The organism is Streptomyces sp. NPDC013457, from assembly GCF_043089925.1.
In the GTDB taxonomy this organism is placed as follows: domain Bacteria; phylum Actinomycetota; class Actinomycetes; order Streptomycetales; family Streptomycetaceae; genus Streptomyces.
In genome coordinates this window covers 44337-100487 of the sequence record NZ_JBICBL010000008.1, presented here as the reverse complement: position 1 = coordinate 100487, position 56151 = coordinate 44337, and the positions used below count along the sequence as shown (strand labels likewise).

The following is a 56151-nucleotide window of genomic DNA, read 5'->3' as shown; positions in this document are numbered from 1 at the left end:
GCGCTGACCACGCACGCCGCCGCCACGATCCACATGGTGGTGTGCAGGCCGCTGCCGTACGCGTCGGTCATCGCGGCCACGGCCCGGTCCCGCACCTCGCCGGCCGGCAGTTCGCCCGCGGCCTCGGTCAGGCCGCCCTGCAGCGTCCGCGAGGTCAGTGCGTCGGCGCCGCCCGGGAAGGCGGAGACGGCGTCGCTGTCGAGGGCGCTCTTGGTGAGGGCCGTGACGAGGGTGGCCAGACCGGCCATGGAGACGGCGTCGGAGGCGAGCCGCACCGTGTTGAACATGCCCGCGGCCATGCCCATCCGCTCGGGCTCGACGGCCGAGACCGCCGCGCCGTCCAGGATGCCGAGGGAGATGCCGTAGCCGATGCCGAGGCAGAGCAGCGGGCCTGCCAGCGCGGCCGTCGAGGCGCCCGGGTCCACCATCGTCAGCCAGGCGGCGCCGACGGCGGAGAAGGAGAGGAGTACGACGAACAGGGCGCGCTGCGAGACCTTCTGGGCGATCACACCGGTGATGGCGGGCATCACCAGCGACGGGCCGGTGAGCAGCAGCAGGACCAGACCGATGCGGACGGCCGACAGGCCGCTGGTGGAGGTCAGGTACGGCGGGAGCACGATGACGAGGGCGACGAAGCTGAACGCGAGGACCAGCGGCACCAGGCAGACGGCGAGGAACTGCGGGCGGGCGAAGAGGCCCAGGTCGAACATCGGGTGCTCGGCTCGGCGTTCGACGGCGACGAACGTCGCCATCAGGACGAGGCATACGGCGAAGGAGCCGAGCACGACCGGGTCGGTCCAGCCCCGGCCGGGGCCCTCCACCAGGGCGAGGACGAACAGGGCGACGCCGAAGCCGAAGGCGAGGGTGCCGGGCCAGTCGAACCGCGGTCCGCGCTGGGGTTCCGTGCGGGGCAGCAGCGGGGTGCTCAGCAGGACGAGCGCGGAGACGGCGGCCAGGACGAGGAAGACCGAGCGCCAGCCCCACAGGTTGACCAGGACGCCGCCGAACATCGGCCCGAACGCGAGACCCGCGCCGAGGAACGTGCCGAACAGGCCGAAGGCCTTCGCGCGGGCGGGGCCGTCGAAGGACTGCGCCAGGATCGCGGTGATGGAGGCGAGCGCCGCGCCGCTGCCGAAGCCGGCGATCGCGCGCGCCGCGTCGAGCAGCAGGATGCTGTTCGCCAGACCGGAGACGGTCATCCAGAAGGCGAAGAAGGCCATGCCCCAGGTGAACATCCTGCGGTGGCCGATGCGGTCGGCGAGCGAGCCCATGGCGGCGAGGCTGCTGGACGCGGTCAGCATGTAGCCGTCGACCACCCACTGCGCGGCGGCGAGCGAGCTGTTCAGGTCGGCGCCGATGTCGGGGACGGCCACGGAGGGACCGGTCACGACCAGGGTCATGAGCGGGCCGACGACGCACGCCGCGGCGAGCGTCGCCCGCGGGTTGCCGGTGGACACGGAGGATCACCTCTGTCTTATTCGTAGTCAGCTATGTGTATGAGCTCTGGCATAGAGTAGGGGGCTGAACATAGAGGATGTCAATGTCGTATGGCAGAGTTCTGCTTGAAGGCGAGGGTCTGCTGTTCGACTCAGGGAGCACAGGACTCGCAGGCACAAGGGGAAAGGCGGTGCGCACGTGATGCGCAGGATCCAACTGGGCGGCTCGGAGCGGACCTTCGCGGCCGTCGGCCTCGGCTGCATGGGGATGTCGTGGGGGTACGACGAACTGGGCCGGGACGAGAGCGAGTCCGTCGGCGTCATCCGTCACGCCCTCGACCTCGGCGTCGACCTCATCGACACGGCCGACCAGTACGGCCCGTTCACCAACGAGCTGCTCGTCGGCAAGGCGCTGCGGGGCCACCGCGACCGGGCGCTGCTGGCCACCAAGGGCGGACTCGTCGTGGACGACCCCGCCACCTACCGCAGCCACCGGGACGGCCGGCCCGAGTACCTGCGCGCCGCCGTCGAGGCGAGTCTGGAGCGGCTCGGTGTCGACCACGTGGACCTCTACCAGCTTCACCGCATCGACCCCGAGGTCCCGGTCGAGGAGAGCTGGGGCGCGCTCGCGGAGCTGGTGAAGGAGGGCAAGCTCGGCGCCCTCGGGCTCTCCGAGGCGTCGGCGGAGGAGATCGGCCGGGCGCACGCGGTGCATCCGGTTGCCTCCGTGCAGAGCGAGCTGTCCCTGTGGAGCCGTGACGCGCTGACGGACGGGGTGGTGGAGTTCTGCGGGCGCGAGGGCATCGCGTTCGTCGCGTTCGCCCCCCTCGGCCGCGGCTTCCTGTCCGGACTCATCAGTGGTCCGCAGGACCTGCCGGCGGTGGACGGGCGGCACCGGATCCCGCGCTTCCAGCCGGAGGCCATCAGCGCCAACCAGGCGATCGTCGAGCGGGTGCGGTCCGTCGCCGACGGGCTCGGCGCGACCGTGGCCCAGGTGGCGATCGCGTGGGTGCTCGCCCAGGGCGAGCACGTGGGCGTCATTCCCGGGACCAAGACCCGCCGCTACCTCGAGGACAACGTGGCCGCCGGATCGCTGGTCCTGCCGCCCGACGCGCTGGAGCGGCTGGCCGAGCTGCCCGCGGCGGTCGGCGCGCGCTGAGACGCCCGGTTCGCCCCGGAGGCGCCGGTGGGCGGTTCCCACCGGCGCCCGGCGCGGACTACACCGGCTGGCGCCGGGTGCCCGGCATCAGCGTCGCCGGGACGACGGGCCAGCCGTGCTCGGCGGCGTGCGCCGCCATCCTCGGGTGCTCGCCGACCACCGTCGGACGGCCCACCATGCCCAGCATGGTCAGGTCGCCCGGGTCGTCCCCGTACGCGTAGCAGTCCGCCGGGTCGGCGCCGAACTTCTCCAGCGCCTCCCGGACCGCGTCCGCCTTCGCGGGACCGAACATCGCGTGCCGGATCGCACCGGTCATCAGTCCGGCCCCGTCCAGCTCCGGTTCCGTGCACAGGACCAGGTCGATCCCCAGGTCGTCGGTGATCGGGTGCAGCGTCGCGGGCCACGAGCCGGAGATCACCACCGTGTGATGGCCCGCCGCCTGGTGGCGGCGGAGCCGGGCCACCGTCGGCTCGATGAAGGGCGCCCCGCGCTCGCGCAGATCGGCGTACCACTCACGGGCCTCCGCGATCACGTCGTCCCACGGGATGCCGGCGTGCAGCTCGTAGAACTTGGACACCACCTCGACCGGGGTCACGCCCAGCGACGCCAGCCGCCGCAGCGGGTCCACGAGACGCTCGTACGCGGTGCCGGTCACGTCCCCCTGGCGCCGCAGCCGGTAGCGCAGCAGCGAGAAGGGGGTCTTCATGGCGATGAGCGTCTCGTCGGCGTCGAAGAACGCCACCACCGGTCGGGAGTGGTCCGTGGTGAGGGGCGGGAGTGCGGGGGGTGGTGTCATGACCGGCTCCTGAGATGTGCCGCTCGGTCGAGCAGCCGCGTGGTGTCCTGAGGCCGTGCGGGATCCAGCCGGGCCAGCAGATGGCCGTCGGGGCGCACCACCGCGACGGCGGGGCGCGGGCCGAGGGCCCGGGCCAGGCCCTGGGGGACCGCACGGGTCAGGTCGAGTACGGGGGTGCCGTCGGGCAGTTCGCGGCGCACCCGGTCCCGGGTGCGCCGCCAGTCCGCCGGCGGGGTGCGCGTACCGGGCCAGAGCAGCACGGTGTGCCGGTCCCGGTCGATCGCCGGCCAGCCGCCGCCGTCGAACCGCAGGGCCGCGACCCCCGGCGCGCCGTCCCCGGCGGCCGGGGCAGCCCCGGCAGCTCCGGCAGCCCCGGCCGTTGCGGCCGCCCAGGGCCCGGAGGCCACCTTCAGCGGCAGCCGGGGATGGCGGTCTCCGTCGTAGCTGACGGCCGTCTGGCCGAGCTGCGGGGCCAGTCTGCGCTGGAAGAGCCCGGTCCGGTCGGCCGCAATGAACGCCGCGTCCCGCAGAGCCACCTTCGCCGGCGTGTTGACCAGCCCGGCCTTGGTGAGGAGTTCCGTCGAGCGCGCCACCTCGTGGGAGACGGCGCGGCGCTCGGAGTCGTACGAGTCGAGGATCGACTCGCCGAACTCGCCGTGGAGGACGCCGGACAGCTTCCACGCCAGGTTGAACGCGTCCTGCATGCCGGTGTTCATGCCCTGCCCGCCGGCCGGGCTGATCACGTGCGCGGCGTCGCCCACCAGGAAGCAGCGGCCGCTGCGGAAGGCGGAGGCAATCCTGACCCGTACCCGGAACGACCCGCTCCACAGCAGTTCCTCGACTCGGGTGCGCCCCGCCGCCCGGTCGTCGACGACCTGCTGGAACATCTCGCGCGGCGGTGGGTTCCGCTCGTCGTAGGCGTCGTGCGGCACGTTCAGGGCGATGCGGTGCACACCGTCGCCCATCGGTCCGAGGACGATGGCGCCGCTCGGCGCGTAGCAGTAGTGCGAGAGGTCCTCGGGGAGGCTGGTGGAGATGCGGGCGTCGGTGATGGCGAACGACACGTCGACCGGCGGGCCGTCGTAGGCGATGCCCAGCTCCCTGCGCACGGTGCTGTGCGCGCCGTCCGCGCCGACGAGCCAGCCGGGCTCCAGTTCCTCGGTCCGGCCGTCCTCGTGCTCCAGCTTGACGGCCGGGCTGTCCGCCGCGTTGTCCAGCGCCGTGAGCCGGACGCCCTCCTCCAGGGTGCCGCCGAGAGCGGCGAGCCGCCGGCGCAGGACCCGTTCGGTGTCGTGCTGCGGGATCGTGAGCGCGAACGGGTACGGCGAGTCCGGCAGCTTGCTCATCCAGGCGGTCGCCAGGCGGCGGCCGCGCGAGTAGAACGCGGTCCCCGCGAGACGGTGGCCGGTGGCGAGGAGCTCGTCGGTCACCCCGATCCGGTCGAGCAGTTCGAGGTTGCGCGGCCAGATGACGTTCGCGCGGGAGTGCGCCGAGTGTCCGCGCCCGGCGTCCACGACGCGCACGGGGATGTCCCGCTGGAGCAGTTCGCAGGCGACGAGCAGACCGACCGGGCCCGCGCCGACGACCAGGACCGGACGGTCCGTCCCGGCACCCGGGTGATGCTGCGTCAGGCCGCCCACATCAGGCCCCCGTTGACCTCCACCACGCTGCCGTTGACGTACGAGCTGTCCTGGGAGGCGAGGAACACGGCGGTCGCGCCCACCTCGGCCGGGCGGCCGAGGCGGCCGGACAGCAGCCGGCCGCGGTAGTACTCCCAGGCGCTCTCGTTGGAGGCCAGTTCCTTGCCCATGCCCTCGTCGATGTAGCCGGGAGACAGGCAGTTGACCGTGATCCCCTTGGGCGCGAGCTCGGCCGCCGAGGTACGGGTGAACATCTCCACGGCGGCCTTGCTGGCGCTGTACGCGGAGGCGCCGATCGCCGCCCGGCCGGCCACGCAGGACGACAGGTTGATGATGCGCCCGCCGATCCCGGTGGCCTCGCGGCGTGCGGTCATCGGGCCGATCACCGCGCGCGTGCAGAGGAAGACACCGGTCAGGTTGGTCGCGAGGGTGGTGTTCCAGTCGGCGACCGACAGCCGGGCGATCTTGCCGTCACGGCTGACGCCCGCGTTGTTGACCAGGATGTCGATGCCGCCGAAGGTCTCGGCGGCGGTGTCCATCAGCCCGGCCACGGAGCCCTCGTCGGTGACGTCCGTGTGGTGGTAGAGCAGCCGGTCGCCGTGGTCGTCGGCGAGCTCCTTGATGTCGTACGGGTTGCGCGCGGCGACGACGACCGAGGCGCCCTCCGCGAGGTAGGCCTCGGCGATCGCCCGGCCCAGGCCCCGCGTCCCGCCAGTGATGACGGCCGTCTGTCCGTCGAGCCTCATGGGCTCCTCCATCCGATGCTGTGTGCGTGTGGTGTGCGTGTGTGGCTCTGCGCCGACGGGACGGGCAGAGGGGGGCGACCGGGAGCGGCGGGCTCAGTACCAGGTCAGCAGTGCCGCGCCCGCGGTCATGCCGCCGCCCACCGAGGCGAGCAGCACCCGCTCGCCGCGCCGCAGCGGCTTCTCGCGGTGCGTGGCGTGCAGGGTGAGCGGCACGGAGGCGGCGACCGTGTTGCCCAGGTGGGGCGCGGTGTAGGCGACACGCTCCGGGTCGATGCCGGCGTCCGCCGCGAACGTCTCCAGGAGACGGGTGTTGGCCTGGTGGAAGACGAACCGGTCCACGTCGTCCAGGGTGAGTCCGCAGTCGTCGAGCGTGACGGCGGTCAGCTTCGCGAGCACCGAGAGCGCGTAGTCGCGCACCGAGCGGCCGTCCATCCGGAAGAGGTGCTTGCCGGCCTCGCGGGCCTCGGCGTCGAGCGGCGTTCGGGTACCGCCGGCCTCCACGCCCACGTAGTGGTGGTACTCCCCGTCCGTGACCAGGTGCACCGACTGCAGGCCGTAGCCGTCGGGCACCTCGCCGAGCAGGACGGCGCCCGCGCCGTCACCGAAGAGGCTCACCGTCCGCCGGTCGGTCCTGTCCATGATCGTGGAGAACATGTCGGCGCCGACGAGCAGCACGTGGTCACCGTGGCGGCCGGCCTTGAGGAGGCCCTCGGCGACCGCGAGGCCGTAGAGGAAACCGCTGCAGACGGCGTTGATGTCGAAGGCGGGCAGTGAGGAGAGCCCCAGCTTGTGCTGGAGGATCGCCGCGGTGGACGGCTGCGGCACGTCCGGGGTGCTGGTCGCCACGACGAGCGCGCCCAGCCTCTCGCGCACGGACTCGTCGGCGCCCTGGAGCGCCTCGCGGGCGGCGGGGAGGGCCAGGTCGGACGTGGCGGTGCCCGGCTCGGCGTACCGCCGTTCGAGCACGCCGGTCCGCTCGGCCACCCAGGACTCGGGCATGCCCGTCCAGGCGCTGATCTGCTGGTTGTCGACCACCTTGTCCGGTGTGTACGAGCCGATCGACAGGACGCCGACTGCCATGGTCTCCCTTTCCTGCGCGGGGGTTCCGCGCGTGGGTTTGGTGCGCGTGGCTTGCTGTGCGTGGTGCGTGGTGTGAGGGGCGTACGGCAGGGGGCGTCAGTGACCCATGCCGAGCCCACCGCTGACCGGCAGCACGGCGCCGGTGACGTACGAGGCCTCCTCGCCGGTCAGGAAGCGGACGGCGGCGGCCACCTCGTCGGCGGTCCCGGCGCGGCCGAGCGGCGTCATCGCCAGGTACTGGTCCAGGCGGGCGGGCCGCACCTCGCGGAGCATGTCCGTCTCCACGAGCCCGGGGGCGACGACGTTGACGGTGATGCCACGGCTGCCGAGCTCCCAGGCGAGCGAGCGGGCCAGGCCGACGAGGCCGGACTTGGCGGCGGTGTAGTTCGTCTGGCCGGGCGAGCCGGTGAACGCCACGGCGGACGAGATCAGCACCATCCGGCCCCAGCGCGCGCCGAGCATGGAGCGGGAGGCGTGCCGGGCGACCCGGATGACCGCCCGCAGGTTGGTGTCGAGGACGGTGTCCACGGCCTCGTCGTCGAGGGTGAGGAGCAGCCCGTCCCGGGTGATCCCGGCGTTGGCGACGAGGACCTCGACGTCGCCCTGTTCGGCCGCGACCTCCTTGAAGGCCCGTGCCACCTGCGCCTCGTCGGTCACGTCGCAGCGCACCCCGAACAGGCCCTCGGGGGGTTCGCCGGTGCGGTAGGTGACCGCCACCCGGTCGCCGCGTGCGGCGAGCGAGCGGGCGACGGCCAGTCCGATGCCCCGGTTGCCCCCGGTGACGAGCACGGAGCGGGGCGCGGCGTTCTCGGTCGTGGTCACGCCGGCGTCACCACGATCACGGCGTTCTGTCCGCCGAAGCCGAACGAGTCGTTCACCGCGGCGCCGATCTCCATCGGGCGTGCCTCCTTGGCGACGACGTCGACCCCGATGCCCGGGTCCAGGCTGGACAGGTTGGCCGTCGGCGGGACGAGCCGGCGCTCGACGGCGAGCACCGTGTACACGGCCTCGGCGGCCCCGGCCGCGCCCAGCAGGTGGCCGACGACGCCCTTGGTGGAGGTGACGGCCGGCTTCTCGCCGAAGACCCGGCGGATGACCCCGGCCTCGGTGATGTCGTTGAGCGGTGTCGAGGTGCCGTGCGCGTTGACGTGGTCCACCTCGGAGGCGTCGACCAGGGCGTCGGCGAGCGCCGCCCGGATGGCCCGCTCGGCGCCGCCGCCCGTCGGATCGGGCGCCGAGGCGTGGTGGCCGTCCGCGGAGGCGCCGAAGCCGGAGACCCGGGCGCGGATGCGCGCGCCGCGTGCCCGCGCGTCCTCGACCCGCTCCAGGACCAGCATGGCCGCTCCCTCGCCGGCGACGAATCCGTCGCGGTCGGCGTCGAAGGGGCGGGAGGCGGACGCCGGGTCGTCGCGCCGGGTGGACAGCGCCCCGGCCTTGGCCAGGCTGGCCATCGCGGTGGGGGACATCGCCGCCTCCGCCCCGCCGGCCAGGACGATGTCGCAGACCCCGGACTCCAGCAGGGCGCGGGCGTAGCCGATCGCTGTGTTGCCGGAGGCGCAGGCCGTCGACACGACCTGGTTGGGGCCGAGTGCCTTGAGGTCCATGGCGATGTAGCCGGCGGTCATGTTGACCGGGCCCATGACCATCAGGAGCGGGGAGACGAACCCCGGACCGTCGGCCAGGTGCTTGCCGTGCTCCCGCTCGACGGTGGACCAGCCGCCGAGCGAGGTGCCGACGACCACGCCGACGCGGGGTCCGTCCCAGGCCGCCGGGTCGAGCCCGGCGTCCTCGACGGCCTGCCGGGCGGCGACCACGCCGAAGTGGCTGATCGGGTCCATGCGGACGGCGGAGCGCCGCCCGAGCAGCGCTCCCGCGTCGAAGTCCGGCACGCGGCAGGCGAAGTCGACGGGCAGGCCCGCGAGTTCGGGGTCGGCGGCGGCGGTGGACCGGCCGGCCCACACCGTCTCGAAGTTGGCCTCGACGCCGAGGCCGGCGGGGGTCACCAGGCCGACGCCGGTGACGGCCACGTCGAAGCGTCGCGTGCGCGCGCCGCGGGCGCTCGTCGGTACGCCGGTCACCGGTACGCCGGTCGTCGGTATGCCGGCCATCAGGCCACCGCGATCTTGGCGTCGATCTCGCCGAGGACGTCGGCGAAGGTGTTCTCGGGGGTCAGCGCGGTCTCGTCGATCTCGACACCGAACTCCTTCTGCACGATGACGCTGAGCTCGATCAGGGCGAGCGAGTCCAGTTCGAGGGCGTCGAAGGTGGCGGTGGTGTTCAGCTCCTCGGCGGGGACGCCGAGCTTGTCGGAGACGAGGGCGAAGAGACGGTCCTGGGAAGCGGACATGGTGGTGGCTCCTTGGGAGGTGGTGTGTCGCGGATGAAGGTGGGTCAGGGGCCGTGGCGGGGTCAGCACTTGCTGACGACCACCGCGGTGAAGGTGAATCCGCCGCCGCCGTTGAGCACGAGCGCATGGCTCCCGCGGGGCAGCAGGTCCGTACGGGCCAGGTCGGCGAGGGAGGCGTTCAGGTCGCCGGCCCCCACGTGTCCGGTGGCGCGGCCGAGGTCGAGCACCTCCGCGGAGGTGACGTCCGTCAGCGGCGGGATGTACGCCTCCGCCATCGCCTTGCTCCCGAGGCGTGGGATCACGGCGTGGCGCAGCCGCGGATCGTCGCCGGTGAGCCCGGCGCCGGCCAGGGCCTCTTCGACGACGCCGCGGATCCGGTCGGCGGCGGTCTTGAGGAAGAAGTCGACGCCGTACGCCTTGATGAACGCGCGCTTGGTCCGCCGCACGTCGATCATCGGACTGTGGCCCATCGGCGTCGCGTTGAGCTCGTCGTCGCCGCGGTGCATCACCTCGAGTTCGGAGGCTGCCCGGGTGGCGAGCGAGTGGAGCAGCAGGTCGGGGGCGTGCCCGGGGCCCGTCGGCCCTCCGGCGCGGTCGACGAGGACGGCCGTCGCCGCGTCGCCGGCCGCCATGCCGTAGTCGCTGAGCCAGCGGTGCCAGCTCGGCATCAGGAAACGGTCGGCGGTGGTGACGAGCGCGGGCCCGGCGTCCGGGTCGCCCTGGAGGCGGCTCGCGGCCAGCTCGATGCCGACGGCGCCGCCGTTGCACTGCTGGAGCAGCCCGATCGGTACGGCGTTGTCGGCGCCGATCCGGCGGGCGACGTAGTGCGGGGCGGACCAGGCGTCGTGACCCTGGTGGTGCACGCTCGCGTGCAGGACGAGCGAGAGCCGCTCGGCCCGGGCTCCGGAGAGCGCGAGGGCCTGGTTGGCGGCCTCGACGGCCATGTCCGGGGGTGCGGTGTCCTCGCTGACCGGGAGCGATGTGTAGCCGAGTTCGCGCGCGGTCTTGGCGGGGACGTCACCCGAGGCCACGGCCTCCTCGACGGTCTGGCGCCCTTCCGGGTACCAGGCCGTCGCGGTCAGGGCGAGCGGTGAGTCCAGTCGCACGGTGCCGTCACCGGCCGTCCGTGGCGAGGGCCGGCTCCGGGAGCGCGGCGACGGCGGCCGGCGGCTCCGGAAGGGCGGCGACGGTGGCCGGCGGCTCCGGGAGCGCGGCGACGGCGACCGTGGCCGTGCAGACCGACGCCCCGTCCTGGAGGAAGTCGACGGCGAAGCGGTCGTCGGCCGTCGCCGTGACGGAGACGGTGACCGGGCTGTCCAGCTCCACGAAGCGGCGGAACGTGGCCGCGAAGGCGGCGGCGTAGCGGCGCTCGGCGGGCGCCCCGGCGGCGAGCACGGCGGCCTGGCGGGCCGCCTCCATGAGCGCCATCGCGGGCACGTGGTCCAGCGGGTGGTCGTACATGGCCGGGTGCAGGACGGGCACGTCGAGCAGGGCGCGCAGGACGGCCGGCCCGCCGGGGCGCTCGACATCCGTCAGCACGACGTTCTCGGTCCGCTCGCGGCCCACCAGGGCGGGCGCAACGGGCGTGCCCGCCCGGGTCTGCGGCATCGCGGAGGAGAGCGGCGGTACGGTGCCCCGGCTCTTCTCCCGGTGCGCCCCGTAGCCGTCGCGGCTGAGGTAGCCGGCCACGACGGAGCTGGTCCCGGCCCGCCGGCCGGCCACGACGAACGCGCACTCCAGGGTGGCGGCCAGCAGCTTGGTGCCGCGTCGCCTGAGGTCGCGCGTGGTGACCTCGACGACGAGTTCGTCCGGGGCGTCGCCGCGGGCCCGCAGCGCGGCCAGGTCCGTGAACTCGGTGGTCCAGTCGCTGATCAGGAAGGACGTGTCGTACGTGACGTCCAGCCACCGGTGCGCGACGACGGTGACCGCCTGGCGGGCGGCCTCCAGGAGGAACAGCGGGTCGAGCAGCGCGGGCCGCTGCGTGTGGTCGTTGTAGTAGCCGTGCGCGCGGGGCGCCTGGACGGCCACGGCGAAGGTGTCGTCGTCGAGCCGGACGGCGTCCGTGACGAACACCTCCATGACGGCCCGGCGGTGCACCAGGACGCGGTCCAGCGGTCGCTGGTAGGCGAGTTCGGCAGCGACCGGAGCGGCCTCCGGCCGCTCCTGCTCAGCAAGGGTCATGCCCCGTCCGTTCGTCCGTGGGTCTGGGTTCGGCGACGCCCCCCGAGGGCGTGGAACCAGCCTCACAGCGGCCCCTCGGGTTTCGTCTGCGAACGGCGAAGGGTCTGGCCGACGGCTTCGGGATGGCTGGATCGAGAGCCGCTCAAGGTTCACTGGAGACGGGGTGCGGACGCCCCGGACATGCGCAAAGGGCCGTCCCCGGGTGGGGACGGCCCTTGTTTCGTACGGGTTTCGCTGCTGTCGACGGCTGTGCCGCTCCGGTTCAGTCAGGCTGGACCGCGAGGACGATCTTGCCCCGCACATGGCCGGTTTGCACGAGTTCATGCGCGCGCGCCGCCTCCGCGAGCGGGAACTCGGCGCTGACGTGGACCCGGACCTCGCCCCGCTCCGCCATCGCCACCAGCTCGGCCAGATCGGCCGGGTCGGGGCGGACGAACACGTAACGTCCGCCGAGCCGCGTCACGTCGCCGGAGATGGAGGCGAGCCGCCCGCCCGGCCGCAGCAGCGCCGGCGAGCCGAAGAGGGTGTCGCCGCCCATGAGGTCGAAGACGGCGTCGACGCCCTGGGGAGCCAGGGCGCGCACCCGGTCGGCGAGCCCGGGCCCGTAGGTCACCGGCTCGGCCCCGAGCGACCGCAGGAAGTCGTGGTTGCGCTCGCTCGCCGTCCCGATGACCCGGGCGCCGAGGGCGCGGCCGATCTGCACGGCGAGCGAGCCGACCCCGCCGGCCGCCGCGTGGACGAGCAGCACGTCGCCGGCGGCGATCCGCAGATGACGGCGGAGCGCCTGGTACGCGGTGAGGCCGGCGGCCGGCAGTCCGGCCGCGGCCCGCGGGTCGAGGGAGGGCGGCCGGTGCGCCAGGGTCCTCACGGGTGCGGCCACCAGCTCGCCGTACGTACCGCGCTGCATGTGGTCGCAGCGGACGTAGCCGACGACCTCGTCGCCGGGGGAGAACTCGGTGACGCCGAGGCCGGTGCGCTCGACCACGCCGGACAGGTCGCACCCCATCACCAGGGGGAAGTGGGACTCGAACCAGTCGTCGATGTAGCCCTCGCGGATCTTCCAGTCCGCCGGGTTGACGCCCGCGTACCGCACGCGGACGAGCACGACGTCCGGTCCGAGGCGCGGCTCGGGCAGGTCCATGAGTTCCAGGACCTCGGGCCCTCCGTAGCGCTGGACGGCGATGGCCTTCACGTGCGAACCCCCTGATGGGACGACGACCGTACGGGTATGGGGTGCCGGCCCCGGTCCGGGCCCCGGTTCGGGCGCGTGACGCCGGCACCGCCACTATACGAGTTCTGAGCCAGGGTTCTGCGACACAACCGGTAATTGACATATGACCGAGGTCTCGGTCAGAGTCGCGTCATGCTCGTACTGTCCGCCTCCACCGGCAAGTTCGGCACGAACGTCCATCTCGTCGCCGCAGGACCGGGAAATCCCTGCCTCATCGTCGACCCCGGGCACGACTCCGCCGAAGCGGTCCGACAGGCCGTCCGGACCCACCGCCTGGAGCCCGAGGCCATCCTCATCACCCACGGCCACATGGACCACACGTGGGACGCCGTGCCGCTCGCCCGGCACTACGGAGTCGCCGCCTGGATCCACCCCGCCGACCGCTACCAGCTCGGCGCCCCCGCCCGGGGTCTGCCCGACTCCTTCCCCCGCGAACTCCTCGTCGGACACCCCGACGAGGAGCCCGACGAGGTGAGCGAACTCCCCGCACAGGGCGGTGAGCTGAGCTTCGCGACCGGCCCCGTCACCGTGCTCCACACCCCAGGCCACACCGGGGGTTCCGTGATGTTCCGCTTCGACGGAGGAACCGACCCGCTCCTCGCGACCGGGGACAGCCTCCTCGCCACCGGCCCCGGGCGCGCGGACGCGCCGGGCGCCAGCCCGGCCGGTCTGGACCGCTCCCTTCGCATGATCGCCGGCCTGTGCCCGGACGAGACCCGGCTGCTCACCGGCCACGGCCCCTCCACCACCTTCAGCGAGACGGGAATCCGATGACGAACACCGCCCAGACCTCCACGACCCCCGGAGACCGCATGCGCACCGTCCGGTTCGAGTCCTTCGGCGCCCCGTCCGTGCTGGGCGTCGCGGACGTCGCCGTGCCCGAGCCGGCGGCCGGGCAGCTCACGATCGACGTCCGGTACGCGGGCGTGAACTTCGCCGAAGTGATGTTCCGCCGCGGCCAGTTCCCCGTGGACCTGCCCCACTTCCCCGGACTCGAGGCCGTGGGCACCGTGCGCGCCGTGGGCGGGGGCGTCACCGGCTTCGAGGTCGGCGACCGCGTGGCCGCCCTCACGCTCGGCGGCGGTGGCAACGCCGAGGTGGTCGCCGTCGGTGCCGAGCACGCCGTCCGTCTCGACGGCGACCTCGCCGAGCTCGACGGCGCCGTCGCGGCGGGCGCCCTGTGCAACGTCACCACCGCGCTCGGCGTCCTCACCTCGGCGGGCCGGCTCGCGAAGGGCGAGACCGTCGTCGTCCTCGCCGCCGCCGGCGGCGTCGGCACGGCCGCCGCGCAGCTCGCCCGCTCGCTGGGCGCCGCCACGGTCATCGGCGTGACGAGCTCCCCGGCCAAGGCCGCGTACGCCCGCGCCTACGGCTACGACAGCGTGGTCTCCTACGACGAGCTGGAGCGCGAGGTGGCCGAGCGGACCGGCGGAGCCGGCGCCGACCTGGTCCTGGACTCCGTCGGCGGCGCGTTCCGGTCGTCCGTGACCGGTCTGCTGGCAGCCTTCGGCCGCCACGTCATCTTCGGCAACGCCGCCGCCGAGGACGTCACCTTCGAGGGCAACCACCCCTGGTACACGAACAGCTCCCTCGCCGGCTACAACCTCGGCGGCGTCGCGGGCCGCGCCCCGGCACTGCTCCGCGCCCACCTGGAGCAGGCCCTGACCGAGGTCGCCAAGGGCACCGTCCGGGTGGACGTGACGGTCCTGCCGCTGCGTGACGTGACGCGCGCACACGAACTCCTGGAGACGCGGGCATCCACCGGCAAGTACGTCCTGGACGTCCGGAGCTGACCTGGTCCCGGTGTCTCCGTCGGCGGAGACACCGACAACGCCGAAGGGCCCCACCGCGAACGGTGGGGCCCTTCAACGAATTGCCCGGTGAGAGCAGTGGCGGAGGATACGAGATCCGGGACATCCGGCAGTTGGCGTTCGCTGACGTGGGGCAGGGCGATCACACCCGTCATACCCATGCCCCCCGGGTGGCCTACTTGGCAGCCCAGTAGCCCAAGTTGTTCCGGTTCCCCTCTGCCGCCCGGCGCGGCGCGTCCGGCGATCCCAGCAGACCGTACGGCAGATACCCGGACCGGACACCGAGTTCCCACCCATGGACCTGGACGGCGAGGCAGGCCAGGGCGAGGGTGCCGAGGGGGAGCAGAGACCGGGGCGCGGGATCACCGGCATCGGCTTCGACGCTCTCCCGGTACGCGACCAGCCGGGCGACGAGGGCGTCCTCGAAGGATTGCTGGTCGTCGTCGAGGAGTACGCGGAGCAGCCGCTGGTCCGCGCTGAGCGCGTCGCCGACCTCGTCAAGCCGCCGGGCGGCCTCCGCGCGCTGCCCGCCGTCCGGCTTGCGCAGCGGAACCGTCGGCCAGTCACGGGGCAGATGCCCGTCCGCCTCGGCGAGATAGGGGCACAGGGCGTCCATGGCGGCGAGGTCGGCGGGGTCGGAGACGGAGGTGTACCGGTTGTAGGGCACGCCGTCACGGATGGCGGGCGCGTAGTCGCCGCGCAGCAGCAGCCCGGTCACCCGCTCCCAGTCCCACACGAGCCCGCTGACGACACACATCTCGAACATGTCGAGCCAGGTCCGCGCGGTGGGCGCCTCCTGAACGACGTCCCTGAAGGTGATGGGCCCGTCCCCGAACTCGTCGTCTTCCGGGTCCGTGCTGATCCGCTCCCCGATGAGGGGGAACCGGAGTTCCTGGTCCCCGTCTGGGAAGCACATGATGCTCAGAACTCCCTGCACACACTCCGCGGCGGTGACGGCGACCGTGCCGGCAGCGGCGTCGAGCCCCGGCTCCGTCACCGTTCGCGCGGCGACATGGTCGAGCAGTTCGTCCGCCATGGCCCGGATCAGCGTCGGCGAGATGCTGCCGTAGCGCAGCGAGTGCCACCGCGTGTAGGCCCGCCCGTCGATGTCGTCGAGCGCCTCGGCCAACCGCTGCTCGCCGACCTGGTGGCATGTCACATCCCGCACGCAACCTGCCCCTTCATTGAGTTCCATGACTGGACGAAGCACGCTATCAACGGGCACTGACAGCACTGACCCGGGGCCTTGGTAGCCCGGGTCAGTTCGTTGGCCGCAACAGCGCTCGCTGGATGCTCGCGCTCGCTCTCGGACTGCGGCAGGGCGAGACCCTCGGGCTGCGATGGTCCGACGTGTACCTGGACGACGCGTACCTGAAGCTGCGCCGGAATCGCCTGCGGCCGAAGTACGCGCACGGATGCCCCGAGGCGTCGCCGTGCGGCCGGAAGGCCGGCTACTGCCCCAAACGTGAGCAGGTACGGCGGGAGACCAAGAACACCAGGTCACGCGCTGGCCGCCGGGCAGTACCGCTGCCGGGTCCGCTGGTCGTGAGGCTCCGTGCCCACAAGGAGGCACTGGCCCCTGAGCGGGCGGCGGCGGGGAACCTGTGGACCGCCTCGGAGTACGTTTTCACCAAGCCGCTCGGTGGCCCGCTCAGCCCGAACACGGACTGCCACGACTGGAAGAAGCTGCTGGGCGACGCGGGGGTGCGTGACGCGCGTCTGCACGATGCCCGGCACACGGTCGCCACCGTACTCATGCTGCTCGGAGCCCCGGACCGCGTCATCGACCAGATCATGGGGTGGGAGCCAGGTGCCTCCTCCCGGATGCGGGCGCGGTACCTGCACGTGCCGGACGCCATGCTGAAGGACGTGGCCCGGAAGATCGCCGAAGCCGTCCGGGGACCCTCGGCGAAGCCCACTGTGGACAAAGACCAGGACAACAAGGCCTGGGGAACGCCGAAGGGCCCCACCGCGAACGGTGGGGCCCTTCAACGAATTGCCCGGTGAGAGCAATGGCGGAGGATACGAGATTCGAACTCGTGAGGGGTTGCCCCCAACACGCTTTCCAAGCGTGCGCCCTAGGCCTCTAGGCGAATCCTCCGCGGCAAACAATACAAGACGCCGAGGGGTGCTCGCGAACGTGATCCAGAACGGGGGTGCCCGGTCGGGATCGGGGGGCCGCGGGGGTCCTGGGATCGGGTACCCTTGGCGGAGCCCCTCACGTGGCGCTATCTGACTGAACTCCCCCAGGGCCGGAAGGCAGCAAGGGTAGGTCGGCTCTGGCGGGTGCGTGGGGGGCGCTTGCGTTCCCGGGTTGTCGGTGGGCGCCTATAACCTCGTATACGTGTCGTCTCTCGCGCTGTACCGCCGCTACCGCCCCGAGTCCTTCGCCGAGGTCATCGGGCAGGAGCATGTCACCGACCCGTTGCAGCAGGCCCTGCGGAACAACCGGGTCAATCACGCGTACCTGTTCAGCGGGCCGCGCGGCTGTGGCAAGACGACCAGTGCGCGCATCCTCGCGCGCTGTCTGAACTGTGAGCAGGGTCCCACTCCCACACCCTGCGGGGAGTGCCAGTCCTGCCGTGACCTGGCGCGGAACGGGCCGGGCTCGATCGACGTCATCGAGATCGACGCCGCCTCCCACGGTGGTGTGGACGACGCCCGTGACCTGCGGGAGAAGGCCTTCTTCGGGCCCGCCTCCAGCCGGTACAAGATCTACATCATCGACGAGGCGCACATGGTCACCTCGGCGGGCTTCAACGCCCTGCTGAAGGTGGTCGAGGAGCCGCCGGAGCACCTCAAGTTCATCTTCGCCACCACCGAGCCGGAGAAGGTGATCGGGACGATCCGGTCCCGTACGCACCACTATCCGTTCCGGCTCGTGCCGCCCGGCACCCTGCGGGACTACCTGGGCGAGGTCTGCGGGCGCGAGGGCATCCCCGTCGAGGAGGGCGTGCTGCCGCTCGTCGTCCGCGCGGGCGCCGGATCCGTGCGTGACTCGATGTCCGTGATGGACCAGCTGCTCGCCGGCGCCGCCGACGACGGTGTGACATACGCCATGGCGACCTCTCTTCTCGGCTATACGGACGGCTCCCTGCTCGACTCGGTCGTGGACGCCTTCGCCGCCGGTGACGGCGCGGCGGCCTTCGAGGTCGTGGACCGCGTCATCGAGGGCGGGAACGACCCCCGCCGCTTCGTCGCCGACCTGCTGGAGCGGCTGCGCGACCTGGTGATCCTCGCCGCCGTTCCGGACGCCGCCGAGAAGGGGCTGATCGACGCCCCCGTGGACGTCGTCGAGCGCATGCAGGCCCAGGCGTCCGTGTTCGGCGCGGCCGAGCTGAGCCGCGCGGCCGACCTGGTCAACGCCGGACTGACCGAGATGCGGGGGGCCACCTCGCCCCGGCTCCAGCTGGAGCTGATCTGCGCGCGCGTGCTGCTGCCCGCCGCCTTCGACGACGAGCGGTCGCTCCAGGCCCGGATCGACCGGCTGGAGCGCGGCGCAGCGGCCGCCCCGGCCTCCGCCGCCGTCTTCACGGCCGGTCCGCCCGCGCCCGCCATGGGGTACGTCCCCGGGCCCGACGCCCACACACCGATGGCCCCGCCTCCGCCCGCCCCGGCCCCGGCCCAGCAGGCCCCCGTACCGCAGGCCCCGGCGCCGCAAGCGCCGCCGCCCGTGCAGCAGCCCGCCGCGGAAGGGCCCCGGCCCGGTGCCTGGCCCGGGGCCGCGGCCCCCGCCGCTCCGGCCGCCCCCGCCCCCGGCGCCTGGCCGGGTGCCTCCGCCCCCGCGCCCCAGGCCCCGGCCCCCGTGCCGCAGGCCGCCGCTCCGGCCGCGGCGACCGCCCCGACCGGCGACCCGGCCCAAGGCGCCGCCCAGGTGCGGAACATGTGGCCGTCGATCCTGGACGCCGTCAAGAACAGGCGCCGCTTCACCTGGATCCTGCTCAGTCAGAACGCCCAGGTGGCCGGGTTCGACGGCACCACCCTCCAGCTCGGCTTCCTCAACGCCGGCGCGCGTGACAACTTCGCGAGCAGCGGCAGCGAGGACGTCCTGCGCCAGGTCCTGGCCGACCAGTTCCACGTGCAGTGGAAGATCGAGGCGATCGTCGACCCCTCGGGCGGTGCGACCCCGCCGCCCGCCGCGACCGGCTTCGGCGGCGGACGCCCGGCCCAGGCCCCCGCCCCGCAGCAGCCGTGGTCTTCCTCACAGCAGGCCCAGCAGCCCCCGCAGGGTCCGCCGTCCCAGTCGGCGCACCAGCCCCCGAGCGCGTCCTCGGCCGCGCCCGCCCCGCAGGCGCCCGCGGCCGCTCCCGTACCGCAGAGCCAGCCGTACTCCCCGCCGCCCGTCGCGCCCGAGGACGACGTACCGGAGGAGGACGACCCGGACCTCGTGGACTCCGCCCTCTCGGGCCACGACCTGATCGTGCGCGAGCTCGGGGCCACCGTTGTGGAGGAATACACGAACGAGTAGGGACGTCTCGCTCGGTGGCCCGCACAAGGGGCATCCCGCCACGCGGGCTACCCTGGCTGGCGTGAAGGTCCTCGTCATCGGCGGCGGCGCCCGCGAACACGCCCTGTGCCGCTCTCTCTCCCTCGATCCCGACGTCACCGCTCTGCACTGCGCGCCCGGCAACGCCGGAATCGCGGAGGTCGCCGAGCTGCACCCCGTCGACCAGCTGGACGGCGAGGCCGTAGCGCGGCTCGCCGCCGACCTCCAGGCCGGCCTGGTCGTCGTCGGCCCGGAGGCCCCGCTCGTCGCGGGTGTCGCCGACGCCGTCCGCGCCGTCGGCATCCCCTGCTTCGGCCCGTCCGAGCAGGCGGCGCAGCTGGAGGGCTCCAAGGCGTTCGCCAAGGACGTCATGGCCGGTGCCGGCGTCCCGACCGCCCGCAGCTACGTCTGCACCACCGCCGAGGAGATCGACGAGGCGCTCGACGCCTTCGGCGCTCCGTACGTGGTGAAGGACGACGGCCTCGCGGCCGGCAAGGGCGTCGTCGTCACCGACGACCTGGCGGAGGCGCGGGCGCACGCGCTCGCCTGCGGCCGGGTGGTCATCGAGGAGTTCCTGGACGGCCCCGAGGTCTCCCTCTTCGCGATCACCGACGGCGTCACCGTCCTCCCGCTCACCCCCGCGCAGGACTTCAAGCGCGCGCTCGACGGCGACGAGGGCCCGAACACCGGCGGCATGGGCGCGTACTCGCCGCTGCCCTGGGCCGACCCCAAGCTGGTCGACGAGGTCATGGCCACGGTCCTCCAGCCGACGGTCGACGAGCTGCGCCGCCGCGGCACCCCCTTCCAGGGCCTGCTGTACGCGGGTCTGGCGATCACCAGCCGTGGCGTACGGGTCATCGAGTTCAACGCCCGCTTCGGCGACCCGGAGACCCAGGTCGTCCTGGCCCGGCTGCGGACCCCGCTGGCGAGCGTCCTGCTGAACGCCGCCAACGGCACCCTCGACAGCGAGCCGCCGCTGAACTGGCACGAGGACGCGGCCGTGACCGTGGTCGTCGCCTCGCACAACTACCCGGGCACCCCGCGTACGGGCGACCCCATCGAGGGTCTGGACGAGGTCGCGGCGCAGGATGCACCGCACGCGTACGTCCTGCACGCCGGGACGAAGCGGGACGGCGACGCGATCGTGAGCGCCGGCGGCCGTGTGCTGTCGGTCACCGCGACCGGATCGGACCTGACGCAGGCCCGCGAGCGGGCGTACGAGGCGGTCGGCCGCATCCGTCTGGACGGCTCGCAGCACCGTACGGACATCGCGCGCAAGGCCGCGGGGGAGTGAACCTCTAACCGCCCCGAACCGTCATCACCTTTGCCCAAAGCCATTCCATCGAGTGACGGCTGAGCCATCCGGATGACGCCTGCCGACGCCCCAACTAGGGTGCGGCGCAGGCGTTCCGGCACTTGGCCCACCGGCATTGCGATGTCAGTGGCGGGTGCCACAGTGGGGGAGTGAGCAACACCGCCACAGGCAGTCCCGACGAGGGCAGGAGGGGGTGATGTACGGCGTGTCCGGTACCGGTTCGGTTCCCGGCGAGGAGATGGGTGCGCGCGCCGCGCGCTCCCGGGCCCTCGGCGTGCTCCGGGTCCGCGGCAGGGCGCTGGGCGTCGCCGTGCTCCCGGCCGCCGCGGCCGTGGTCCTGTACGCGGGCGGGGTCACCGGCCATATGACCGGGGCCGGCTGGGACGCCGCCCGCTGGCTCACCACGGCGCTCGCCCTCGTCGTCCTGCTCGCCGCGGCGGCCGTCGCCCTGGTGATCGCGCGCTCCCGGCCCGCCGTCACCCCCACCGTCGAGCTCGCCGAGACCTCGGCCCCCGATCTCTACCGCATGGTGCGGGACCTGGCCGACCGGCTCGGCGTCCCCGCGCCGTCCGCGATAGCCCTGACCCCGGACTGCGACAGCTGGCTCGAGGACCGTACGCATCCGGCGCACCGCCCGGGTCGTACGGGCGCGCTCCGACGCTCCGCCGACGCGCCGGTCCTGGTCATAGGCTCCCCCTTCCTCTGGTGGATGCGGGTCGGCGAGCTGCGTGCCGTCCTCGCCCCCGTCGTCGCGGGTACGGCTCCTTCGGCGCACCCCGACATAGCCGCGGCCCGCCGCTTCGTCCAGGGCCTCGACGCGGCCGTGGCCGCCCCCCGTACCCCCGGGCTCGACCCGGCCCGCAGGCTCGGCGCGCACGCGATCGCGTGGGTCGCCCGGGTCCTGCTGCGCCTCTGCCGCGGACACGCCGCCGAGATGGAGCGGGGCGTCGCCGTCGCGGGCTCCGAGCGCGCACAGGCCGTGGACTACGGCATCCGGATCGTCGCCCAGGAGCAGGTCGGCCTCGCCTACGCGGGCTGGGACCGGCTGCTCACCCGCGTCGCACTGCCCGCCTGGCGGATGGGCCGCTGGCCGTCGAGCCTGGACGTGGGCGTGGTCGCGGCCCTCACCGAGCTGGCCCGCCGCGACCGCCTCGCCGAGGGCTTCGCCTCCCGGCTCGGCGAGCGCCCGGCCTGCGACCTGCTCGAAGAGCCCGGTGCCATCGACGAGGCGGCCTCGCTGCTCGCCGCCCGGCTCTTCCACGGAGGCCCCGCGGAACCCGGTCCGGACTGGGCCCCGGTCGACTGGAGCCAGTATCCGGAGGAGGTCGTCGACCGGAAGTGGCGCAGCGACGCGGCCCGCCTCCACCAGGTCCTCGACGAACTGGGCGTCCTCCCGCCGGGACCGGGTGCCACGGACACCCGCACCGGCACCGGTACGCGCGTCGGCGCCGGCAACCGCCTCGTCACCGGCACCCGCGTCGGTGCCGGTACGCGCCCCGGCAGCGGCATCGGTCCGGCTCACGAATCCGCCGCTCGCGGAACCGCCGACGGTCCGACGCTGATCCGCGTGATGACCCACCTGTCGGCCCACCCCGAGACGACGGCTACGGCGACGGCTACGGCAGCGGCTACGCCGGACGGCACCCCCGGCACCCCGCCGCCCCCTCCCGCCCCCGCCGCCACGCCCGCCCCCGCGGCCCCCACGGCCTCCGGCACCCCTGACGATCCGGAGATCGCCGTCGACGACCCGGAGCTCGCCCTCGCGCGCCTCGCCGACGCCGACCTCCCCGACCTCCCCGCCGCCGACCTCGCCGACGCCGACCTCCCCGACCCGCCCGTATCCAGTCCCACCGCCGACGCCCTCGCCGCCGCTCTCACCGCCCGCGTCGCGCGCGAGGAGGCCACCGCGCCCGCACCCGCGCCGCACACCCCGGCGGGAGCCCCCGGCGGCGACACGCTGCCGCTCTTCCCGCTGCAGCCGCCACGGACCGGCCGCGATCTCCTCGCCGACCATGTGACGGCGATGGTCTGCTGCGCCGCCGTGGACACCGCCGGCGCGGCGCCCGGCCTCGACTGGCTCGACGGGCCCGCTCTCCTCGTCGGAGGCGTGCGGACCACCGACCTCACCGCCCGCGTTCTGGCCCTCGTCGAGGACGGCGACCCCGAGCCCTTGAACGCCTGGCTCGCGGAGACGGGCGTACGCCCCGAGAAGCCCGTCCGTCTCGTGTGAGCCGGGACGGCGCCGGAAGGTTGCCTTCCGTTCACGTCAATTCGCGACGAACGGTGACGGAGTGCGTGCGTTATGTGATGTGCTGGAGACCGGCACTGACAAGCAGCACATGACAGCCCATGACAGCCATGTGCGACACGACGGCAGACGGCACGCGGGGGAGTCGAGGGAGGGGCGCGTTATGGGGGCGGACCAGATCAGGCGGTGGGAGTCGGGCGCGCTCGCCCACGCCGTCACGGACCCCTTCGGCCAGGGCCCCCTGCCCTGGCTGCGCGGTTCGGAGAACTACTTCGACGACACGGGCCAGGTCGTCCCGTGGTACGCCGACGAGACGCTCGCCCGCGGCGGCAGCGGCGGCCCGCGCACCGCAGACGACGTACGGAGCCAGATCAAGGGGTTCGTGTCCAACGGGGCCGTGGCGCCCGGCGAGGCGATCGACTTCCACATCACGGTGGACCCGCCGCAGCAGTTCTCGGTCGACATCTACCGGATCGGTCACTACGGCGGCGAGGGCGCCACCAAGATCACCACCAGCCCCCGCCTCTCCGGCATCGTCCAGCCCGCCCCGCTCGCCGCCGACCGCACGGTCTCCTGCCACCACTGGTGGCAGTCCTGGCGCCTCCAGATCCCGGCCCACTGGTCGATCGGCGCCTACGTCGCCGTGCTCACCACCGTCGACGGCTACCGCTCCCACATCCCCTTCACCGTCCGCGACAGCCACCCCGCCGACCTGCTCCTCGTCCTCCCGGACATCACCTGGCAGGCGTACAACCTCTATCCCGAGGACGGCCGGACGGGCGCCAGCCTCTACCACGCGTGGGACGAGGACGGCCGGCTGCTCGGCGAGCGGGACGCGGCGATCACCGTCTCCTTCGACCGCCCCTACGCGGGCGCCGGTCTCCCCCTCCACGTCGGCCACGCCTACGACTTCATCCGCTGGGCAGAGCGGTACGGCTACGACCTCGCCTACGCCGAGACCCGTGATCTGCACGCCGGCCGCGTCGACCCCACCCGATACCGCGGCCTGGTCTTCCCCGGTCACGACGAGTACTGGTCCGTCCCGATGCGCCGGACCGTCGAACTCGCCCGCGAGCAGGGCACCTCCCTCGTCTTCCTCTCCGCCAACACCATGTACTGGCAGGTCGAGCTGGCCCCCTCGCCGTCCGGCGTCCCCGACCGGCTCCTCACCTGCCGCAAACGCCGCGGGCCCGGCCGCTCCGCGCTCTGGCGCGAGATCGACCGCCCGGAGCAGCAGCTGCTCGGCATCCAGTACGCGGGAAGGGTGCCGGAGCCGCACCCGCTGGTCGTACGGAACGCGGACCACTGGCTCTGGGACGCCACCGGCGCCGGGGACGGGGACGAGATCCCCGGCCTGGTCGCGGGCGAGGCGGACCGCTACTTCCCGCGCACCGCGCTCCCCGAGCACGAGAGCCGGATCCTGCTCGCCCACTCGCCCTACCGGGACGGCGAAGGCGCCCTGCGCCACCAGGAGACCTCTCTCTACCGCGCCCCGTCCGGCGCCTGGGTCTTCGCCTCCGGCACCTTCGCCTGGTCGCCCGCCCTGGACCGGCCGGGCCATGTCGACGAGCGGATCCAGCGCGCCACGGCGAACCTCCTCGACCGGATCTGCAAACGGGACTGACCGACGACAGGGTCTGACCAGGGCTTCGAAGGGGTCGCGCGCCGAGCCGCCCGGAGAGTGCGAGAGAATCGAACCGCTCCTGGATCAACCTACGCGGAGGAACCGTGTCCGGATTCGTAGAAAAGCCCGAGCCCGTCCAGGTCCCGGGCCTGACCCACCTCCACACGGGCAAGGTGCGTGACCTCTACCGGAACGAGGCGGGCGACCTCGTGATGGTGGCCAGCGACCGCATGTCCGCGTACGACTGGGTCCTGCCGACCGAGATCCCCGACAAGGGGCGGGTGCTCACCAAGCTCTCCCTGTGGTGGTTCGACCGGCTCTCCGACCTCGTCCCCCACCACGTCCTCTCCACCGAGCTGCCGCCCGGCGCCCCCGCCGACTGGGAGGGCCGCACGCTCGTCTGCAAGTCGCTGACCATGGTCCCGGTCGAGTGCGTGGCCCGCGGCTACCTGACGGGCTCCGGCCTCGTCGAGTACGACGCCTCCCGCACGGTCTGCGGCATTCCGCTGCCCGAGGGCCTCAGCGACGGTTCCGAGCTGCCCGTTCCGATCTTCACCCCGGCCACCAAGGCGGCGGTCGGCGACCACGACGAGAACGTGTCGTACGAGGAGGTCGTCCGCCAGGTCGGCGAGGAGACCGCCGCGCTGCTGCGCGACACGACCCTCGCGGTCTACGGCCGGGCCCGCGACATCGCCCGCGAGCGGGGCATCATCCTCGCCGACACCAAGTTCGAGTTCGGCTTCGAGGCCACCGGCGACGGTCCGGTCCTGGTCATCGCCGACGAGGTCCTCACCCCGGACTCCTCCCGCTTCTGGCCCGCCGACCAGTGGCAGCCGGGCCGGGCCCAGCCCTCGTACGACAAGCAGTTCGTCCGTGACTGGCTGACCTCCCCGGCCTCCGGCTGGGACCGCAAGAGCGAGCAGCCGCCGCCCGCGCTCCCGCAGGAGGTCGTGGACGCCACGCGCGCCAAGTACATCGAGGCGTACGAGCTGCTGACCGGCGACGCCTGGTCCTAGGGGACACGAAGAAGCCCCCGGTCCGAGAGGACCGGGGGCTTCTTTCATGGAGCGGACGACGAGATTCGAACTCGCGACCCTCACCTTGGCAAGGTGATGCTCTACCAACTGAGCCACGTCCGCATGCGCCGTAGCGCGGAGCCAACTATACCCAACCTTTCGCGCGGGCGAGACGCACCGCCGCGTGACGGTTCTCGGCTCCGAGCTTCGCGGCGGCCGAGGAGAGGTAGTTCCGCACCGTCCCCTGCGAGAGCGAGGCCCGCTCGGCGATCTCCGCGACCGGTGCGCCGTCCGCCGCGAGTTCGAGTACCTCGGCCTCGCGCGCGGTCAGCGGGGAGTCCCCCGCGGCGATCGCGTCGGCCGCCAACTCCGGGTCCACGTAACGGTTTCCGGCGTGTACGGAGCGGATGAGCTCGGCCAGCCGCTGGGCGCTCACGGTCTTCGGCACGAAGCCCCGCACCCCGGCCGCGAGTGCCCGCTTGAGGTGCCCGGGGCGGCCGTGGCTGGTCACGATCATGGTGCGGCAGTCGGGGAGTTCATCCCGCAGGGATGTGGCGACCCTCACACCGTCGAGCCCCGGCATCTGCAGATCGAGGACGGCGACGTCGGGCCGGTGGGCACGGGCCATGGCGAGCGCCTCGGGTCCGGTGGCGGCCTCGGCGACGACCACGAGGTCGTCCTCCAGGGCGAGCAGCGCGGCGAGCGCGCCCCGGATCAAGTGCTCGTCGTCCGCGAGCAGCACACGCACGGGCACGGTCACGCCCCCTTCCGGGCAGTCGGCACGCCGACGGGCACCAGCGCCGTCACCTGGAACGTACCGCCGTCGTGCGGTCCCGCCTCCAGCGTTCCGTCCACCGCCGCGAGCCGTTCCCGCAGCCCCGCGAGGCCCGAGCCCCGCCCCATCACCGCTCCTTCCCGCACACCGTCGTTCCGTACCGTCAGCAGCACCGACCCGTCCTTCTCCCGCAGCGAGATCCCGCACCGCCGCGCGTCTCCGTGCCGCAGCACGTTGGTCGTCGTCTCCCGCACCACCCAGCCGAGGACCGACTGGACGCCGGCGGGCAGTTCGACGGTGACCGGGTCGATCGCGCAGTCGATCCCCGCGGCCCCGAGCACCCCGCGCGCGCCCTCCAGTTCGACGCGCAGGTCCGCGTCGCGGTAGCCGCGCACCACGTCCCGTACCTCCCGCTGGGACTCCCGCGCGATCCGCTGCACCTCGATCATCTGGTCGACGGCCTCGGGCCGTTCGCGCCGGGCGAGCTGTACGGCGAGTTCACTCTTGAGCGCGATCACCGACAGGTTGCGGCCCATGACGTCGTGCAGGTCGCGGCCGAAGCGGAGCCGCTCCTCGGCGACGGCCAGGCGGGCCTTCAGCTCCTTGGACCGCTCCAGTTCCCAGACCATCTTCATCAGCCAGCCGGAGAACCCGCAGGCGGCCACGAGCCCGCCGCCGCTCAGCAGGATGCCCACCGTGTAGCCGAGCGCCTCGCCGAGTCCGACACCCGCCGCCGCGACCGCGCCGCCGGTGGTGAGGGCGGCGAGCGGAGCCACGTAGAGCATGTGCCGGATCCGGTTCATGCACAGGACGAGGCTGCCGAGGGTGAAGGTGACCGTGCCGGTGACGACTGCGGCGGCGACCGCCGGCTCGGCGAGCGCCCCGGTGGCCCGCAGGGCGATGGCGGTCAGCGAACCGGCCGCGGTCAGCGCCACGAGGGACGTCGCGAGCCGGACCGGGCGCTCGCGCCGGTCGAGGACCCAGTCGAGGGCGCGGGAGGAGAGCACGCCGTTCAGGACGGCGTGCAGGCAGACGAGCGCGGCCAGGGTGGCTGCCAGCGGCAGTCCCAGCGGACTGCTGTCGCCCTGCGCCACCGTGCCGCCGCCGATGAAGGCGATCTCGAGCAGGACGAAGAAGTGGAAGCTCCACCGGGTGTACAGCTCGACCTTGGCCGCCGTACTGCGGCGGCTCCACCACCCCGTCAGCCTGGACACGCGCCCGGCCCCCTCTCTAGCGACGCGGTTCCCAGCGGAACCACCGTCGGACAGCAAACACGGTGAGCACGCCCCAGGCCAATGTGTTGAGTACGGCGGTGAGCAGGTCCTTGGTGTCGCCGACGCCGAGCCAGCCCATGCGGACGAGTTCCATGACACCGCTGGCCGGGAGCAGCCGGCAGAGGTCGGCGACGAGGTCGGGGAGCAGGTCGGTGGGGACCATCAGCCCCGATCCCATGGCGGAGAGGAGGAAGAAGGGCAGGGTGGTGAGTCCCGCGCTCTCGACGTTGCGGGTGATGGCCGTGGTCACGGCGGCCAGGCCGGCGAGCAGCACGATCGCGGCGAGCAGTCCGAGGACGAGCAGCTCGGGCCGGCGCGGCGCGGGCACGTCCAGGGCGAGGGCGCCGCCGACGGTGAGCAGGGCGCACTGGACGAGGGCGATGGCCGCCGAGGGGAGCGCGGCCCCGGTGAGGATCTCCAGGTCGGTCGCCTCCCCGGTCCGCAGCCGCTTGAGGACCAGCTCCTCGCGGCGGGCGACGAGGGCGGACGTCAGGCCCATGTAGACGACGAGGACGAGGACCAGGCCGGTCCCGCCGATGAGGGTGGCGCCCGCCATGCCCAGCGGCAGCTTCTCCTCGCCCATCGTCGTGAGCGAGGACCGCAGCACGAAGATCATCAGGAGCGGCATGAGCAGGGCGATGAAGAGGTTGTTCTTGTTCCGCCCGAGGAGGGTGAGTTCGGCCCGCCCCAGCGAGGTCATCCGGCGTGCGGTCGCGTTCATCGGGCGGTCTCCAGGGAGTCGGTGCGGGAGCCGTCGGCACGGGAGCCGGTGACACGGGAGTCGGTGGTGCGGGAGTCGTCGGTGCGGGAGGCGATCTCCAGGAACGCCTCCTCGAGGGAGGCCGAGCGGGCGTCCAGCCCCTCGAGCCGTACGTCCGCCGCGCGGGCCCAGTCGAGGAGTTCGCCGAGCGCGTTCTGCAGTTCGTGCGTACGGATCTCCACGCGCCGTCCCTCCGCCCCGGCCTTCAGGGTGAGCGGGAGCCTGCCGGGCTCGACGCCCTCGGGAAGGGTGAAGCGGATGCGGGCGGGGCGGGCGGCGGTGACCTCGGCGGGGGTGCCGGAGAGCACGATCCGCCCCTGGTGCATGATCGCCAGCCGGCCGGCCAGGGACTCGGCCTCCTCCAGGTAGTGCGTGGTGAGGACAACGGTCGTGCCGCCGTCCCGCAGCGCCCGCACCAGCTCCCAGGTGTCGCGCCGGCCCTCGGCGTCCAGGCCGGTGCTCGGCTCGTCGAGGAAGAGGACCTCGGGGCGGCCCAGGAGCGCGAGCGCCAGGTCGAGTCGCCGCCGCTCGCCGCCGGAGAGCTGCTTGATCCGTACGTCGCCGCGGGCGGCGAGCCCGACCATCTCCAGCGCTTCGGGGATCGGCCGGGCGCCGGTGGTGCAGCCGGCCCACATCCGTACGGTCTCGCTCACCGTCAGGTCGGAGGGGAAGCCGCCCTCCTGGAGCATCACCCCGATCCGGGGCCGGACGGCGGCCCGTTCGCGGTACGGGTCGTGGCCGAGGACGTGGACCGTGCCGCCGCTGGGCGCGGCGAGGCCTTCCAGGAGCTCGACGGTGGAGGTCTTGCCGGCCCCGTTGGTCCCGAGGAGGGCGAAGATCTCACCCTGGGGGACGGCGAAGGAGATGCCGTCGACGGCGGTGAACCCGCCGCTGTAGGTCCGGCGGAGGTCGTCGGCCTCGATCACGTTGGTCATGACAGAAGCCTCGCGGCGGACGGAGGCGGTCGGCAGTGCGCGCTGTCATCGCCGCGCATGACAAATGTCAGTACGGGGCCGCGACATGGGCGGACACGACGAAGGCCCCGGTTCGTGAGAACCGGGGCCTTCGCTTCCTGAGCGGACGACGAGATTCGAACTCGCGACCCTCACCTTGGCAAGGTGATGCTCTACCAACTGAGCCACGTCCGCATGCCTCCGACCAGCTCTCACTGGGCGGTGCGAGCACCACTCTACCTGATCCACAAGAGTGGTCGGTAATGCGATGCAGAGCGGGTGACAGGAATTGCACACTGCGCCTTCCCCCTGGAAGGGGGATGTTCTACTACTGAACTACACCCGCACGCTGCGTGAGGTCCGGCCTTTCGGCCTCGCCCCTCGGCGTGATCCAGACTCTAGCCGATCAGCGGGGGTGCAGTGCAACTCCGTTCGCCGCGGCACGTCGGCCGGCCCGGTCAACTGGCCTCGCGGAAGGCCTCGTAGACCCGCTTCGGGATCCGGCCCCGGGCCGGCACGTCCAGCTTGTTGGACTGCGCCCAGGCGCGGACCGCCGCCGGGTCGGGGGCGAGTGCGGTGTGCTTGTACGAAGCCACGGACGCGGGCGCGCCGCTCGCCCTCGCGGCGGCGGCCCTGCCGGTCAGCTTGCGGCCGGCCGCGAGGTAGGGCGCCAGCGCCTTGCGCAGTTTCTTTGCATTGGCGGGATTCAGGTCGATCTCGTACATCTTCCCGTCGAGGCCGAACGCCACCGTTTCCGCCGCTTCTCCGCCGTCGATGTCGTCGAAGAGAGTGACCACTACTCGCTGAGCCACGGATATCGGTCCTTTCGTGCGGTGCCACCGTGGCCAGTTCGGCGTGTCAAGCGCCTCTGACGTGCGGCGACACCGGCTTTGCGGCTACTCCGGCGCAATGCTGCTTTCCTCTGTATTCCTTTGTACAGCGGCAGGCGTCGCATTGTGAAGCCCAGCCAATTGCATCCGCGTGTCCCGCCGCAATGGGCCGAGCAATATTTCACTTGAATTTTCCGTGGGGATCTTCGGGTGCGTTTGTAGGGTCCTCCAGTCCTCTACCCGCGTAGAATTTGGAGGCAGGTACGCTGAGGGAACCGCCCACGCAACACACCACCGGGAGTGCCAGTGGCACGCGTCGTAGTCGACGTCATGCTCAAGCCGGAGATCCTCGACCCTCAGGGGCAGGCGGTGCAGCGTGCACTGCCCCGCCTGGGATTCGACGGAATCGCCGACGTCCGCCAGGGAAAGCGCTTCGAGCTGGAGGTGGAGGGACCGGTCGACGAGGCCGCCCTCGCCCGCATCCATGAGATGGCCGAAACCTTCCTCGCCAACACCGTGATCGAGGACTTCACCGTCAAGGTCGAGTCCACGGAGACCGCCGGGGCCTCGTCGTGACCGCACGCATCGGCGTCGTCACCTTCCCCGGAACGCTCGACGACCAGGACGCGCTGCGCGCCGTCCGTCTCGCCGGAGCCGAGCCCGTCTCGCTCTGGCACCGCGACAAGGACCTCAAGCAGGTCGACGCCGTGGTCCTGGCCGGCGGCTTCTCCTACGGCGACTACCTGCGCGCCGGGGCCATCTCCCGGTTCTCGCCGGTGATGGAGCCGATCATCGAGCAGGCCAGGGCGGGTATGCCCGTCCTCGGCATCTGCAACGGCTTCCAGATCCTCACCGAGGCCCATCTGCTGCCGGGCGCGATGCTGCGCAACAACCACCTGCACTTCATCTGCCGCGACCAGAAGCTGCGGGTGGAGAACGCGGACACCGCGTGGACGTCCGACTACGAGCAGGGCCAGGAGATCCAGGTCCCGCTCAAGAACATGGACGGCCGGTACGTCGCCGACGAGCGGACGCTCGACGAGCTGGAGGCCGAGGGGCGCGTGGCCTTCCGCTACGTGGACGTGAACCCCAACGGCTCGCTCCGCGACATCGCGGGCATCACCAACGCCGCCGGGAACGTCGTCGGGCTCATGCCGCACCCCGAGCACGCCGTCGAGCCGCTGATCGGTACGGGCCGTACCGACGGCCTCGGTTTCTTCACCTCGATCCTCAAGAAGCTGGTCAACGCCTGATGAGCCTCGACACCGTCAAGCACGCCACCGAGACCCCGGACAGCGAGCAGCCCTGGAAGGAGCTCGGCCTCAAGGAGGACGAGTACGCGCGCATCCGCGAGATCCTCGGCCGCCGTCCCACCGGTGCCGAGCTCGCCATGTACTCCGTCATGTGGTCCGAGCACTGCTCGTACAAGAGCAGCAAGGTCCACCTGAAGCAGTTCGGCGAGAAGGTCCCGGCCAACGACGCCATGCTCGTCGGCATCGGCGAGAACGCGGGCGTCGTCGACGTCGGCCAGGGGTACGCGGTCACCTTCAAGGTCGAGTCGCACAACCACCCGTCGTACATCGAGCCCTACCAGGGCGCGGCCACCGGCGTGGGCGGCATCGTCCGCGACATCCTCGCCATGGGTGCCCGCCCGGTCGCCGTCGTCGACCCCCTGCGCTTCGGCGCGGCCGACCACCCCGACACCAAGCGCGTGCTCCCCGGAGTCGTCGCGGGCATCGGCGGCTACGGCAACTGCCTGGGCCTGCCGAACATCGGCGGCGAGGTCGTCTTCGACGAGTGCTACCAGGGCAACCCGCTGGTCAACGCCGGCTGCATCGGTGTCATGAAGCACGAGGACATCCACCTCGCCAAGGCCTCCGGTCCCGGCAACAAGGTGATCCTCTACGGCGCCCGCACGGGCGGCGACGGCATCGGCGGCGTCTCGGTCCTCGCGTCCGAGACCTTCGACGACACCAAGCCCACCAAGCGCCCCGCGGTCCAGGTCGGCGACCCGTTCCAGGAGAAGCTCCTCATCGAGTGCACCCTGGAGATCTTCAAGGAGAAGCTGGTCGCGGGCATCCAGGATCTGGGTGGCGCCGGACTCTCCTGCGCGACCTCCGAGCTGGCCTCCGCCGGCTCCGGCGGTATGCGGGTCGACCTCGACCGGGTCCACCTGCGCGACGCGACGCTCTCGCCCGAGGAGATCCTCATGAGCGAGTCGCAGGAGCGCATGTGCGCGATCGTCGAGCCGCAGCACGTCGACCGCTTCCTGGAGATCTGCGAGAAGTGGGACGTCATCGCGGTCGTCATCGGTGAGGTCACCGAGGGCGAGCGTCTGGAGATCTTCTGGCACGGCGAGCAGATCGTCGACGTGCCGCCGCGCACGGTCGCCCACGAGGGCCCGGTCTACCACCGGCCGTACGCCCGCCCGGAGTGGCAGGACGCGCTCCAGGCCGACGACGCGGGCAAGCTGCCCCGGCCGCAGAACGGTGAGGAGCTGAAGGACCAGGTCCTGAAGCTGGTCTCCTCCCCGAACCAGGCGTCGAAGTCCTGGATCACGGACCAGTACGACCGGTTCGTACAGGGCAACACGGTCCTCGCGCAGCCCGAGGACGCGGGCATGGTCCGCATCGACGAGGAGACCAACCTCGGCGTGGCCATGGCCACCGACGGCAACGGCCGGTACGCGAAGCTCGACCCGTACACGGGCGCGCAGCTCGCGCTGGCGGAGGCGTACCGCAACGTCGCCGCCTCCGGTGCCAAGCCGCTGGCGATCTCGGACTGCCTGAACTTCGGTTCGCCCGAGGACCCGGCCGTGATGTGGCAGTTCGCCGAGGCCACCCGTGGTCTCGCGGACGGCTGCCTCCAGCTCGGCACCCCGGTGACCGGCGGCAACGTCTCGCTGTACAACCAGACCGGCGAGGTCGCCATCCACCCGACGCCGGTCGTGGCCGTGCTCGGCGTGATCGACGACGTCAACCGCCGCACGCCGATCGCCTTCGCGGAGGAGGGCCAGCTCCTCTACCTGCTGGGCGACACGCGTGAGGAGTTCGGCGGCTCGGCCTGGTCCGAGGTGATCCACAAGCACCTCGGCGGTCTGCCCCCGGCCGTGGACCTCGACCGGGAGAAGCTGCTCGGCGAGATCCTGATCTCGGCCTCCCGCGACGGCATGATCGACGCGGCGCACGACCTGTCCGACGGCGGTCTGGTCCAGGCGGTCGTCGAGTCCTGCCTGCGCGGCGGCACCGGCGCGCGCCTCGTCGTCCCGGACGGCCTGGACGCCTTCACCTTCCTCTTCAGCGAGTCGGCCGGCCGTGCGGTCGTCGCCGTCCCGCGCAGCGAGGAGCTCCGCTTCACCGACATGTGCGGCGCGCGGGGTCTCCCCGCGACGCGGATCGGTGTCGTGGACGGTGAGGAGGTCGACGTGCAGGGCGAGTTCAGCATCTCCCTGGAGGAGCTGCGCGCCGCGCACGAGGCGACGATCCCTGGCCTGCTGGCCTGAGGCGGCGCCTGACACATCGCACCACGGGAGCCCCCGTCCGGACCATCGGTTCCGGGCGGGGGCTCTTCCGTACCCACTTGCACGTGATTACGTAATTACGTAATCTGCGAATATGGAGCTGGAGAAGCGGGTCGCCGAGCTGGAACGCCGGATGGCGGTTCTCGAGGGCGCGGAGCGCCCGGTGCCCGAGGCCGTCGACGCCGCCTTCTGGGCCCTGGAAGGGCTGAAGGCGCAGCTCGCCGAGGCGGGCCCGCAGGGCGAGGACGGCGGAGTGCTGTTCACGGGCTCGGTCCGCCTGCCGACGCAGGAGCGGTACGAGTGGCAGTTCGGCGCTCTCACCGAGCGGCTGCTCGACGAGGACTGGGCCGCGACCGCCGACTCCTTCGCCGCGCTCGGTCATCCCGTACGGCTCCGGCTGCTGCGGGAGATCCTCGGCGGCCGGCGCACGGCGGCCGAACTGGCGGAGCTGGAGGAGATCGGCACGACCGGCCAGATCTACCACCACCTGCGCCAACTGACCGGCGCGGGCTGGCTCCACACGACGGGACGCGGCCGCTACGAGGTGCCGGGAGCCCGGGTCGTCCCGCTTCTGGTGGTCCTCACCGCCGCCCGTCCGTAACCGCGATCCACAGGTTTCCACAGGATCCACAGGTTCCCCAGGGGGAAAGCTCATGACGCGCAGGGTCGCCGTGGTCGTCCACCGGCTGCTCTGGCTGGTCTTCGCCGTGCAGGCGGTCGCCTCGGTCTTCGTCGAGCCGCCCTATCCGTACTGGGCGGGCTGGCTGCCGGCGCTCGCCGCCATGGCGGTCGGCGTCACGCTCGCCGGCACGGACCGCGGGCGGCACACGGCGGACTCCCGCCCGCCCGTCGAGGTCGCCCCGCCGGTCGCCGGCCGCTGGTCGGCCCTGAACAGCCCGGCGGACCGCACGCCCAGCCACGGCACGCACCAGTACGGCCAGACCTACGCGATCGACATCGTGGCGGAGGACGAGGAGCGGCCCCGCCCGCGCTTCGCCCGCCTCTGGCCGACGGTCCGGCGGAGCGAGGACTTCCCCGCCTTCGGCGCCCCGCTCTTCGCGGTCGCCGACGCCACCGTCGTGCACGCCGAGGACGGCCAGCGCGACCACCTCAGTCGCAACTCGCTGCCCGCCGTCGCCTATCTGATGCTGGTCGAGGCCGCCGTACGCGCGCTGGCAGGGGCGCGCCGGGTCACCGGCAACCACGTGATCCTCGACCTCGGCGGCGGTACCTACGCGATGTACGCGCACCTGAAGCGCGGTTCGCTCACCGTGCGGGCGGGCGACCGGGTGGCGGCGGGCCAGGAGCTGGCCCGGTGCGGCAACTCCGGCAACTCCACGGAGCCGCACGTGCACTTCCAGCTGATGGACGGCGCGGACCTGGACACGGCGCGGGGCGTGCCGTTCACCTGGCGCGGGGTGGGCGTCCCCGGGAACGGCGAGACGTTCGAGGCGGAGCCGGCGGGCTATCCGGCCTGACCTTTTCCGGCCTGACCCCAGAACGCGTCCGCCTCGTCGATGTCCTCGACGCACTCGTCGATGTCGGTGACCTTGCCGCCCATGATGGTGAAGAAGAGGCCGCCCCTCATCTCGATGCCCCGGTCGCCGTGGTCGCCGTGCCACTTGTGGACGGCCATCACATGGCCCCGGCCGTCCGGGTACATGCCCTGCATCTCCACGGTGAACGTGTCGCCGGTCAGCTCCATGCACTTGGCGTACATGGCGAAGATGGCGTCACGGCCTTTGAAGTGCCCCGACATCTGGCTGTTTCCGGGCACGTGGTGGGTGCAGTCGGCGGTCATCATGCCGGCGAGCGTTTCCATGTCGCCTCTGGAGAACGCCTCGTACCCCTTGCGTACGAGCGTCACGTCAGGGTGTTCAGCCATGTCCTTCGCCCCTCTCGGAAGCCCTCTTCCAGTCTCCGCCGGGGCCTACGGCCCTGCCACACGGCGACGGACTACCCTCGCCCCCATGCCACCGGCCAAGAAGCGCACCCGCAGCTACGACACCGCCAAGATCCGGGCCGCCGTGCTCGCCCAGTTCGGGAACGTGCGGGAGGCGGTGGAGGGGCTCACGCCCGAGCAGCTCGACGGGCCGACCCGGCTGGGGGAGTGGACCGTACGGGAGCTGGTGGCGCATCTGACGATGGCGGTCGGCGCCGTCGCCCGCGGGCTCGGGGAGCCCGAGCCCGCCCGACAGGAAGTCGCCCTGCTGGACTGGCCGTCGGCGACGGCCACGGCCGCCGCGCGGATCGACGAGGACACCCGGGCGATCGACACGGCCGACCTGGCCGGCCTGTACGAGCGGACCGCAGCGCGGTTCAAGGAGGCGATCGCGGGCGTCCCGGACGACCGGCTCGTCCCGATGCGCTTCGGCGCCATGCGCCTGGCCGACTTCCTGGTGACCCGCACCGTCGAACTCGTCGTCCACACCGACGACCTGAACCAGGCGACCGGCCTGGCCGTCCCGTACGACCGGCAGGCCCTGGCCGCCTGTACCCGTCTCCTCGCGGACGCGCTGGCGGTGAAGGCCCCGGGCGGCGCGGTCGAGGTCCGGGTCCCGCCGTTCGCCGTGGTCCAGTGCGTGGAGGGCCCCCGGCACACCCGGGGCACCCCGCCCAACGTCGTCGAGACCGACCCGCTCACCTGGATCCGGCTGGCCACCGGCCGGGCGCGGTGGGCGGAGGAGCTGGACGAGGCGCGGGTGGGCGCCAGCGGGGAGCGGGCGGACCTCGCCGCCCTGCTGCCCCTGCTGGGCTGAGCGGCTGCCCGGGCCGAGCGGCTGCCCGGCGGAGGCGGGCGGAACCGTCCGTACCGTTCGCCCGTCCCATCCCCATGCTGAAGACGCGTACCACCGCAGCCACCGCAGTCCTGGCCTCGCTCGTCGTGCTCTCGGCGTGCGGCACCCAGCAGTCCGGCTCGGACCCCGGCGCCGGCTCCGTCGCCCCCGACGTGCCCGTCGCCGGAGCCCACTGGGCGTTCGACACGGTGACGGTGGCGGGCAAGGAGACCAGGGCGCCCGACGGCGCCCACGTCGAGATCGCCGCGGACGGCAAGGCCTCGGGGAACAGCGGATGCAACGGCTTCGGCGCCGAGGTGTCGGTGCGGGGCGACACGGTCACCGTGAAGCAGGGTCAGGGCACCGAGATGGCGTGCCCCGGTGAGCGGGGCGCCTTCGAGGCGGTGCTCCAGAAGGCCTTCACCGGCTCGCTGAAGGCGAAGGTCGAGGGAGACCGGCTCACGCTGACCTCGCCCGACGGCAAGAACGTCCTCGCCCTCACCTCCGAACCGGCCGCCCCGCTGACCGGCACCACCTGGACCGTCGACTCCCTTCTCTCCGGCGACACGGCCTCCTCGCCGCCCAAGGGCAGCGAGGGCAAGGCCACCTTCGTCATCGACAAGGAAGGTGCGGTCCGGGGCAACCTGGGCTGCAACCGCTTCACGGCCACCGCGAAGGTCACCGAAAAGACCCTCACCGTCACCGGACCGGTCGCGACCACCCGCATGATCTGCTCGGGCCCGCAGATGCAGCTGGAGACGAAGCTGTACGAACTCCTCGACGGACCCCTCACGTACGAGCTGCGCCACCGCAGCCTGACCCTCACCGGCGCCGACGGCGAGGGCTTCGCCGCGACGGCGAAGCCGGCCGCGAGCGCGACGCCGTAGGCGTCAGGCCGGGTAGGGCAGCAGCCCGGCGTCGGTCCGCTCCCACGCCGCCCGGAGCGCGGCGAGCCGCTCCGGCTCGAACGGGGCACGGTCCGCCTGTTCGCGGGCGTCCCCGGTCAGGTCGAAGAGCTGGTCGCGGCCGCCCTTGCCCCGGTAGTACTTCCAGTCGCCCCGGCGCAGCGCCCGCTCGCCCCGCACCCGCCAGAACAGGTCGCGCTCGGCGACCTTCTCGCCGCGCAGGAGATACCCGGCGAGGCTCGTGCCGTCGAGCGGGTAGGCGGGGTGGGGGCGGGCGCCGCCCAGTTCGAGCAGGGTCGCCGTCCAGTCGGGGGTGTACACCGGCAGGTCGCTGACCTGCCCGCCGTCGATCCGGGCGGGCCAGCGCAGGACGGACGGCACCCGGATGCCGCCCTCCTGGAGCGAGCCCTTGTTCCCGGCGAGCGGCCAGTTGTACGAGAACCGCTCGCCGCCGTTGTCGCTGGCGAAGAAGACGAGCGTGTCCTCCTCCCGGCCCGAGCGCTTCAGCGCCCGCAGGACCTCGCCCACCGACCGGTCGAGGTCCTCGACCATCTCCTTGTACTTCTCGATCGAGCCGCCGTCCTGGTGCCAGAGGGCGGAGCGGTCCCCGGCCTTGATCCGGCGGACGATCTCGGCGCTCGTCCCGGTGTCGCCGTCGGCGATCCACGGCCAGTGGGGGGTGGTGAAGTTGAGGTTGAGCAGCCAGGGCTTCTCGTGGTCGCGGGCCACGTACTCGCTCGCCCGCTCGGTCAGGATCCGGGTGTAGTAGCGCAGGTCCTTGTACGCGGCGTCGCCTTCGTAGAGGTCGTACTCGCCGCCGAGGCCGAGCTTGGAGTAGTACTCCAGTGCGCCGCCGAAGTTGCCGAAGAACTCGTCCCAGCCCGAGCGCGTGGGGGAGTAGTCCGGGAGGTAGCCGCAGTGCCACTTGCCGATGAGGGCGGTGGCGTAGCCGGCCTCGCGCAGCCGGGAGGCGAGCGTGGGGTGGGTCGGCTCGAGCCCGACGGACCGGTCGGCGATCGGCTCGGCGAGCCCGCCCTTCGTACGTCCGGGGAAGCGGCCCGTGTAGAGGCTGAACCGGGTGGGGGAGCAGGTCGCGGAGCCGGAGTAGGCGTCCGTGAACCGGACGCCCTGGCGGGCGAGGCGGTCCAGGTGCGGGGTCCGGATGTGCGGGGAGCCGTAGGAGGACAGGTCGGCCCAGCCGAGGTCGTCCCCCAGGATGAAGAGGATGTTCGGCCGCCGGGAGTGGCGTCCGCGAGCGGCCCGGAACGGGCGCTCCCAGGTCTGCGCGGAACCGCTGTGCGCGGAACCGGTCTGCGCGGCGCCCGCCTGCGCGGTCCCTGCACCGGCACCGAGCGCACCGACGGCGGCGGCCCCTACGGCTGCCCCGCCGAGGGCGCGTCGGGACAGGGGGATCTTGGGCGTGGGCATGGGGGCTCCTTGGAAGGCGCGGGGGTACGGGGATGTCCGGGCGGGCTGTACGGGACGGCGCGACGGGCGGCGGTACGGCCCGGGAAGCGGGCCGTCGCTCAGGAGAAGGCGCCCCGGACGGCAGCCAGGTGACACCGGGCAGCCGGACACCGGGCAGGCGGGGACCGCGGGGGGTCCGAGGGAACTCCCGCGATCAGGGGCGCGTGGGTGGGATCAGGCGCAGCGACAGATCGCGCTGGCGACACGGACGAGGTCCACGTGTCGGCGCGCGACGAGGGTGACCGCACGGTCACGCACAGGCTGCATGCCGGGGAGCCTCGCCCAGAGCGCGTGCACCTGTCAACGGTCGTCCCACTCCCCGGAACGCGCGCCCCTCCGGGTCCCCCGTCCGCAGGGGCCGGCGCCGCCCGGTGCGACTCCCGTCACACTCCGGGCCCGCTCCGGGCACCGTACGAGCGTCCGCTTGTGCGCGACCGTTCGGGCGGGATCCCCTTCCCGCCTAGGCGGGAGCGTGTCTACGCACGTCAATCGATCACTTTGTGGGATCGCACCATTCGGAGGGGCCCCGGATTTCCCCAATTCGGACCAGTGGTCGACCTCCCCTACACTCGGAGACGTGCCACGTGGTGACGGTCGACTCAATCACGATCTGCTCCCCGGCGAGAAAGGCCCCCAGGACGCGTGTGGCGTCTTCGGTGTCTGGGCTCCGGGTGAAGAGGTCGCAAAGCTCACGTACTTCGGGCTCTACGCCCTCCAGCATCGGGGCCAGGAATCCGCGGGTATCGCGGTCAGCAACGGCTCCCAGATCCTCGTCTTCAAGGACATGGGCCTCGTGTCCCAGGTCTTCGACGAGACCTCTCTCGGTTCACTCCAGGGTCATATCGCGGTCGGTCACGCCCGCTACTCGACCACCGGGGCCTCCGTGTGGGAGAACGCGCAGCCGACGTTCCGGGCGACAGCCCACGGCTCCATCGCGCTCGGCCACAACGGCAACCTGGTGAACACGGCCCAGCTCGCGGAGATGGTCGCCGACCTGCCGAAGCAGGAAGGCCGCACCACCCGTGTCGCGGCCACCAACGACACCGACCTGCTGACGGCGCTCCTCGCCGCCCAGACCGACGACGACGGCAAGCCGCTCACCATCGAGGAAGGTGCCGCCAAGGTCCTTCCCGATGTCCGCGGCGCCTTCTCCCTCGTCTTCATGGACGAGCACACGCTCTACGCGGCCCGTGACCCGCAGGGCATCCGCCCGCTGGTCCTCGGCCGCCTCGAGCGCGGCTGGGTCGTCGCCTCCGAGTCCGCCGCCCTCGACATCTGCGGCGCCAGCTTCGTCCGCGAGGTCGAGCCGGGCGAGATGATCGCGATCGACGAGAACGGCATCCGCACCTCGCGATTCGCGGAAGCGAAGCCCAAGGGCTGTGTCTTCGAGTACGTGTACCTGGCCCGCCCGGACACCGACATCGCCGGCCGGAACGTCTACCTCTCGCGCGTGGAGATGGGCCGTCGCCTCGCCAAGGAGGCCCCGGTCGAGGCGGACCTCGTCATAGCGACGCCGGAGTCCGGCACCCCGGCCGCCATCGGCTACGCGGAGGCCAGCGGCATCCCCTTCGGCGCGGGCCTGGTGAAGAACGCCTACGTGGGCCGCACCTTCATCCAGCCCTCCCAGACCATCCGCCAGCTCGGCATCCGGCTGAAGCTGAACCCCCTCAGGGACGTCATCAAGGGCAAGCGCCTGGTGGTCGTCGACGACTCGATCGTCCGCGGCAACACCCAGCGCGCCCTGGTCAAGATGCTCCGTGAGGCCGGCGCGGCCGAGATCCACATCCGGATCTCCTCCCCGCCGGTGAAGTGGCCCTGCTTCTTCGGCATCGACTTCGCCACCCGCGCGGAGCTGATCGCCAACGGCATGACGATCGAGGAGATCGGCACGTCGCTCGGCGCGGACTCGCTCTCGTACATCTCCATCGACGGGATGATCGAGGCGACCACGATCCAGAAGCCGAACCTCTGCCGCGCCTGCTTCGACGGCGAGTACCCGATGGAGCTTCCGGACCCCGAGCTGCTCGGCAAGCAGCTCCTGGAGAACGAGCTGGCCGCCGGCCCCGCCGCCACCGCGGCCGCCGACGCCCTCCGTCGGCCGTAAGACCCCCGCAGTACCGCAGTAACGACACGAAAGCTCTCACCTATGTCTGAGACCACCGGTGCCTCCTACGCGTCCGCGGGCGTCGACATCGAGGCGGGTGACCGCGCCGTCGAGCTCATGAAGGAATGGGTGAAGAAGACGCAGCGCCCCGAGGTCCTCGGTGGCCTCGGCGGCTTCGCCGGCCTCTTCGACGCCTCCGCCCTCAAGCGCTACGAGCGTCCGCTGCTCGCCTCCGCCACCGACGGTGTCGGCACGAAGGTCGACATCGCCCGGCAGATGGGCGTGTACGACACCATCGGCCACGACCTGGTCGCGATGGTCATGGACGACATCGTCGTCTGCGGCGCCGAGCCGCTCTTCATGACCGACTACATCTGCGTCGGCAAGGTCCACCCCGAGCGGGTCGCCGCGATCGTCAAGGGCATCGCCGAGGGCTGTGTCCTCGCCGGCACCGCCCTCGTCGGCGGCGAGACCGCCGAGCACCCCGGCCTGCTCGGCCCGGACGACTTCGACGTCGCCGGCGCCGGTACGGGTGTGGTGGAGGCGGACCGTCTGCTCGGCCCCGATCGCATCCGTACGGGTGACGCCGTGATCGCGATGGAGTCCTCCGGACTTCACTCCAACGGGTACTCGCTCGTCCGGCACGTGGTCTTCGACCGCGCGGGCATGAGCCTCGACCAGCATGTCGAGGAGCTCGGCCGGACCCTGGGCGAGGAGCTCCTGGAGCCGACGAAGATCTACTCGCTGGACTGCCTGGCGCTCACCCGGACCGCCGAGGTGCACGCCTTCAGCCACATCACGGGCGGCGGGCTGGCCGCCAACCTGGCGCGGGTGATCCCGGACGGGCTGCACGCCACGGTCGACCGTTCGACCTGGGCGCCCGGCGCGATCTTCGACCTGGTCGGCAAGGCCGGCAAGGTCGAGCGCCTGGAGCTGGAGAAGACCCTGAACATGGGCGTCGGCATGATGGCCGTCGTCCCCGCCGAGTCCGTGGAGGTGGCCCTGGCCACCCTGGAGGACCGGGGCGTCGAGGCCTGGGTCGCGGGCGAGATCACCGAGCGCGGCGAGCACGCGACCGGTGCGGAGCTGGTCGGCGACTACGCGGTCTGATCAGGCACGGGGGGTGGGCACCGCCCCACCTCCCGTCCCGCTCCCGCGAACGCACAGAAACCCGGTCCGGGTATCCGGACCGGGTTCGGTGTTGAGCAGCGCTCTTTACGAGGTCAAGCGCGACGCCGGGACGACGCGTCGGGACCGGACTCGTCGTCCTCGTCCTCGTCGTCCGTGTTGTAGAGATCCGCGTACTGCGCGTACGGGTCGTCTTCCTCGTCGTCGTCCTCGAACGGCTCGCCATTCGGCGGCTGGCTCGAAGTCGAAGCGCCCAGCTCATTGGCCAGACGCGACAGGTCAGTCCCGCCGCTGCTGTACTTCAGCTGGCGGGCGACCTTCGTCTGCTTGGCCTTTGCCCGGCCGCGCCCCATGGCTCGACCCCCTCGGTGACGGGGCTCGACGGCCCCAGAGTCTTGACACGCGTTCATGATTCGGAACGGGCTCTCGATGGAGAGACCGGTCCGTAGGGCTTCAACGGTACCTGCTTCCGTGGCCATACGGTACGCCGCACGCATCACATGCCCCGGTACAGAACCATCGAGGTGCCCTGTCCTCGCTGGTCAATCGCGATTTTAACCTCTTCTTGAGGGCCGACCCGCCGACCGGGGTGAGTCATCTCTCGATTGGGGTGAACCTACAAAGTTCACCCCGGCGAGCGCGCGGCGGGTCGGCTCCCCTTCAGGATCCGGCCGGATCAGGCGCGGCGGGCGTCGGCCATCCGCTGCTCGGCGATCCGGTCGGCGGCCGCGGCCGGCGGAATGCCGTCCGCCTTCGCACGCGCGAAGATCTCGAGCGTGGTGTCGAAGATCTTCGTGGCCTTCGCCTTGCACCGGTCGAAGTCGAAGCCGTGCAGCTCGTCGGCGACCTGGATCACGCCACCGGCGTTGACCACGTAGTCGGGCGCGTAGAGGATGCCGCGGTCCGCGAGGTCCTTCTCGACACCGGGGTGCGCGAGCTGGTTGTTGGCCGCGCCGCAGACGATCTTCGCGGTGAGGACCGGCACGGTCTCGTCGTTCAGGGCGCCGCCGAGGGCGCACGGGGCGTAGATGTCGAGACCCTCGACACGGATCAGGGCGTCGGTGTCCGCGACGACCTTGACCTGCGGGAACTTCTCCGTGATCCGGCGCACCGACTCCTCGCGGACGTCGGTGATGTACACCTCGGCACCGTCCATCAGGAGGTGCTCGACGAGGTAGTGGCCGACCTTGCCGACGCCCGCGACGCCGACCTTGCGGTCGCGCAGCGTGGGGTCGCCCCACAGGGTCTGCGCGGAGGCGCGCATGCCCTGGAACACGCCGAAGGCGGTGAGGACCGAGGAGTCGCCGGCGCCGCCGTTCTCGGGGGAGCGGCCGGTGGTCCACTGGTTGGTGCGGGCGACGACGTCCATGTCGGCGACGTAGGTGCCGACGTCGCACGCCGTCACGTAGCGGCCGCCGAGCGAGGCGACCATACGGCCGTAGGCGAGCAGCAGCTCGTCCGACTTGATCTTCTCCGGGTCACCGATGATCACGGCCTTACCGCCGCCGTGGTCGAGCCCGGCCATGGCGTTCTTGTACGACATGCCTCGCGAGAGGTTCAGCGCGTCGGCGACGGCCTCGGCCTCCGAGGCGTACGGGTAGAACCGGGTGCCGCCGAGGGCGGGGCCCAGGGCGGTGGAGTGGAGGGCGATGACGGCTTTGAGGCCGGAGGCGCGGTCCTGGCAGAGCACGACTTGCTCGTGGCCACCCTGCTCCGAGTGGAACAGAGTGTGCAGTACGTCAGCAGCAGGAACGCCGGTCACATCGGTCACGGTGGTGACTCCCAAGTACGAAGCGGCGGTTATCCCGGTCCCCCCTGCGGGTGGTGGCGGTACCGGTTCGGCAAGAGAGTAAGCCCTACCTGGGCGTAGATCCGGCGCAGTGCGCAGGATCACCGTTTCGGAGGCTGAGCGGAAGCGGCGCCTGCGGCCGGGCCCCGTGCTCGGCCGCGTGCCCCGGACGGTGTCGGGCACGCTGGTCGCCCGCGTTCGCTCCACGTTCGGGCGGCACGCATCGTGTGCGCGGTCGATGGAGCGTGGAGATCTGCGCGCAACGACTTTCCCGGAGTTGCTCCGTGGAAGGATCGCGACATGTCGGTCGCCTCTTCGGTCCTCGTTCCGTACGCCTCCTATCTGCGGGTCTACGAGCCGCTCGGGGCCTTTCCGGAGCCGGAGCGGGGGCACTGGGCGCGGTATGCGGGGCGGGCGGAGACGCCTACCGCTCAGGACGAGCTGCGCCGCTCGCTGGCGGACCTGCTGCCGACCCCGCCGGTGCCCGTGCCGGTCCATGAGAGCGGGGACGCGTTCGTGGCGCATGTCGACGGGGTGGTCGTGGTCTGTCCGTGGCGGACCAGGCTGCGGGGCTGGCTGGCCCTGGAGGAGCTGGGACGGGCCCGGGACGCCGACCCGGGGCGGGCGCTGCCGGGGCCGGTGCTCGACGCGATGCTGCCGCCGGTGGTGCGCGCCCAGGTGGCGGCGGACCACGAGCGCTGGCGGGAGCGGAACCCGGACGCCCGCCCGTGGATCCGTACGGCGGTCTGGCAGGTGCCGGTGCGCTGGTTCACCCTCTTCGCGGACGAGGAGCGCGAGTACGAGCCGGGGGACCCGGAGCGGGGCGAGGCGCCGGTCCTGCGGTACCGGACGCCGATGGTGCAGGCGCGGCGTCGCCTGGCGCGGGCGCTGAAGACGCTGCGGGAGTCGATCGACGAGGGGCCGATGACGGAGGGGCTCGTCGAGATCGGCCGGTGGCTGGAGGAGTTCCATCCGCGGGCGCTCGTGGAGTTGGACTACGGCGGTCTGGTGCACGTGTTGTCGCCGGAGCGGCTCGCGGCGGACCGGTCGGCGGCCGACGCGGCCGAGGGGGTCGCGGCGCTGCGGGACGGTGACGGGGAGGGTGCGGGGGAGGCGTACGGACGGCTCGCCGAGCGATGGCGTGCCGTCCGCAATCTGCAGTTCGCCAACTGACCATCGACAGGACACGTCCGGCTGATGTAAATGATCATTGAGCGTCTTGGGGCTTCGGTGTGCCGGCGTGGGGATGTCGGTGAGTTCGCGACGGGACGTAGGTCCCGATCCGGGCCTTTGGCTCAAGCGTGACGGATCGCACTTACTGCGCCCTTGCGCCCATCGCCCACCCTCGTGCCAAAATAGGACAAGGAGTCCGGGGAGGGTTCCTTCCGTCCAACTTTGGGCGGAACGCTCAGCATTGCACTCTATGGGGGGTCTGAGGACTCCTGATCGCTCTGTGACTGATCGTCACAGTGGCGTGACTGTCCGTTATGGCATGGTCCATCGACTTCCGCCGCTGATGAACACCTGCGAGGGCAATTCCATCGGTTTGGCCGACGTGGCTGGACGGATGGTGTAGTTGTAGTGCCGAGGACAAGCCGTTCGTCCTATAACCGACTCGGCCCGCTTCTGCCATTTCGGGCAACGCGGGTCAAGGTGCAGAATTTAGAGGAAAGAACCGAGAAGGTTCGGTTCTCCCGAGGAGGCCGCTCATGACCGCTCGCACCCCTGATGCCGAGCCGCTGCTGACCCCCGCTGAGGTTGCCACGATGTTCCGTGTGGACCCGAAGACGGTGACCCGTTGGGCGAAGGCAGGCAAGCTCACGTCCATCCGCACCCTGGGTGGACACCGCCGCTACCGCGAGGCTGAGGTCCGCGCCCTGCTCGCGGGCATTCCGCAGCAGCGCAGCGAGGCCTGAGGTACGCGCAACACCCAGTAACACCGGGCAATTCCGGGTCCCCCAACCTGGACCGCCCACCCAAGCTCTGCCGACGGGCGCCTGCCCCAACAGGCTCTTCGTCATCGATCGCGCTGGACTCCGCCGGGTCCAGCGCGATCTTTTTTGTGCCGGCTCACAGGCCTCGAAGAGTGGTGCAATTGCACATATTAAATGGGGCCGGTGTAGGGAGGGTGTAAAAGCGGGGGGTGATGAAACTCGTTCGGTGACTCCCGTCACACCGGCGAAGTCTTGCCAAAGAACAGCCTGCCACTCCCGCGGAAGCCCTCAACCCGCCGTTGGTCATGGGCTGGTGGGACTTTCGTCCTCGTCGCGCTCCAGCTCGATGGCGAGCGCCAGGAGGCGGTGACAGACCGAACAGTGCCGGGTGAGGTGCCCGAAGCGCGACGCGGCCGCCAGATGGGCGCGCAGCAGGGCTCGTATCTCGTGTCTCGACTCACGTGCTGCGGATGCCGCGGCCATGCGCGACCACCTCCTGTGGGCCCCCGATTCCCTGATGTCTGGGGTACCGGCGGCCGCCGCCCGGCGTCAATACACCGGACGGCAACGACGGAGACACGCGAAAGGCCCGCACCGAACGGTGCGGGCCTTTCTGAAAGCGATCCTGACGGGACTTGAACCCGCGACCTCCACCTTGACAGGGTGGCGAGCTAACCAACTGCTCCACAGGACCATGCTCGCAGCCCTTCGTGGGGCTGCGAGGAAGACTGTACAGCAGGTCAGAGGGTCTGGTCGAACCGGCGCAAGGCGACACTCCCCGCTAGGGCGCGAGAGCGTCGATCGCCTTCACGATCCGCTTGTCCGAGACGGGGTACGCCGTGCCCAGCGCGTGCGCGAAGTAGCTGACCCGGAGCTCCTCGATCATCCAGCGGACGTCGGTGACCTCCTTCGCCACGGGCCGCCCCTTCGGAAGCTGTTCGAGCAGCCAGGCGTACTCGTCCTGCATCTCGTGGACCTTCTGCATCCGGGTGGTGTCCCGCTGCACGCCCGTCGGCATCTGCTGCAGGCGGCGGTCCACGGCCACCAGGTAGCGCATCAGGTCCGGCAGCCGCCGCAGGCCCGTCCGGGTGACGAAGCCCGCCGGCATCAGCCACGCCAGCTGCTCGCGCACGTCCGTGAGGTTCTCGATGAGCGCCAGGCTGTTCGTGGCCTTCAGACGGCGCTCACAGGCCTGCCAGGCGGCCAGGATCTGCTGGACCTGGCCCACCGTGCGGACGGTCGTGTCGACGAGGTCGGCGCGGACCTTGTCGTACAGCTTCCGGAAGGACTCCTCGTCCCAGACCGGCCCGCCGTGGTCGGCGATCAGCTTGTCCGCGGCGGCGGTCGCGCAGTCGTCGAAGAGCGCCTGGATCGAACCGTGCGGGTTACGGGAGAGGGCGAGCTTCTGCTGGTTGGTGAGCTTGTCCGAGGCGAACTTCGCCGGGTTCACCGGGATGTTCAGCAGGATCAGCTTCCGCGTTCCCTGCCACATCGCCTGCGCCTGCTCGGCCTCCGTGTCGAAGAGCCGTACGGAGACGGTGTCGCCCGCGTCCACGAGCGCCGGGTACGCCTTGACCGGCTGGCCCGCCCGCCGGGTCTCGAAGACCTTCGTGAGCGTGCCGATCGTCCACTGCGTGAGCCCCGTGCGCTCCAGGGACTGCCCGGAGCCGTCAGGGCCGCTCGTGGCGGCCGCGGCGGCCTTGGAGAGAGCCTGGCGGGCCTTGGGGCGCAGCTTCAGCTTCAGCGCCTCCAGGTCCTTGTCCTCGGCCAGCTTGCGGCGCCGCTCGTCGACGATGCGGAAGGTGATCTTCAGGTGTTCGCCGATCCGGGACAGGTCGAAGTCGTCCGGCGAGACCGGGACGCCGACCATCCGGTGCAGCTCGCGGGCGAGCGTCACCGTCAGCGGCTCCTGGAGGGGCACGGCCGAGTCCAGGAAGCGGGTCGCGAAGTTCGGTGCCGGCACGTAGTTGCGGCGGATCGGCTTCGGCAGCGAACGGATCAGCTCGGTGACGATCTCCTCGCGCAGGCCCGGGATCTGCCAGTCGAAGCCCTCGTCCGTGACCTGGTTGAGCACCTGCAGCGGGATGTGGACGGTGACACCGTCGGCGTCCGCGCCCGGCTCGAACTGGTACGTCACCCGGAACTTCAGCGGCCCCTGCCGCCAGGAGTCCGGATAGTCGTCCTTGGTGACCCCGGCGGCCTTCTCGTTGATGAGCATCTCGCGCTCGAAGTCGAGGAACTCCGGTTCCTCGTGGCGCTTGTGCTTCCACCAGGAGTCGAAGTGCGCGCCGGAGACGACGTGTTCGGGGACACGCTTGTCGTAGAAGTCGAAGAGCGTCTCGTCGTCGACGAGGATGTCCCGGCGCCGGGCGCGGTGCTCCAGCTCCTCGACCTCGGTGAGCAGCTTGCGGTTGTCGGCGAAGAACTTGTGGTGCGTGCGCCAGTCGCCCTCGACGAGCGCGTTGCGGATGAACAGGTCGCGGGAGGTCTCGGGGTCGATCCGCCCGTAGTTCACCTTGCGGTCGGTGACGATGGGCACGCCGTAGAGCGTCACCTTCTCGATCGCCATGACCGCCGCCTGGTCCTTCTCCCAGTGCGGCTCGCTGTACGTCTTCTTGATCAGGTGCTGGGCGAGCGGCTCGATCCACTCCGGCTCGATCTTCGCGTTGACCCGGGCCCACAGCCGCGAGGTCTCCACCAGCTCGGCCGACATGACGAAGCGCGGGGGCTTCTTGAACAGCGCCGAGCCCGGGAAGACCGCGAACTTGGCGCTGCGGGCGCCCAGGTACTCGTTCTTCGCGCCCTCCTTCACGTCCTTCATGCCGATGTGGCTCAGCAGGCCCGCGAGGAGCGAGGTGTGCACGGACTGCTCGGGGGCGTCCTCCTCGTTGAGGTGGATGCCCATCTGCTTGGCGACGGTCCGCAGCTGCGCGTAGATGTCCTGCCACTCGCGGATGCGCAGGAAGTTCAGGTACTCCTGCTTGCACATCCGGCGGAACGAGCTGGAGCCGCGCTCCTTCTGCTGCTCGCGGACGTAGCGCCAGAGGTTGAGGAAGGCGAGGAAGTCGCTGGTCTCGTCCTTGAAGCGGGCGTGCTGCTGGTCGGCCTGGGCCTGCTTCTCGGCGGGCCGCTCGCGCGGGTCCTGGATGGAGAGCGCGGCCGCGATCACCATGACCTCCCGTACGCAGCCGTTCCTGTCGGCCTCCAGGACCATCCGGGCCAGCCGGGGGTCGACGGGGAGCTGGGACAGCTTCCGGCCCTGCTGCGTGAGCCGCTTCTTCGGGTCCTTCTCCGCGGGATCGAGGGCTCCCAGCTCCTGCAGGAGCTGGACGCCGTCGCGGATGTTGCGGTGGTCCGGCGGGTCGATGAAGGGGAACTTCTCGATCTCGCCGAGACCGGCCGCAGTCATCTGGAGGATGACGGAGGCCAGGTTGGTCCGGAGGATCTCGGCGTCCGTGAACTCCGGGCGGGTGAGGAAGTCGTCCTCCGCGTAGAGCCGGATGCAGATGCCGTCGGACGTACGGCCGCAGCGGCCCTTGCGCTGGTTGGCGCTGGCCTGGCTGATCCGCTCGATCGGCAGGCGCTGGACCTTGGTCCGGTGGGAGTAGCGGGAGATGCGGGCGGTGCCCGGATCGATCACGTACTTGATGCCGGGGACGGTCAGCGAGGTCTCGGCCACGTTGGTGGCGAGGACGATCCGGCGGCCGCTGTGCGCCTGGAAGACGCGGTGCTGCTCGGCGTGGGAGAGGCGGGCGTAGAGGGGGAGCACCTCGGTGTTGCGGAGCTGTTTCTTCAGCAGCGCGTCCGCGGTGTCGCGGATCTCCCGCTCGCCGGAGAGGAAGACGAGGATGTCGCCAGGGCCCTCGGACTGGAGTTCGTCGACGGCGTCGCAGATCGCGGTGATCTGGTCCCGGTCGCTGTCCTCCGAGTCCTCTTCGAGGAGGGGACGGTAGCGGACCTCCACCGGGTACGTCCGTCCGCTGACCTCGACGATCGGCGCCTCGCCGAAGTGGCGGGAGAAGCGCTCGGGGTCGATGGTCGCTGAGGTGATGACGACCTTGAGGTCGGGGCGCTTGGGCAGCAGCTGGGCCAGATAGCCGAGCAGGAAGTCGATGTTGAGGGACCGCTCGTGGGCCTCGTCGATGATGATCGTGTCGTAGGCGCGCAGCTCGCGGTCCGTCTGGATCTCGGCGAGCAGGATGCCGTCGGTCATGAGCTTCACGAAGGTCGCGTCGGGGTTCACCTGGTCGGTGAAGCGGACCTTCCAGCCGACCGCCTCGCCCAGCGGGGTCTTCAGCTCGTCCGCGACGCGCTCGGCGACCGTGCGGGCGGCGATCCGGCGGGGCTGGGTGTGGCCGATCATGCCGCGCACGCCCCGGCCGAGCTCCAGACAGATCTTGGGGATCTGCGTCGTCTTGCCGGAGCCGGTCTCACCGGCGACGATCACGACCTGGTGGTCGCGTATCGCCTCCAGGATCGCGTCCTTCTTCTGCGAGACGGGCAGCTGCTCGGGGTACGTGACCGCGGGCACGCGGGAGGCCCGCCCGTCGACGCGCTCCTTGGCCTTGCCGGCCTCGGCGGCGATCTCGTCCAGGACGGCCTCACGGGCCTCGGGCTTGCGGATGCGGCGGGCGCCCTCGAGGCGGCGGCCGAGCCGGTGGGCGTCCCGCAGCGAGACCTCGGCCAGGACGGACTGGAGGGCGGCGAAGGAAGTAGACATACGGAATCCAGGATCGCACCCCGGGCCGAGTGCGGGCGAACCGATTTCCGCGCGGGTGCGGCCCGTAATATTTCGGGCACGTCGAGCCGAGAGGTACCCCGTGTCCAGCACTGCCCGCACCGTCCGCGCACTCGCGGCGCTCGCCGCGCTGGCGGGTGTGGTGTTCGGGCTCCTGGTGTGCGGGGCGGGTACGGGGCCGGCGGGCACCGCGGTCGCCGGTCCGGCGGCGGGTGTGACGGAGGCGGCCGTTCCCGACGGGGTGACGGCCGCCGGCATGGCGGCCGGGGCTGCGCAGGCGGTGGCCGCGGAGGCCGGGGCCCCAGGGTCCGGGGCCGGGCGGGTGCCCGGGTGCGGCGAGGGCCATACCGCCGACGGGGCGGCCCGGCCCGCCACGCCGCCCCGCCCGAGCGGCTTCGGGGAGCTGCTGCCCACGCTCGCCGGGGAGCGGGCGGCCGGCGGGTTCTGCGGCGCCGACCAGGTGATCCGCGAGCTGCTGCCGGGGCCCGAGCCGCCGGAGCTCGTACCGCCGTCACCGGTGGAGCTGTCGATCCTGCGCGTGTAGAGGGCCGGACCGTCCCGTCGTCCGTCCCCTTCTCCCGCACGTTTCAGGAGCCCTTCCGCATGTCCAAGTCCAAGCCGATCATGATCGTCTCCGGGGTGGCCCTCGCCGCCGCGCTCCTCGGGGTGGTCTCGTACACCGCCACCAAGCCCGCCTCCGGAGGCGCCGCGGGTTCGTCGGCCGTCGCCGACGTCACCGCCGCCCCGGGCAACGGCGTCTACCCCGAGCTGGAGGCCTACGCCCGCCGCGACGCCTCCGACAAGCTGGCCCAGGGGCGGGCCGACGCGCCGGTGGTGCTGATCGAGTACGCCGACTTCAAGTGCGGCTACTGCGGCAAGTTCGCCCGCGACACGGAGCCCGAGCTGGTCAGGAAGTACGTCGAGAACGGCACCCTGCGCATCGAGTGGCGGAACTTCCCGATCTTCGGCGAGGAGTCGGAGGCGGCGGCCCGCGCGTCCTGGGCGGCGGGGCAGCAGGGCCGGTTCTGGGAGTTCCACAAGGCGGCGTACGCCGAAGGGGCCAAGGAGAAGGGCTTCGGCACCGAGCGGCTGAACGCCCTCGCGAAGGAGGCCGGCGTCCCTGACCTGGCGCGGTTCGCGAAGGACACGGACGGCGCGGAGGCCCGGGCCGCGGTGAGCAGGGACCAGGAGCAGGCGTACTCGCTGGGCGCGACCTCGACCCCGTCGTTCCTCGTCAACGGCCGGCCGATCGCGGGCGCGCAGCCGATGGAGACCTTCACGGAGGCGATCGAAGCCGCGGCGAGGACGGCGAAGGCGGCCGGGACGGCGCAGACCCCGGGGACCCCGAAGAGCCCGGAGAGCCCGAAGGGCCCGAAGACCTCGGAGAGCCCGAAGACGTCGGGGACCCCGCGGACGCCCGAGAAGCAGGGGACCGGGCAGTGACCTCCGACATCGGCTATCTGGCCGCGTTCCTCGGTGGTCTCCTCGCCCTGCTGAGCCCGTGCAGCGCGCTGCTGCTCCCCGCCTTCTTCGCGTACTCGATCGACTCGACGAGCCGGCTGCTCGCCCGTACCGGAGTCTTCTACGCGGGCCTGGCCACCACGCTCGTCCCGCTCGGCGCGGCCGGGTCGTTCGCCGGGCGGCTCTTCTACGGCAACCGGGATCTGCTCGTGGCGCTGGGCGGCTGGACGATCATCGTCCTCGGCGTCCTGCAGATCCTCGGGATGGGGTTCGCCTCGCGCCGTGTCGCCGAGGTCAGCGGCCGGATCCGCCCCACGACGGCGGTCTCCGTCTACGCCCTCGGCGTGGTCTACGGTCTCGCCGGCTTCTGCGCGGGCCCGATCCTCGGCAGTGTCCTGACGGTCGCGGCGCTGAGCGGCAGCCCGGCGTACGGCGGTCTGCTGCTCGCGGTCTACGCGCTGGGGATGGCGGTGCCGCTCTTCCTGCTGGCGCTGCTCTGGGAGCGGTACGAGCTGGGCCGGCGCCGCTGGCTGCGCGGGCGCACGGTCCGGGTGGGCCGCCTCGAGCTGCACACGACGTCGCTCCTGTCGGGGCTGTTCTTCGTGCTGCTCGGCACGCTCTTCCTCGCCTTCGACGGCACGACGGCGCTGCCGGGGCTCCTCTCGGTGGACGACTCGTTCGCGGTGGAGGAGCGGGTGGCGTCGCTGGGCCGTTCGGTGCCGGACTGGGCGCTGCTGGTCGTCGTCGTCGCGGTGGTGGCGGTGGTGCTCGCGGTGCGGGGGTGGCGCGGCAGGCGCAGCGCGGCGTGAGGGGGGCGGGGTGCGGTGCCCGGTGCCGGTCGAGTGACCGGCACCGGGCACCATCTCGCCGCCCTCGCCCTCGCCCTCGCCGTCTGCGTCGCCCTGCCTCCCGGGACACGAAGAAGGCCCCGTTCTTTCGAACGGGGCCTTCTCTTTGTGGCTGGGGCCGGGGTCGAACCGGCGACCTATCGCTTTTCAGGCGATCGCTCGTACCAACTGAGCTACCCAGCCACGAGACTGTTTCCAGCCTCAGCGATCCTGACGGGACTTGAACCCGCGACCTCCACCTTGACAGGGTGGCGAGCTAACCAACTGCTCCACAGGACCTTGCGATGTGCGAGCACTAGTCTCGCACAGGATGTTGCGTGCCCCCAACGGGATTCGAACCCGTGCTACCGCCTTGAAAGGGCGGCGTCCTGGGCCACTAGACGATGAGGGCTAGGGGCTCACCTGGGCGCTTCTCAGCGCGTCGGGGACGTGAGAAGCATATGGGATACCGGCCGCTATCGCCAAAACGGTTTCCCCTGGGGGGACAATGGCCGGGTGCTGGAGATGACGCGTGAGGAGTTCGAGGAGCTTGTCGCCGAAGCCCTGGACCGGATCCCGCCGGAGCTGACGCGGCTGATGGACAACGTCGCGGTGTTCGTCGAGGACGAGCCCGCACCGGACGACCCGGAGCTGCTCGGTCTGTACGAGGGGACTCCGCTGACGGACCGGGGTGAGTGGTACGCGGGGGTGCTGCCGGACCGGATCACGATCTACCGGGGGCCGACGCTGCGGATGTGCGAGTCGCGCGAGGACGTGGTCGAGGAGACCGAGATCACCGTCGTGCACGAGATCGCCCACCACTTCGGCATCGACGACGAGCGGCTGCACGCACTGGGCTACGGCTGACGGGGCCGGCGGCCGGCGGCATAGGGCCGAAGGGTGACGGCTGACGTCTGACGGTTGACGTCTGACGGCCCGGGGCCGTGGAGCGGCGGTCGGCAGGTGGTTGGCGTGCGGGCGTGTCCCTTGCGGCGCAAAGGGAGTTGGGAAGGCAGGCACGTTCTTCCGCCTGCCCTTCCCCGCCGTTCCCGCCCTTTGTGTCCTGGAGGTGCCCTCCGTGCGCCATTTGCCCCACCGTGTGAGATGGGCCGCCACCGCGCTGGCGGTCGCCGCCTGTGCCGGTCTGAGCGGCTGCATGAGTGTGAGTGACGAGGGCGCGAAGCCGGCGCCGAGCAAGTCCGCCGGAAAGCAGGACGGTGTGGCGGCCGAGTCCGGCGGCGGTCTCGGGGTGTCCTCGGGCGGGCGCGGCGGAACCGGCCGGAGCGCGGCCGGGGTGAGCGGTCCCGACGCGGACGGTGCGGGCGAGGAGTCGCCGGTGCCGAGCGGCTCGCCGTCGGTCTCCGGGAAGCCGCCCGTCCACCCGCCGGCGGGCGGCGGCGGGAGCGTGCCCAAGCCGGGCGGTCAGGTGCCCGGCGGGACGGGCGGGGGCGTGGGCGGACCGAGCGCGCCCGCCGGCGAGCCCAGTCCGCCGGTGGACCCGCCGGACCCCTCTCCCACGCAGCCCGAGGAGCCGAGCCCGAGTCCGAGTCCGGAGCCCACGCCCGACCCCTCCGACTCGCCGACCGCGAGCCCCGGGGCCGACACCCACATGGGTGCGATGAGGGCGGCGGACGGTCCGGGAGGACCGGTGGAGCCGGAGGCATCCCCGCAGGTCGGACCGGTGTGACGGAGTCCGGTTTGCCATAGGTGGGGGAGGGTGCGTATGGTGGTAGATCGTTTGATCCCATTGCCCGGCGCCGACACAGAAGAGCGCCGCGTGGCGCGTACTCTCCCTAGCCGTGGCTGGACCGCATTGAGGCGGTCGATTGCGAATTTCACGGAGTTGACGGGCGCGTGCCGAGACTCCGGAAGGTTTCGCATTTCGCATGTCCATTTTCAGTTCTGACCACGCCGTCATGCCCGAGAACGACGAGATCGTCGAGGCCGTCGAGGCCACCGAGATCGTCGAGACCGAGGCGTCCGACGTCATCGAGGCCGCCGAGGCCGAGTCCTCCGAGCCCACCATCACCTTCGCCGACCTGGGCCTGCCCGAGGGCGTCGTACGCAAGCTCGCGCAGAACGGCGTGACCACCCCCTTCCCGATCCAGGCGGCGACCATCCCGGACGCCCTGGCCGGCAAGGACATCCTCGGCCGCGGCCGTACCGGCTCCGGCAAGACCCTCTCCTTCGGCCTGCCGACGCTGGCCCAGCTGGCCGGCGGCCACACCGAGAAGAAGAAGCCCCGCGCGGTCATCCTCACCCCGACCCGTGAACTCGCGATGCAGGTCGCGGACGCCCTCCAGCCGTACGGCGACGTGCTCGGCCTGAAGATCAAGGTCGTCTGCGGCGGTACGTCCATGGGCAACCAGATCTACGCCCTGGAGCGCGGCGTCGACATCCTCGTCGCCACCCCGGGCCGTCTGCGCGACATCATCAACCGTGGCGCCTGCTCCCTGGAGAACGTCCAGGTCGCGGTCCTCGACGAGGCCGACCAGATGTCCGACCTGGGCTTCCTGCCCGAGGTCACCGAGCTGCTCGACCAGGTCCCCCAGGGCGGCCAGCGCATGCTCTTCTCCGCCACCATGGAGAACGAGATCGGCACGCTGGTCAAGCGCTACCTGAACAACCCGGTCAGCCACGAGGTCGACAGCGCCCAGGGCAACGTCACGACCATGTCCCACCACGTCCTCGTCGTGAAGCCGAAGGACAAGGCGCCGGTCACGGCCGCCATCGCCGCCCGCAAGGGCCGCACGATCATCTTCGTCCGCACCCAGCTGGGCGCCGACCGCATCGCCGAGCAGCTCGTCGAGGCCGGCGTGAAGGCGGACGCGCTGCACGGCGGCATGACGCAGGGTGCCCGTACCCGCGTCCTCGCCGACTTCAAGGACGGCTACGTCAACGCGCTCGTCGCCACCGACGTCGCCGCCCGCGGCATCCACGTCGACGGCATCGACCTGGTCCTGAACGTGGACCCGGCCGGCGACCACAAGGACTACCTGCACCGCTCGGGCCGTACCGCCCGTGCCGGCCGCTCGGGCGTCGTGGTCTCCCTGGCCCTGCCGCACCAGCGCCGTCAGATCTTCCGCCTGATGGAGGACGCGGGCGTCGACGCCTCGCGTCACATCGTGGGCGGCGCGGGCGCGTTCGACCCGGAGGTCGCCGAGATCACCGGTGCGCGTTCGCTCACCGAGGTCCAGGCCGACTCCGCGAACAACGCCGCCAAGCAGGCGGAGCGCGAGGTCGCCGACCTCACCAAGCAGCTGGAGCGTCTGACGCGCCGCGCCGCCGAGCTCCGCGAGGAGGCCGACCGTCTGGTCGCCCGTTCCGCGCGTGAGCGGGGCGAGGACCCGGAGGCCGCCGTCGCCGAGGTGACGGAGGCCGCCGAGGCCGAGGTCGCCGCGGCCGTGGTCGCGTCCGAGCCGGTCCAGGAGCGCCGCGAGGAGCAGCGCCCGGCGTTCCGCGACGAGCGGGGCAACTACGAGCGCCGTGACCGCGGCGGCGACCGTGGCGACCGTGGCGGCTTCCGTCGCGACGACCGCCGTGACGACCGCGGTGGTTTCCGTCGTGACGACCGTGGCGGCCGTTCCTTCGAGCGTCGTGACAACGACCGTCCGTCCGGCGGCTTCCGCCGGGACAACGACCGTGGCGACCGTGGCGGCTTCCGCCGTGACGACCGTCCCTCGGGCGGCTTCAACCGTGACGACCGTGGCGGCCGTTCCTTCGAGCGTCGTGACAACGACCGTCCGTCCGGCGGCTTCCGCCGGGACAACGACCGTGGCGACCGTGGCGGCTT

48 protein-coding genes, 8 tRNA genes, 1 other RNA gene and 2 pseudogenes (1 of these 59 cut by a window edge) are annotated in these 56151 nt (G+C 71.9%); 27 read left to right on the top strand and 32 right to left on the bottom strand.

Going from position 1 to position 56151, the window contains the following annotated elements:
* Nucleotides 1-1457, bottom strand: the 5' portion of a protein-coding gene (locus tag ACF1G2_RS22205) for an MFS transporter (RefSeq protein WP_391799919.1). The gene continues 112 nt to the left of window position 1, outside the view; only the first 1457 of its 1569 coding nucleotides appear in the window; it begins with the start codon at nucleotides 1455-1457; its stop codon lies beyond the left edge, outside the window.
* Between the two features lie 181 nt (nucleotides 1458-1638).
* On the opposite strand from ACF1G2_RS22205, the gene ACF1G2_RS22200 reads away from it, so the two are divergent.
* Nucleotides 1639-2595 carry an aldo/keto reductase gene (locus ACF1G2_RS22200; protein WP_391800209.1) on the top strand — a complete coding sequence of 319 codons (957 nt, stop codon included), beginning with the start codon at nucleotides 1639-1641 and terminating at the stop codon, nucleotides 2593-2595.
* A 58-nt stretch (nucleotides 2596-2653) separates the two neighbouring features.
* On the opposite strand, the gene ACF1G2_RS22195 is transcribed toward ACF1G2_RS22200, so the two are convergent.
* The 10 genes from ACF1G2_RS22195 to ACF1G2_RS22150 all read right to left on the bottom strand — a co-directional run bounded on the left by ACF1G2_RS22195 (nucleotide 2654) and on the right by ACF1G2_RS22150 (nucleotide 12577).
* A complete protein-coding gene (locus ACF1G2_RS22195) occupies nucleotides 2654-3391 on the bottom strand; it encodes an HAD family hydrolase (protein WP_391799918.1) in 738 nt (245 codons plus the stop codon).
* Nucleotides 3388-5031 carry an FAD-dependent monooxygenase gene (locus tag ACF1G2_RS22190; protein ID WP_391799917.1) on the bottom strand — a complete coding sequence of 548 codons (1644 nt, stop codon included), beginning with the start codon at nucleotides 5029-5031 and terminating at the stop codon, nucleotides 3388-3390. The genes ACF1G2_RS22195 and ACF1G2_RS22190 overlap by 4 nt, the downstream gene beginning before the upstream one ends.
* On the bottom strand, nucleotides 5019-5777 hold the full coding sequence (locus ACF1G2_RS22185) for an SDR family NAD(P)-dependent oxidoreductase (protein WP_391799916.1): 759 nt from the start codon (nucleotides 5775-5777) through the stop codon (nucleotides 5019-5021). Before ACF1G2_RS22185 ends, ACF1G2_RS22190 begins: the two co-directional genes overlap by 13 nt.
* 93 nt (nucleotides 5778-5870) lie before the next feature.
* A complete protein-coding gene (locus tag ACF1G2_RS22180) occupies nucleotides 5871-6857 on the bottom strand; it encodes a 3-oxoacyl-ACP synthase III family protein (RefSeq protein ID WP_391799915.1) in 987 nt (328 codons plus the stop codon).
* A gap of 96 nt (nucleotides 6858-6953) precedes the next feature.
* Nucleotides 6954-7679 carry an SDR family oxidoreductase gene (locus ACF1G2_RS22175; RefSeq protein ID WP_383226459.1) on the bottom strand — a complete coding sequence of 242 codons (726 nt, stop codon included), beginning with the start codon at nucleotides 7677-7679 and terminating at the stop codon, nucleotides 6954-6956.
* Nucleotides 7676-8965, bottom strand: coding sequence for a beta-ketoacyl-[acyl-carrier-protein] synthase family protein (locus ACF1G2_RS22170; RefSeq protein ID WP_391799914.1), 1290 nt, complete (start codon nucleotides 8963-8965; stop codon nucleotides 7676-7678). Before ACF1G2_RS22170 ends, ACF1G2_RS22175 begins: the two co-directional genes overlap by 4 nt.
* Entirely contained in the window at nucleotides 8965-9204 is a 240-nt protein-coding gene (locus ACF1G2_RS22165; RefSeq protein WP_383226463.1) for an acyl carrier protein, read from the bottom strand. Before ACF1G2_RS22165 ends, ACF1G2_RS22170 begins: the two co-directional genes overlap by 1 nt.
* Before the next feature lie 62 nt (nucleotides 9205-9266).
* A complete protein-coding gene (locus ACF1G2_RS22160) occupies nucleotides 9267-10310 on the bottom strand; it encodes a ketoacyl-ACP synthase III family protein (RefSeq protein ID WP_391799913.1) in 1044 nt (347 codons plus the stop codon).
* Nucleotides 10311-10317: 7 nt separating this feature from the next.
* Complete coding sequence (locus ACF1G2_RS22155) at nucleotides 10318-11385, bottom strand: ScbA/BarX family gamma-butyrolactone biosynthesis protein (RefSeq protein ID WP_391799912.1); 1068 nt, start codon at nucleotides 11383-11385, stop codon at nucleotides 10318-10320.
* A gap of 262 nt (nucleotides 11386-11647) precedes the next feature.
* On the bottom strand, nucleotides 11648-12577 hold the full coding sequence (locus ACF1G2_RS22150; RefSeq protein WP_391799911.1) for an NADP-dependent oxidoreductase: 930 nt from the start codon (nucleotides 12575-12577) through the stop codon (nucleotides 11648-11650).
* Between the two features lie 171 nt (nucleotides 12578-12748).
* On the opposite strand from ACF1G2_RS22150, the gene ACF1G2_RS22145 reads away from it, so the two are divergent.
* Both ACF1G2_RS22145 and ACF1G2_RS22140 read left to right on the top strand, forming a co-directional pair.
* Nucleotides 12749-13390, top strand: a complete 642-nt coding sequence (locus ACF1G2_RS22145) for an MBL fold metallo-hydrolase (RefSeq protein WP_391799910.1) — start codon at nucleotides 12749-12751, stop codon at nucleotides 13388-13390.
* On the top strand, nucleotides 13387-14409 hold the full coding sequence (locus tag ACF1G2_RS22140) for a zinc-binding alcohol dehydrogenase family protein (RefSeq protein WP_391799909.1): 1023 nt from the start codon (nucleotides 13387-13389) through the stop codon (nucleotides 14407-14409). Before ACF1G2_RS22145 ends, ACF1G2_RS22140 begins: the two co-directional genes overlap by 4 nt.
* Before the next feature lie 193 nt (nucleotides 14410-14602).
* Here ACF1G2_RS22140 and ACF1G2_RS22135 read toward each other — a convergent pair whose 3' ends face one another.
* Nucleotides 14603-15595, bottom strand: a complete 993-nt coding sequence (locus ACF1G2_RS22135) for an immunity 49 family protein (RefSeq protein ID WP_391799908.1) — start codon at nucleotides 15593-15595, stop codon at nucleotides 14603-14605.
* Nucleotides 15596-15699: 104 nt separating this feature from the next.
* Here ACF1G2_RS22135 and ACF1G2_RS22130 point away from each other — a divergent pair.
* A pseudogene (locus ACF1G2_RS22130) lies at nucleotides 15700-16371 on the top strand (tyrosine-type recombinase/integrase); the annotation flags it as partial.
* A 69-nt stretch (nucleotides 16372-16440) separates the two neighbouring features.
* Here ACF1G2_RS22130 and ACF1G2_RS22125 read toward each other — a convergent pair.
* A tRNA-Ser gene (locus ACF1G2_RS22125) sits at nucleotides 16441-16528 on the bottom strand.
* A 108-nt stretch (nucleotides 16529-16636) separates the two neighbouring features.
* Here ACF1G2_RS22125 and ffs point away from each other — a divergent pair.
* The 6 genes from ffs (at nucleotide 16637) to ACF1G2_RS22095 (ending at nucleotide 25116) form a co-directional block, all read left to right on the top strand.
* An RNA gene (gene ffs / locus ACF1G2_RS22120) (signal recognition particle sRNA small type) lies at nucleotides 16637-16735 on the top strand.
* Between the two features lie 36 nt (nucleotides 16736-16771).
* Complete coding sequence (locus ACF1G2_RS22115; protein ID WP_391799907.1) at nucleotides 16772-18895, top strand: DNA polymerase III subunit gamma and tau; 2124 nt, start codon at nucleotides 16772-16774, stop codon at nucleotides 18893-18895.
* 61 nt (nucleotides 18896-18956) lie between these two features.
* Nucleotides 18957-20207 (top strand): phosphoribosylamine--glycine ligase, encoded by a 1251-nt coding sequence (gene purD / locus ACF1G2_RS22110; protein ID WP_391799906.1) that lies wholly within the window; start codon nucleotides 18957-18959, stop codon nucleotides 20205-20207.
* A 217-nt stretch (nucleotides 20208-20424) separates the two neighbouring features.
* Entirely contained in the window at nucleotides 20425-22458 is a 2034-nt protein-coding gene (locus tag ACF1G2_RS22105; RefSeq protein ID WP_391799905.1) for a hypothetical protein, read from the top strand.
* Nucleotides 22459-22639: 181 nt separating this feature from the next.
* Nucleotides 22640-24100: a N,N-dimethylformamidase beta subunit family domain-containing protein gene (locus tag ACF1G2_RS22100; protein WP_391799904.1), complete on the top strand. Its 1461-nt coding sequence runs from the start codon at nucleotides 22640-22642 to the stop codon at nucleotides 24098-24100.
* A gap of 104 nt (nucleotides 24101-24204) precedes the next feature.
* The gene (locus tag ACF1G2_RS22095; protein ID WP_391799903.1) at nucleotides 24205-25116 is read left to right on the top strand and encodes a phosphoribosylaminoimidazolesuccinocarboxamide synthase; all 912 of its coding nucleotides are present in this window, start codon (nucleotides 24205-24207) and stop codon (nucleotides 25114-25116) included.
* A gap of 47 nt (nucleotides 25117-25163) precedes the next feature.
* On the opposite strand, the gene ACF1G2_RS22090 is transcribed toward ACF1G2_RS22095, so the two are convergent.
* The 8 genes from ACF1G2_RS22090 to ACF1G2_RS22055 all read right to left on the bottom strand — a co-directional run bounded on the left by ACF1G2_RS22090 (nucleotide 25164) and on the right by ACF1G2_RS22055 (nucleotide 29690).
* Nucleotides 25164-25239 (bottom strand) — tRNA-Gly (locus ACF1G2_RS22090).
* Between the two features lie 22 nt (nucleotides 25240-25261).
* Nucleotides 25262-25876 carry a response regulator transcription factor gene (locus ACF1G2_RS22085; RefSeq protein WP_352189739.1) on the bottom strand — a complete coding sequence of 205 codons (615 nt, stop codon included), beginning with the start codon at nucleotides 25874-25876 and terminating at the stop codon, nucleotides 25262-25264.
* Nucleotides 25873-27105 (bottom strand): sensor histidine kinase, encoded by a 1233-nt coding sequence (locus tag ACF1G2_RS22080; protein ID WP_391799902.1) that lies wholly within the window; start codon nucleotides 27103-27105, stop codon nucleotides 25873-25875. Before ACF1G2_RS22080 ends, ACF1G2_RS22085 begins: the two co-directional genes overlap by 4 nt.
* Nucleotides 27106-27121: 16 nt before the next feature.
* A complete protein-coding gene (locus ACF1G2_RS22075) occupies nucleotides 27122-27886 on the bottom strand; it encodes an ABC transporter permease (RefSeq protein ID WP_391799901.1) in 765 nt (254 codons plus the stop codon).
* Complete coding sequence (locus ACF1G2_RS22070) at nucleotides 27883-28860, bottom strand: ABC transporter ATP-binding protein (protein ID WP_391799900.1); 978 nt, start codon at nucleotides 28858-28860, stop codon at nucleotides 27883-27885. The genes ACF1G2_RS22075 and ACF1G2_RS22070 overlap by 4 nt, the downstream gene beginning before the upstream one ends.
* Before the next feature lie 140 nt (nucleotides 28861-29000).
* A tRNA-Gly gene (locus tag ACF1G2_RS22065) sits at nucleotides 29001-29073 on the bottom strand.
* A 79-nt stretch (nucleotides 29074-29152) separates the two neighbouring features.
* Nucleotides 29153-29224 (bottom strand) — tRNA-Gly (locus tag ACF1G2_RS22060).
* A gap of 112 nt (nucleotides 29225-29336) precedes the next feature.
* Entirely contained in the window at nucleotides 29337-29690 is a 354-nt protein-coding gene (locus tag ACF1G2_RS22055) for an Lsr2 family protein (protein WP_352189735.1), read from the bottom strand.
* 324 nt (nucleotides 29691-30014) lie between these two features.
* Between ACF1G2_RS22055 and purS the strand changes: the two genes are divergently transcribed.
* The 5 genes from purS (at nucleotide 30015) to ACF1G2_RS22030 (ending at nucleotide 34706) form a co-directional block, all read left to right on the top strand.
* Nucleotides 30015-30284 (top strand): phosphoribosylformylglycinamidine synthase subunit PurS, encoded by a 270-nt coding sequence (gene purS, locus ACF1G2_RS22050; RefSeq protein ID WP_352189734.1) that lies wholly within the window; start codon nucleotides 30015-30017, stop codon nucleotides 30282-30284.
* On the top strand, nucleotides 30281-30961 hold the full coding sequence (gene purQ / locus ACF1G2_RS22045; protein ID WP_391799899.1) for a phosphoribosylformylglycinamidine synthase subunit PurQ: 681 nt from the start codon (nucleotides 30281-30283) through the stop codon (nucleotides 30959-30961). The genes purS and purQ overlap by 4 nt, the downstream gene beginning before the upstream one ends.
* Nucleotides 30961-33210 (top strand): phosphoribosylformylglycinamidine synthase subunit PurL, encoded by a 2250-nt coding sequence (gene purL / locus ACF1G2_RS22040; RefSeq protein WP_391799898.1) that lies wholly within the window; start codon nucleotides 30961-30963, stop codon nucleotides 33208-33210. The genes purQ and purL overlap by 1 nt, the downstream gene beginning before the upstream one ends.
* A 112-nt stretch (nucleotides 33211-33322) precedes the next feature.
* Nucleotides 33323-33829, top strand: a complete 507-nt coding sequence (locus ACF1G2_RS22035; RefSeq protein WP_391799897.1) for an ArsR/SmtB family transcription factor — start codon at nucleotides 33323-33325, stop codon at nucleotides 33827-33829.
* Between the two features lie 52 nt (nucleotides 33830-33881).
* A complete protein-coding gene (locus tag ACF1G2_RS22030; RefSeq protein ID WP_391799896.1) occupies nucleotides 33882-34706 on the top strand; it encodes a M23 family metallopeptidase in 825 nt (274 codons plus the stop codon).
* On the opposite strand, the gene ACF1G2_RS22025 is transcribed toward ACF1G2_RS22030, so the two are convergent.
* Nucleotides 34694-35113, bottom strand: coding sequence for a nuclear transport factor 2 family protein (locus tag ACF1G2_RS22025; protein ID WP_391799895.1), 420 nt, complete (start codon nucleotides 35111-35113; stop codon nucleotides 34694-34696). The two genes, ACF1G2_RS22030 and ACF1G2_RS22025, sit on opposite strands and share 13 nt — an antisense overlap.
* A gap of 85 nt (nucleotides 35114-35198) precedes the next feature.
* Here ACF1G2_RS22025 and ACF1G2_RS22020 point away from each other — a divergent pair, with 85 nt between their 5' ends.
* On the top strand, nucleotides 35199-35987 hold the full coding sequence (locus tag ACF1G2_RS22020; protein WP_391799894.1) for a sterol carrier family protein: 789 nt from the start codon (nucleotides 35199-35201) through the stop codon (nucleotides 35985-35987).
* Nucleotides 35988-36061: 74 nt separating this feature from the next.
* Nucleotides 36062-36892 carry an META domain-containing protein gene (locus ACF1G2_RS22015; protein ID WP_391799893.1) on the top strand — a complete coding sequence of 277 codons (831 nt, stop codon included), beginning with the start codon at nucleotides 36062-36064 and terminating at the stop codon, nucleotides 36890-36892.
* Between the two features lie 3 nt (nucleotides 36893-36895).
* Here the strand turns inward: ACF1G2_RS22015 and ACF1G2_RS22010 are convergent, their stop codons facing one another.
* Nucleotides 36896-38338 carry a sulfatase gene (locus ACF1G2_RS22010; protein ID WP_391799892.1) on the bottom strand — a complete coding sequence of 481 codons (1443 nt, stop codon included), beginning with the start codon at nucleotides 38336-38338 and terminating at the stop codon, nucleotides 36896-36898.
* Between the two features lie 213 nt (nucleotides 38339-38551).
* Nucleotides 38552-38644, bottom strand: coding sequence for a putative leader peptide (locus ACF1G2_RS22005; RefSeq protein ID WP_352189727.1), 93 nt, complete (start codon nucleotides 38642-38644; stop codon nucleotides 38552-38554).
* Between the two features lie 310 nt (nucleotides 38645-38954).
* Here ACF1G2_RS22005 and purF point away from each other — a divergent pair, with 310 nt between their 5' ends.
* Both purF and purM read left to right on the top strand, forming a co-directional pair.
* Complete coding sequence (purF, locus tag ACF1G2_RS22000) at nucleotides 38955-40481, top strand: amidophosphoribosyltransferase (protein WP_391799891.1); 1527 nt, start codon at nucleotides 38955-38957, stop codon at nucleotides 40479-40481.
* A gap of 42 nt (nucleotides 40482-40523) precedes the next feature.
* Nucleotides 40524-41591 carry a phosphoribosylformylglycinamidine cyclo-ligase gene (gene purM, locus ACF1G2_RS21995; protein ID WP_391799890.1) on the top strand — a complete coding sequence of 356 codons (1068 nt, stop codon included), beginning with the start codon at nucleotides 40524-40526 and terminating at the stop codon, nucleotides 41589-41591.
* 113 nt (nucleotides 41592-41704) lie between these two features.
* Here the strand turns inward: purM and ACF1G2_RS21990 are convergent, their stop codons facing one another.
* Nucleotides 41705-41962 (bottom strand): DUF3073 domain-containing protein, encoded by a 258-nt coding sequence (locus ACF1G2_RS21990; RefSeq protein ID WP_260230816.1) that lies wholly within the window; start codon nucleotides 41960-41962, stop codon nucleotides 41705-41707.
* A gap of 323 nt (nucleotides 41963-42285) precedes the next feature.
* Nucleotides 42286-43380 carry a Leu/Phe/Val dehydrogenase gene (locus tag ACF1G2_RS21985; protein WP_391799889.1) on the bottom strand — a complete coding sequence of 365 codons (1095 nt, stop codon included), beginning with the start codon at nucleotides 43378-43380 and terminating at the stop codon, nucleotides 42286-42288.
* Between the two features lie 318 nt (nucleotides 43381-43698).
* Here ACF1G2_RS21985 and ACF1G2_RS21980 point away from each other — a divergent pair, with 318 nt between their 5' ends.
* Complete coding sequence (locus tag ACF1G2_RS21980) at nucleotides 43699-44571, top strand: hypothetical protein (protein ID WP_391799888.1); 873 nt, start codon at nucleotides 43699-43701, stop codon at nucleotides 44569-44571.
* A 536-nt stretch (nucleotides 44572-45107) separates the two neighbouring features.
* A complete protein-coding gene (gene bldC / locus ACF1G2_RS21975; protein ID WP_003949541.1) occupies nucleotides 45108-45314 on the top strand; it encodes a developmental transcriptional regulator BldC in 207 nt (68 codons plus the stop codon).
* Nucleotides 45315-45638: 324 nt separating this feature from the next.
* Here bldC and ACF1G2_RS21970 read toward each other — a convergent pair.
* The 3 genes and pseudogenes from ACF1G2_RS21970 to hrpA all read right to left on the bottom strand — a co-directional run.
* A pseudogene (locus ACF1G2_RS21970) lies at nucleotides 45639-45815 on the bottom strand (DUF6274 family protein); the annotation flags it as partial.
* Between the two features lie 137 nt (nucleotides 45816-45952).
* Nucleotides 45953-46026, bottom strand: a tRNA-Asp gene (locus tag ACF1G2_RS21965).
* 87 nt (nucleotides 46027-46113) lie between these two features.
* Nucleotides 46114-50052, bottom strand: coding sequence for an ATP-dependent RNA helicase HrpA (hrpA, locus tag ACF1G2_RS21960; protein ID WP_391799887.1), 3939 nt, complete (start codon nucleotides 50050-50052; stop codon nucleotides 46114-46116).
* 100 nt (nucleotides 50053-50152) lie between these two features.
* On the opposite strand from hrpA, the gene ACF1G2_RS21955 reads away from it, so the two are divergent.
* From ACF1G2_RS21955 to ACF1G2_RS21945, 3 genes are read left to right on the top strand one after another with little or no spacing between them, the layout of a single operon-like run.
* Nucleotides 50153-50614 (top strand): hypothetical protein, encoded by a 462-nt coding sequence (locus ACF1G2_RS21955; RefSeq protein WP_391799886.1) that lies wholly within the window; start codon nucleotides 50153-50155, stop codon nucleotides 50612-50614.
* A gap of 59 nt (nucleotides 50615-50673) precedes the next feature.
* On the top strand, nucleotides 50674-51513 hold the full coding sequence (locus tag ACF1G2_RS21950; protein WP_391799885.1) for a thioredoxin domain-containing protein: 840 nt from the start codon (nucleotides 50674-50676) through the stop codon (nucleotides 51511-51513).
* The gene (locus tag ACF1G2_RS21945; RefSeq protein ID WP_391799884.1) at nucleotides 51510-52340 is read left to right on the top strand and encodes a cytochrome c biogenesis CcdA family protein; all 831 of its coding nucleotides are present in this window, start codon (nucleotides 51510-51512) and stop codon (nucleotides 52338-52340) included. Before ACF1G2_RS21950 ends, ACF1G2_RS21945 begins: the two co-directional genes overlap by 4 nt.
* A 148-nt stretch (nucleotides 52341-52488) precedes the next feature.
* Here ACF1G2_RS21945 and ACF1G2_RS21940 read toward each other — a convergent pair.
* From ACF1G2_RS21940 to ACF1G2_RS21930, 3 genes are all read right to left on the bottom strand, one after another.
* Nucleotides 52489-52562 (bottom strand) — tRNA-Phe (locus ACF1G2_RS21940).
* A gap of 22 nt (nucleotides 52563-52584) precedes the next feature.
* Nucleotides 52585-52658: transfer RNA gene (locus ACF1G2_RS21935), tRNA-Asp, on the bottom strand.
* 39 nt (nucleotides 52659-52697) lie between these two features.
* Nucleotides 52698-52770: transfer RNA gene (locus ACF1G2_RS21930), tRNA-Glu, on the bottom strand.
* A gap of 104 nt (nucleotides 52771-52874) precedes the next feature.
* Here ACF1G2_RS21930 and ACF1G2_RS21925 point away from each other — a divergent pair.
* From ACF1G2_RS21925 to ACF1G2_RS21915, 3 genes are all read left to right on the top strand, one after another.
* Complete coding sequence (locus ACF1G2_RS21925) at nucleotides 52875-53225, top strand: metallopeptidase family protein (RefSeq protein ID WP_352189716.1); 351 nt, start codon at nucleotides 52875-52877, stop codon at nucleotides 53223-53225.
* Between the two features lie 211 nt (nucleotides 53226-53436).
* Complete coding sequence (locus tag ACF1G2_RS21920; RefSeq protein ID WP_391799883.1) at nucleotides 53437-54045, top strand: hypothetical protein; 609 nt, start codon at nucleotides 53437-53439, stop codon at nucleotides 54043-54045.
* Nucleotides 54046-54244: 199 nt separating this feature from the next.
* Nucleotides 54245-56151: DEAD/DEAH box helicase (locus ACF1G2_RS21915; RefSeq protein ID WP_391799882.1), on the top strand; the 1907-nt coding region annotated here is incomplete at its 3' end.

What these genes read in the sequence shown, in the direction of transcription:
- ACF1G2_RS22185 (WP_391799916.1), bottom strand. Translation starts at nt 5,777, where the DNA reads ATGAGGCTCGACGGACAGACGGCCGTCATCACTGGCGGGACGCGGGGC.
- ACF1G2_RS21980 (WP_391799888.1), top strand. Translation starts at nt 43,699, where the DNA reads ATGTCGGTCGCCTCTTCGGTCCTCGTTCCGTACGCCTCCTATCTGCGG.
- ACF1G2_RS22025 (WP_391799895.1), bottom strand. Translation starts at nt 35,113, where the DNA reads ATGGCTGAACACCCTGACGTGACGCTCGTACGCAAGGGGTACGAGGCG.
- ACF1G2_RS22155 (WP_391799912.1), bottom strand. Translation starts at nt 11,385, where the DNA reads ATGACCCTTGCTGAGCAGGAGCGGCCGGAGGCCGCTCCGGTCGCTGCC.
- ACF1G2_RS22010 (WP_391799892.1), bottom strand. Translation starts at nt 38,338, where the DNA reads ATGCCCACGCCCAAGATCCCCCTGTCCCGACGCGCCCTCGGCGGGGCA.
- ACF1G2_RS21990 (WP_260230816.1), bottom strand. Translation starts at nt 41,962, where the DNA reads ATGGGGCGCGGCCGGGCAAAGGCCAAGCAGACGAAGGTCGCCCGCCAG.
- ACF1G2_RS21950 (WP_391799885.1), top strand. Translation starts at nt 50,674, where the DNA reads ATGTCCAAGTCCAAGCCGATCATGATCGTCTCCGGGGTGGCCCTCGCC.
- ACF1G2_RS22015 (WP_391799893.1), top strand. Translation starts at nt 36,062, where the DNA reads ATGCTGAAGACGCGTACCACCGCAGCCACCGCAGTCCTGGCCTCGCTC.
- ACF1G2_RS22030 (WP_391799896.1), top strand. Translation starts at nt 33,882, where the DNA reads ATGACGCGCAGGGTCGCCGTGGTCGTCCACCGGCTGCTCTGGCTGGTC.
- ACF1G2_RS22100 (WP_391799904.1), top strand. Translation starts at nt 22,640, where the DNA reads ATGGGGGCGGACCAGATCAGGCGGTGGGAGTCGGGCGCGCTCGCCCAC.
- ACF1G2_RS22195 (WP_391799918.1), bottom strand. Translation starts at nt 3,391, where the DNA reads ATGACACCACCCCCCGCACTCCCGCCCCTCACCACGGACCACTCCCGA.
- ACF1G2_RS22200 (WP_391800209.1), top strand. Translation starts at nt 1,639, where the DNA reads ATGCGCAGGATCCAACTGGGCGGCTCGGAGCGGACCTTCGCGGCCGTC.
- ACF1G2_RS22170 (WP_391799914.1), bottom strand. Translation starts at nt 8,965, where the DNA reads ATGGCCGGCATACCGACGACCGGCGTACCGGTGACCGGCGTACCGACG.
- ACF1G2_RS22005 (WP_352189727.1), bottom strand. Translation starts at nt 38,644, where the DNA reads ATGCAGCCTGTGCGTGACCGTGCGGTCACCCTCGTCGCGCGCCGACAC.
- purL (WP_391799898.1), top strand. Translation starts at nt 30,961, where the DNA reads ATGAGCCTCGACACCGTCAAGCACGCCACCGAGACCCCGGACAGCGAG.
- ACF1G2_RS22035 (WP_391799897.1), top strand. Translation starts at nt 33,323, where the DNA reads ATGGAGCTGGAGAAGCGGGTCGCCGAGCTGGAACGCCGGATGGCGGTT.
- bldC (WP_003949541.1), top strand. Translation starts at nt 45,108, where the DNA reads ATGACCGCTCGCACCCCTGATGCCGAGCCGCTGCTGACCCCCGCTGAG.
- ACF1G2_RS22075 (WP_391799901.1), bottom strand. Translation starts at nt 27,886, where the DNA reads ATGAACGCGACCGCACGCCGGATGACCTCGCTGGGGCGGGCCGAACTC.
- ACF1G2_RS22070 (WP_391799900.1), bottom strand. Translation starts at nt 28,860, where the DNA reads ATGACCAACGTGATCGAGGCCGACGACCTCCGCCGGACCTACAGCGGC.
- ACF1G2_RS22180 (WP_391799915.1), bottom strand. Translation starts at nt 6,857, where the DNA reads ATGGCAGTCGGCGTCCTGTCGATCGGCTCGTACACACCGGACAAGGTG.
- ACF1G2_RS22140 (WP_391799909.1), top strand. Translation starts at nt 13,387, where the DNA reads ATGACGAACACCGCCCAGACCTCCACGACCCCCGGAGACCGCATGCGC.
- ACF1G2_RS22020 (WP_391799894.1), top strand. Translation starts at nt 35,199, where the DNA reads ATGCCACCGGCCAAGAAGCGCACCCGCAGCTACGACACCGCCAAGATC.
- ACF1G2_RS22145 (WP_391799910.1), top strand. Translation starts at nt 12,749, where the DNA reads ATGCTCGTACTGTCCGCCTCCACCGGCAAGTTCGGCACGAACGTCCAT.
- hrpA (WP_391799887.1), bottom strand. Translation starts at nt 50,052, where the DNA reads ATGTCTACTTCCTTCGCCGCCCTCCAGTCCGTCCTGGCCGAGGTCTCG.
- purM (WP_391799890.1), top strand. Translation starts at nt 40,524, where the DNA reads ATGTCTGAGACCACCGGTGCCTCCTACGCGTCCGCGGGCGTCGACATC.
- ACF1G2_RS22165 (WP_383226463.1), bottom strand. Translation starts at nt 9,204, where the DNA reads ATGTCCGCTTCCCAGGACCGTCTCTTCGCCCTCGTCTCCGACAAGCTC.
- ACF1G2_RS22105 (WP_391799905.1), top strand. Translation starts at nt 20,425, where the DNA reads ATGTACGGCGTGTCCGGTACCGGTTCGGTTCCCGGCGAGGAGATGGGT.